This is a genomic window from Kribbella sp. NPDC051137 (assembly GCF_040682535.1).
Taxonomy (GTDB): Bacteria; Actinomycetota; Actinomycetes; order Propionibacteriales; family Kribbellaceae; genus Kribbella; species Kribbella karoonensis.
Genome location: NZ_JBFBBI010000003.1, coordinates 783502 through 836518 on the forward strand (window position 1 = coordinate 783502; position 53017 = coordinate 836518).

Below are 53017 nucleotides of genomic sequence, written 5' to 3' on the forward strand. Positions count from 1 at the left end.
CTCGGCCCGCGCGGGTCCTGGGACATCGGCGGCCAGGCGAAGGTCTCGGCGGCGGTCGGTGGCGTTGCCCGAGGCAACGACCAGGTGGCGGCGTCGTTGTGCGACGCGTACCGCGCGGTCGAGCTCGGCGTACGGAGCCTGCTGGTCGGCGACATCGGCGTACTGGAGATCATCGGCCAGCTGAAGCTCGAGGGTGAGCTGCCCGCCGATCTGGTGCTGAAGACGTCGGTACTGATGCCGTTGCCGAACGCGCCGACCGCGCAGCTGTACGAACGCCTCGGCGCGACCAGCCTGAACGTGTCGACCGACCTGCCGGTGCCGGTGCTCGCAGAGATCCGTTCGGTGACGACGGTGCCGATCGACATGTACATCGAGGTCCCCGACGACCAGGGCGGCCACGTCCGGTTCTACGACGTACCGGAGATCGTCCGGGTCGCGGCCCCGGTGTACCTGAAGATGGGGCTGCGGAACGCGCCGAACATCTACCCGGTCGGCGCGCACCTGGCCGGTACGGCGGAAGCCCTCGGACGCGAGCGCGTCCGCCGGGCCGAGCTGATCCTGCGGCTGCTCGCGGAGCAAGATGAGGGATGAGTTCCTGGACCGGCTCCGGTCGGTCCTCGGTGACGTCGTCGACGACCCGGACATCCTGGACAGTCATCGCAACGATCACGCCACCTTCTGTACGGCGGGTGTGCCGCGGGCGTTGGTGCGGCCAACGAGTACGACCGAGGTGCAGGAGGTCCTGCGGCTGGCGTCCGAGTTCCGGGTCCCGGTGGTCACGCAGGGCGCCCGGACCGGGCTGTCCGGTGCCGCGAACGCGGTCGACGGGTGCCTGCTGCTGTCGACCGCGCGGCTGAACCGGATCCTGGAGATCTCCGTCGAGGACCAGGTCGCCGTCGTCCAGCCAGGTGTCGTGAACGCCTCGCTGTCCCGCGCGGTTCTGGAGCAGGGCCTGTTCTACCCGCCCGACCCGTCGTCGTGGGAGATGTCGACGATCGGCGGGAACATCGCCACGAACGCGGGCGGCCTGTGCTGCGTGAAGTACGGCGTGACGTCGGACTTCATCCGCGGCCTGGAGGTCGTGCTGGCGTCCGGCGAGGTCGTACGCACCGGCCGGCGTCCCGCGAAGGGAGTCGCCGGCTACGACCTGACCCGGCTGATCGTCGGCTCCGAAGGCACACTCGGCATCGTCACCGAGGCGACACTCGCACTCCGACCTGCCCCCGAGGCCGCCCTCACCGCGGCCGCGACCTTCCGCACCATCGAGGACGGCATCGCCGCGGCAGCCGCCGTGATGGCCGCCGGGCTGAGCCCGTCCCTGCTGGAGTTCCTCGACCAACTGACCCTGCGGGCGATCCAGGACTACCGGGACATGGGACTTCCGAGCGATGCCGGCTCGATGCTGATCGCCCAGTCCGACCGGGGAGCGCGGGCAGCCGACGACGTGGCCCGGGTGGCCGAGATCTGCTCGGCGCACGGTGCGGTGGACGTCGCGGAGGCGTCGGACGCCGAGGAGTCGCAGATGCTCCTGGAGGCGCGTCGGCTGGTGAACCCGGCGCTCGAGCGGCTGGGTATCACGCTGATCGACGACGTTTCGGTCCCGCGTTCACAGCTGGTCACGCTGCTGCGCGGCATCGCCGACATCGGCACGCAGTACGACGTCATGATCTTCTGCCCCGGCCACGTCGGCGACGGGAACATGCACCCGACCGTGGTCTTCGATCGGGACGACGCGGCGGCCGAGGCGCGGGCGTTGCAGGCGTTCGGGGCGGTGATGGAGCTGGGGCTGCGGCTCGGTGGGACGATCACCGGCGAACACGGGATCGGCACGTTGAAGGCGGGTTGGCTGGAGACCGAGCTGGGGCCGGTCGGACTCGAGTTGCACCGGCGGGTCAAGGCCGCGTTCGACCCGCTGAACCTGTTGAACCCCGGGAAGGTGTTGTTGTGATGGATGCTTCCGCCGTACGTCCGTCGGCGCGGCAGGTCGCGTGGCAGCGGCAGGAGCTCACTGCCTTCGTGCATTTCGGGCCGAACACGTTCACGGACCTGGAGTGGGGGACCGGGCTGGACGATCCGACGGCGTTCGCTCCGTCCGCCCTGGACTGTTCGCAGTGGGTGTCGACGCTGGTCTCCGCGGGATTCAAGAGCGTGATCCTGACGGCGAAGCACCACGACGGGTTCTGCCTGTGGCCCAGCAAGTTCCTCGAGCACTCAGTTGCCGCGTCGTACGGGCGTGACGTGGTCGGGGAGCTGTCGGCCGCCTGCCAGGACGCGGGCCTTGGCTTCGGCGTGTACCTGTCGCCGGCGGACCTCTACCAGGAGAAGGCGCCCGGCGGGTACTACGGCAACGGCAGCCCGGCGGTGCCGTCGCGGGTCGGCGAGTTCGAGTACGTCGTCGACGACTACAACCGGTTCTATCTGAACCAGCTCCACGAGTTGCTGACGTCGTACGGGCCGATCTCCGAGGTGTGGCTGGACGGGGCGAACCCGACCAGCAGCGCGCAGAGCTACGCGTTCGACGACTGGTTCGACCTGATCCGGCGGCTGGCGCCGGACGCGACGATCGCGGTCGGCGGACCGGACGTGCGGTGGGTCGGCAACGAGGACGGGTTCGCGCGCGAGACCGAGTGGAGCGTCGTACCGTTCGCTGACGGCGCGATGGTTGCGGAGCAGACGGCGCGGGACGTTGCCGGGCCGGAGCAGCTGGCGAAGGCGGACGAGTTGCGCTGGTACCCGGCGGAGGTCGACGTGTCGATCCGGCCCGGCTGGTTCTACCACGCCGCGGAAGACGACGCGGTCAAGCAGGTCCCGGAACTCCTGGACATCTATCGCAGGTCGGTCGGCCGGAACGCCGTACTCCTCCTCAACATCCCGCCGGACCGGCGCGGTCTGTTCGCCGATCCTGATGTTGCGGCGTTGACGGCGTTCGGCGCCGCGGTGCGCGAGTACTACGACGCGGATCTGGTGCTGCCGGCAACCATCAACGTGGTGGACCTGCGGGAGAACATCGAGCAGGGCCAGCAGATCTCGTCCTTCGCCGTGGATGCGTTGCTCGACGGGTCGTGGCAGGAGATCGCGACCGGCACCACGATCGGGCATCGCCGTCTGCTCGTGGTGCCACCCGTTGCGCCGACCGACGTACGGGTCCGCGTCTTGTCGGCTCGCGCCGAAGCCGAGGTGGAGCTGTCGGTCCACTTCGACCCGACGATCGGCTAGTCCCCCTGCCCGGAGTCGAACCAGGAACCGAGCCTTCGGAGGGCCCGGTGTGATTCCGTCACCAGGGGGAATCCGTCCTGTACGCGTTACTCCTGCACGGATACGACACGCGTCCAGTCGGCACACTCGGATTCACACCACACGTGATCCCCGCGGTGCGCGATCCGATCCCGCTGCACGTGCCCGCAGGCCAGCAGCACCCGTCGCATCGAGTGACCTTGCGCGACCGGAGCACCGGTCCTGCCACCAGGCACTCGCTTCCTGTTCCTGAGGTCGGCCATGGCCGGTCCTCCTCTCTTGTCTGATCGTTACTACGTGCAGAAGGCAGGATTCGAACCTGCTCAGCCCGAAGGCAACGGGTTTACAAGCCGTCCCGCCTCTCCCACGACGGTGCTTCTGCAAGCTGGCAGGGTGGCTGGTCCATCCCAGCCACCCAGCGGTGAGAGCGAGATTCGAACTCGCGGGCCGGGACGACACCCGGCCGACGGTTTAGCAAACCGCTGCCCCTACCAACAGGCGGACCTCACCCGAGAGGGTGTCTGAGGTTCCTGCCGTGTCCCCTGTGCACGGCAGGAACCTGTTCAGCCCTTGACGCAGATGACCTGCTTGAGGTGGGCGACTACCTCGACCAGGTCGGACTGGGCCGCGATGACCGAGTCGATGTCCTTGTAGGCGGCCGGGATCTCGTCGATCACGCCGGCGTCCTTCCGGGACTCGACGCCGTCCGTCTGGGCGACCAGGTCCGCGACCGTGTACCGGCGCTTCGCCTCGGTGCGGCTCATCCGCCGGCCTGCCCCGTGCGAGGCCGAGAGGAACGAACGCTCCGAGCCGAGCCCACGGACGACGTACGACCCGGTCCCCATCGACCCCGGGATCAGCCCGAGATCCCCGCGCCCGGCCCGGATCGCACCCTTGCGGGTGACGAGCAGGTCGAGCCCGTCGAACTGCTCCTCCGCCACGTAGTTGTGGTGGCACGAGATCGGCTGCTCGAACCGTACGTCGACCTCGAACGACTCCCGCACCGCCTGCATCAAGAGCGCGAGCATCACCGCACGGTTCCGGGCGGCGTACTCCTGCGCCCACGTGAGGTCCCGGCGGTACGCGTCCATCTCCGGCGTACCGGACAGGAACACCGCCAGGTTGCGGTCCGGGAGGTCCGCGTTGTGCGGCAGCTCCCGGGCGATCCGCATGTGCCGCTCCGCCAGTTCCTTGCCGATGTTCCGGCTGCCGGAGTGCAGCATCAGCCACACGCGGTCCTCGTCGTCGAGGCACACCTCGATGAAGTGGTTGCCGCCGCCCAGCGAACCCATCTGCTGCTTCGCCTTGCGCTCACGGTCCTGCACCCCGTCGTGCAGGCTCGTGAACAGGCCCCACAGCTTGTCCCACGGACGCGGGTCCAGACCGAGCCGACGTACGCCGACCGGGTCCTCGTGCGCCCGGAATCCGACCGGTACGGCGGCCTCGATCCGGGACCGGATCGCCGACAGGTCGTCCGGCAGGTCCGCGGCCGTCAGCGAGGTCAGTACGCCCTCCATACCGCACCCGATGTCGACACCGACCGCGGCCGGCGACACCGCCTGGTACATCGCGATCACCGACCCGACCGTCGCACCCTTACCGAGGTGCACGTCGGGCATCACCCGGATGCCGTGCACCCACGGCAGCGCCGCGATGTTCCGCAGCTGCTGCAGCGCCTGCGCGTCGACCTCGTACTCCTGCGCCCACATGAGCGTGGAGCTCTTCGCCCCACTCAGCTCAACCGGAAGCTCCACGTTCATCTCCTTCACCTCTCCTCGATCGTGTACATGCGGCAGAGCAGGGTCTTGAACCCTGACGCCCCGTTGAGGGACAGACCGTTTTCGAGACGGTTGCCGGTAGGCCGAAACTCGGCTTACTCTGCCAGGCCGTCGCCGCGACGGCGTACAGCTGCCAGGGCAGGGCTCGAACCTGCGGGGCCTCGGGTCAGAACCGAGGGTGGGTCACCGTCGCCCACCTGGCATCGCGCTCTGCCGCGACACCTGACGGGCCGGGGTCAGAGCGCTATCTCTGCACGGGAAGGGATCCACGGCTGCCACAACAGCGGCATGCCGGCCTCTTCCGGTGTGCGCGAGCCCTTCTTCTCGTTACACGCCGCGTGCGCGGCGACGGCGTTCATCCACTCGCCGCGTCCACCTCTGGACCGTGGAACCACGTGATCCATCGTGGTGGCGCCCGGCTGACCGCAGTACGCGCAGGTGTACTTGTCACGCTTCAGTACGCCGGCCCGGGTGTACTGCAGGCGACCACCGGCGTACCGCCACTTCATCACGACGTACCGGACGAGGCGGAGCACCCGGGGGAGCGGGAACGGTCCGATGCTGGCGCCGTCGTGGGCCTCCTCGACGACGGCGACCTCCCGGACGAGCATCCGGATGGCGTGCGGGATCGACACGACGTGCAGCTGCTCGTACGAGGCGTTCAGGACGATCACACCGCTCATGTGGTTCCTCGTCCTCTCCAGTGTGCCCGACCGGCGGTCAGCAGGTCGGGGAATCTCGGTGTCGGTCAGGTCGTGCGGCCCCAGGGATTCGAACCCTGAACCTCCTGGTCCTAAGCCAGGCGCCTCTCCCAGTTGGGCCAGAGCCGCGGGGGTACGCCGTACTCCGCGTGAGTACGCCGTACCGCAGGGTGTCCGGCGGGGCTCGAACCCGCTTCCTCCGGGGCCACATCCCGGTGCCTCGCCCACTTCGACCTCGGACACAGCACGCCCGGCAGGATTCGAACCTGCAGCCTCCTGCTTCGTAGGCAGGCGCTCTCTCCGGTTGAGCCACGGGCGTCCGGTGCCCTGTGCCGGATGTACTGCGGATTTCCGTCACAGGGCACGCTTGTGGCGCCCGCTCGGCCGGTAGCTGAGCATCCTGCGGGCGCCTGGTCCAGCTGGGAGGACTCGAACCTCCGATCTCCTCAACCCAAATGAGGCGGCCTGGCCACTGGCCTACAGCTGGTAATTGCGACAAATGTCCAGTTGTCATTGTTCATGCCGATATCCGTGAATACCGGAAAGCACCGATGGAGGGAATCGAACCCTCATGACGCGGGTTTGGAATCCGGTCCGCAACCATTGCACACCGGCGATGGCCCGAGTTCGGGCAAAAGAAAAGAGCCGCCTGCTGCCGGTACCCGGCTCAGACGGCTCCTGGAGTCTCCCCACTCGGAGATCACCCAGGCGGACCGCCCACACGCGGGCTGAGCTGGTGGTAGTAGTTGGCCTCATCGCCCACGGATCGCAGGCACGCCGACAAAGCCATGCGGCCGGGCCGCCAGGCTTCACTCAGGATGCGCTTTCCGAACACGATCTCTCCTCAAGGTCTAGGTCTTGCGGGAATTAGTCTCACCCAACCCCACCACCCAAGTCAACGCATTTCCCAAACAATTTGTTCCACCCCCATTTCCCACCCCTACGACGCCCACAACCCCACCCCAGTTCCCCCACATCGCCCCCGCCCGCCACCAACCCGCCCGCAATACCCGCCCCACCCCACCCGCCCCACCCACCCGAACCGGCCCACCGTCCCCGCCCACCTGAACCGGCCCACCGTCCCCGCCCACCTGAACCGGCCCACCGTCCCCGCCGCGACCGGCCTACCCGAGCCGCCCACCCCAGCCGCCCCTCAACCAGCCCACCCGAGCCGCCCCCGCCGTGCCGCCTCGACCGGCCCACCCGAGCCGCCGACCCGTGCCTGCCCCGACCGGCCCCGCCGAGCCGCCCCACCGAGCCGCCCCACCGAGCCGCCCCACCGAGCCGCCCCACCGAGCCGGCCCGCCTTCGTGACAGCTGTTCGCGGCCCTTGTGCATGAGATCCGTACGCAGGGACCCCGCAGTAACGGATCTCGTGCACAAGGTCCCGCCGTGCCGGGGCACCTCGAGTTGGGGAGGATCTCGTCCCGATTCGGGCGGGAAATCCTCCCCAGACGCGACTGCCCAGCAGCGAGAGCGGCGACAGACAGCAGACACCCCGCCAACCGGGACACGGCCTACAGCCCACACCCCACGACAAGGCAGACCCCACCCGCACCGTGAACAGCACCTATGTGCCCACTGCCCCCTCACCTGCCCCCGCGTGCAACCGGACGTCGTAGCCGCAGAGGTCCTGCCGGCCCGCAGCTCCCGAAAGGTGATCCCGACCACGCCGTACGCTCACAGACCGAACCGATTCGGAATCCTCCCCCTCCTCCCGCTACACTCTTGCCGCAGCACCCGCCGCCTTAGCTCAGTCGGCAGAGCGTCTCACTCGTAATGAGAAGGTCGTCGGTTCGATTCCGACAGGCGGCTCCACTCCGGTAGACGGAGAAACCCCAGGTCACGGCGTACATGACCTGGGGTTCTGTATGTCCCGGCTGTCTCGTGGTGCGGCTCATGGTGCGAGTTTGCTAACGCCCTTGCTAACAGGGCACCAGCGCGGACGCCTCCGGACCCTCGTCCTCGTCTGTCTCGTCATCCTCGTCCGGCTCGGCGTTAGCAGGCTCCGACTTCGCAGCCGCAGCAGCGAAGATGCCGGCGACACCAGCCGCGTGAGTTCGGATCACGTGGGCATAGATCCGGAGGGTGATCGCCGGGTCGGCGTGGCCCAGGCGCTCAGCCACCACGTGCACCGGCACACCAGCGATGAGAAGCAACGTCGCATGCACGTGGCGCAGATCGTGGAGTCGCGCGTGCGGGAGTGGCGTGACCGGAGCTTTGTCGGAGTCAGGCGTGTTGTACGCACGGATGACCTTGCCCATGAGCTGGGTGACAGTGTCGGGGTAGATCGGCTCTCCAAGCCCGGTCGTGAACACGTGTCCCGTGTCAGGCCATGCCTCCCCGACCTTGGACTGATCCGCCATCTGGCGTCGCCGGTGTGCCTTGAGTTCCCTGACGGTGTCGGGATCGATGCTCACCGTCCGCTCTCTGCCGCCCTTGGTCGTGCCTTCGATCCGCTCACCTTCCACGATGCCGACCGAACCGCGGATTCGGACCGCCGGCGCTTTCCAGTCCACGTCAGCCCAGCGCAGGTTCAGCAGCTCGCCACGCCGCGCGCCCGTGTATGCCGCTAGTCGATAGAACGCCCGGAGACGATGGTTCGCCATCAGGCCGAGGAAGAGGCGAAGCTCATCGGCGGTCCAGACCTCGACGGACGGTCGAGCGGTACGACGGGGACGCTTGGCACGGTCCGCCGGGTTGGTCGACAGCACGCCCTCGAACTTCACGGCGTCGTTGAATGCCTTCCGCAGTACGGCGTGCACCTTGTCGACGGTCGCTCTGGACAGTGGCTTGCCGTCGACTCGGCCACCCTTGAGGAGATCCTGGTAGAGCTTGGTCAACGTGGTGGGCCGGATCGCTTGGAGACGCTGCTTCCCGATCCGGGGTTCTACGTACTGGCGCATGAGCCAGCGATAGCCGGCCAACGTCCGCGGCTTGGTCTCCAGGGCGTGAGCGTCGAGCCAGTCACCCAGGTACTCCTTCACTGTGACTGCCGAACGGTCGACGTACTCACCTCGTCGCGCTGCACGTCTAGCGTCGTCGCGGGCTTCCTTGGCCTCGTCCTCAGTTGCGAAGCCTCCGACCCACTTGGGCCTGCTGACGCCTGTATCGGGATCCATGACCCGGATGACGTACGACCAGGTGTTGCCCCGCTTCATGACGCCGTCCTTGAGCTTGCCCATCAGGCGGCCCGGTCCAGGTCGGCGACGAACTCCATGAGATCGGCGGAGCGGATCAGACGCGAGCTGTCGATCTTGACCGACCGCAGCGCGCCGGACTGGATGAGCTGGTAGACCTTCGCCCTGCTGACGCCAAGTGCCTCGGCCACTTCAGGAACGCGGTACAGGAGCTTGATCTCTGGCATGGTGATCCCTCGTGATCAGGCCGCAGATGCGGCGATGTCAGTTGCCGAATTGGTGTTGCCAGGTGGTGCGCCGGGTGGGTTGGCGCGTTGTTTGGCTTGCTCGTACTGCGTGCGCCAGCGGATGCGGGTGGCGATCGCGTCGGCGAGAACTTCTTTGTGCGTTGGGATGCGGCGCGGCCCCTCTTCGCCGGGCCGGATGGGCTTCCAGATGAACCGGGGCGCTTCGGGGTCGTCGGTGTGGGTGGCCAGCTCGTTCTGGTCGTCCATCTCGACTCCGGCGGCGGCGAGGGTTTGGCGGATGACCTCGGAGCGGTCGGCGCGGTGTTCGGTGAGGGTCTTGCCGGTCCACTGGCGGGAGACGAGGACGCGTCGACCGCCGAGGCCGAGGTGTGCGCGGTCGTGGGCCTTGGAGTCGCACTCGCCCGGCGTCGTGCTGCCGTCCGCGTTCTTCGGTGTCACGCCGTGCCGGAGCCAGTTGGCGCACTCGGGTGAGCAGGGCAGGACGCGGACGTGTGCGTGAAGTCGGTTGATGTGGGCTCGTTGGGCCGGGTGGAGTTCGTCCAGGTCGTCGCCGTAGGTCTCGCCGATTGCCTTGCCGAGGTACTTCGTCAGGTAGCCGATGGCCTTGCCGACCTTGGCGTCCGTATCGGCGACGATGCCTTGGTAGTCGATCTGTGTGCCGAACCGGACGACGTGCGCAGGCTGGGCCGCCGGGTCGGCGTCGAGGTCGTCCAGAGCCTGTTCCCAGGTCGGGAGGAGGGCGCCGGTCGACGGGTCCACGAAAGCGCCGGCCATCTCGTCCCACACCGGCAGCTGCGGACTCGAGGCGCAGCCATAGGCCGGCCGTCGATGGCTTGGCCACCACACTTGGTGGTACGTCGCCTTGGCCACTTCCCGGACCGTGTCGCGGGCGACCGTGCCCCGTACGGCGGCGTGCAGGTGTGGCGCTAGACGCTTCTGCGACTCGACCACGGCGAAGTACTGCGCCTTGTAGCCCGCGCACCGGCGAAGGTTCTGGATGAACCGATCGATCAGCTTCGGGAAGTGCAGCGCGTCGAGCGCGGCCCGGCGGTAGTTGTAGGTGTCGGGGTCGACCGGAGTGGAAAGCAACGGCGAGTTCTGTCCGTGAATCACACCGCACTCGCACGGCACCAGGCCCTTACCCTCCACACGGTGTGGCAGCCGGTGCGTTGCGCCGTACGAGCCGAGGGTGAGCGTGATGAACATCGACGGCCGGTAGGTCTTACCGTTCGGGGCTGTGAAGGTCGCGCCAACCGTCCGCTTGTCCATCTCGACCTTGGGGAGGTCGGCGGCGTCCTGGCGTCGCCGGGTCGAGCGGACGCGGCGCGAGGCGTCGAAGTCGTCAGACGCGGGCTCGTCGTCTGCATCCGCCGGCACCTCGGGTTCGGAGTCGCGGTGCCAGCCCTCACGGCACTGCTGCATACGAAGACGACGGTTCGCCGCAGCACAAGGCGGACACTTGCTGACCAGCGTGGAACCGCACGACACCCCTACCACTCGGTCAGTGCCGGTCTGTGTGTCGAACACCCTGTTGAGCACCGGACGTACGCAGACGCCGTTGGTCACGGCCAGATCCCGTACAACGTCGAGCGGGAACAGGTCCAGGGTGGTCTGTGCGGTCGTGGTCATGCCGCCGTCCTCCAGAGTGCAGCGGGGCCGTCGAGGACCACGCTGAGCGCCCGGTCCACATCGGTGCCGAAGGCAAGTTCTTCACGGATGGCGTCGCGCTCGTCCTCCGTCGTACGACCCCAGACGCCGTGCTCGTCCGCGACGATGGCGGCAGCGAGGCAGGATCGGACGACCGGGCAGAAGGCGCACAAGTCCTTCGGGTCAGACGTACGGCGGATGCCGCGCGTCGACTCGTCTTGGGGGTAGAAGTCGTCGGTGTCGAGGTAGCCGGCGCAGTACGCCTTGCCCTGCCAACGAACGTCGATCCGCTGCACAAGCGAAGCCCGCGACGTCTTGGACAGCCCGGGCACCAGCGGGAGGACGAGCTGACCGGGGATCTGCCGTCGAGCGGTCATGCTGCTACTCCTTCCGGGGTTGGGAGACGTTCGCCAGCGCCGATCAGATCCGGCGCGTAGGTGGTGACGAGGTCGGCAATGTCGTCGTCGGTGATGTGGGAGAACCGGACGCGGATGGGTTCGGTCTCGCCGTCGACGGCGACGTATCCGATGCCGGGCAGGGTTTCGGGGATCTTGTCGCAGCGTGCGCCCCGCTCGCGGGCACCTTCGGCGAGGACGAGTCGAACTTGCTCGGCTTCTGCCATCCGCAGCGCCAGCCGGGTCGGGAACAGATCGCGGAACGGGAGGACTTCCTTGCGTGGATCTTGCAGCGCGCCCACCACGGTGATGCCAACCGCTCGGCCCTGTGACAGCAGCAGTGAGAACGCCTTGGCAATCCGCTTCTTCATCGCCGGATCAGTGACGTACGCCGTGAGAGAAGCCAGCTCATCCGCGACCAGGACGATGAATGGTTCATCGCGACTCGGCTTGAGGAGGCGGGACAAGCCGCGGAGCTTGCCCTGTCGCCGGCGCATGATGGCCACCAGATCTTCAAGCAGGTTTGCGAATGCCTCTTCGTACTCGGCATCGCTAGCGCCATCCATCGCCGGATCGGAGCCGTAGCAGAACCGATGGAACAACCGCCGGCCAAGAGCGAGCTCCATGCCGCCCTTGGGGTCGAGCACCCACAGTTGTACCAGACCCGACCGGATGCCGGGGGCGAGTGCCGCGATGATCGACCAGAGCACCGAGCCCTTGCCTGCACCGGTCGCACCGGCCACCAGTAGATGCGTGTAGAGCAACCGCAGCCGGAACATCGGCCCGTCCTCACGCCGCGCCACGTCGAGCGCCTGGAGGTTCGGCGATTCAGCCGGAGTAATCGGGGCGACGATCTCCCGTAGCGGGTCGTTGGTCAGGAACCACAGCACGAGCCGATCGGTACGCCGAGGCAGTGCCCAGGCGAAGAGACGGGCCATCCAGCCCTCTGTGCCACCCGGCCACCACGCCGGGATCATCGAGGCGGCCGAACGGACGCGGCAGTCCTCAGCGCCGAAGGTGCGTGCCAACCGCTCGGAGTGCTCGGCGTAGTCGGTGAGGATCTGACCCGGCAGCAGCCGGACGGTCACCTGATCGACCGTGCCCGACGATCGGACGTTGACGATCCGGGGAACGTACGTCCGATCGTCGAGGCGCACCGTGAGGTTGAGCGCCCGCATCGTCGTGTCCCAACGGGTCCGGTACTCCATGAAGCGTCGCCGTGAGCCACGCAGCCGCCAGACGATCCGCTGCGCGAACGAGTCGGGCCAACGCCAGCGCCAACCGGCCAGGCCTGACGCCGGTACAGCCGCAGTGGCAATGACCAACCACGCCTGTCCACCGGTCCAGAGCTGGTAGCCCTTGAGAGCCAGCAGCGGTACGACGACGAAGGCCGGGTGCCGGATCAGCCAGCCCGCCGCACGGACGACCGCCCGCAGGCAGTACCAGATGACGACCCACTTGAGCCGGATGGCGACCGCGGGGGACCGGAAGTTCACCGGCCCCGTCCCGACCTCCTTGCCCTTGATCTTCGCCATCTCGATCAGTCCCCGTTCGGTCGTGAGTCATCACAGAGCACCGGCTCGGCCGGGAGGCGGAGGGTGTACTTCGGGCACGGACCCGGCGTATGCCGGCGCTTGCCGCAGAACGGACAGGGACCGGTCTTCGCACCGCCGTCCGGGACGCCGCAATAGCCGATCTCGTCGCCATCCGCGCGGACGAAAACCTCCCTCGCCGGCCGCCCGCAGGTGCAGAGTTCCCCCGACGCAGCCAGACGCCAGGGAGTCATCACAACCACCCCTCTGAGTAGAGGACGCGACCGCCCGGGCGGTCCGTGGGAAGGTCCTCGTCCTCTTCCTCGTCGTCGTAGCTGTCGTCCTCCCACGGGTCGCCGTCCTCGTCGGAGTCGGAGAGCCATGCCTGATGCTGGTTGAGCCAGGTGCGCGCCTCGAAGCGAACGAACTTGCTCGGATCGCCCGTCAGCAGCTCGCTCAGCAGGAATGCCGCGCGACCGTTCTGGTAGGCCAGGTACTGACCGGGGTCAACGCTCTCCGCGACGCTCATGGTCAGGCCGCCTTTTGCTCAGTCGCGCCAGAGCCCGGCATGTTCTTGGGTGCGCGGATACCCATGCAGCGGAAGCTCCAGCCCTGACGGGCGCGGCAGCGGTGAGAGCGGCCCTCGTCCGGAGCCGAGCAGCCCCGGGTGTCGACCCACGGCGCAGCGGTCATGCCTTGCAGCTCGATCGCCGTGAACGGCAGACCCGGCAGTGCCGGCGGGAGTACCGGCTGAACCTTGGCGATGATCCGAACGGTGAAAGTCCGGTCCGCTTTGCGCGCCTCCGGGTCACCGTCCATCACGTCGAGCGTCCAGACCGGGAGGCCGGAGTCCTCGTCGATGGTCTGTACAGCGTTGGTCTTCGTGGACTTCTCGAAGTCCCGAGCCAGCGTCACCTCCGACACCGCGAACAGCCCGTGCGGGAACGTGTCGCCGAACTCGACCGTGATCCTTCTCGGCATACCCATGATGGCTTAGACCCCTTCATTGGATTCGTACCAACGTTTGGTACAAGACCAATCTTTACCCTGGGGTTGGCGTGAAGTCAAGGAAATGGGACCATTGGTTGGTACGAACCAGGAGGTTCTTTCGAATGGCACAGTCAGCACCGCTCTACCAGCGCATCGCAGCCGAGCTGCGCGAGCAGATCCGCACCGGCAAGATCAAGGCCGGCGAACGCCTGCCGACCGAGCAAGACCTCATGGCCTCGCACGACGTATCCCGCAACACCGTCCGCCTTGCGCTCGGGATGCTCCAGAACGAGGGCATGATCACGAGCACGCCAGGACGCGGCACGATCGTGCGCGAGCGGATCATGGCCGACTATCACGCCACCTGGGCCGAGACCCGCGACCGTCGCGCCAGCGACCAGGCCGACGCCTTCCAGTCCGAGATGGCTGAACAGGGTCGCCATGCCGAGTACCGCGATTTCGCGATGAGCCTCGAAGTGGCCGGCCCCGACTTCTCCAATCGTCTCCAGGTGGAGCAGGGCGATGCGTTGGTGTCCCGCGGCTTCGTCCGGTACGCCGACAATCAGCCGCTCAGCATCCAGGTCAGCTACTACCCGATGGATATTGCCCAGGCGGCCGGCCTGGTCGTGCCGAACGACGTTCCTGGCGGCGCGATTCGAGCGATGGCCAAGGTCGGGCACGAGGAGATCGGCTACCGCGATGAGATCACCGCGCGCATGCCGACCCCGGACGAGGCCCGCAAGCTCCAGCTCGGCTCGGGGACACCGGTCATCGTTTACGCCCGCACGACGTACAGCGACAGTCGCCCGCTTCGTCTGACGCTGACGACCTTCGCGAGCGACCGGAACCGCGTCATCTACGAACTCGGCGACGTACGCGCCTATCTCGCCCAAGAAGGCGCCGAAGCATGATCATCGAGCGTGCCGACGCCGACGACCTGGGCGTGATCCTCGCCCTCCGCACCGAGGCCAGCGAGTGGCTAGCGCAACGCGGCGTTGATCAATGGGCTGTCGCGTGGCCGAACCCGGAGGAGCAGAACCGCCGCATCCTCGCCAGTATCGAGGCCGGCGAAACCTGGATGGTCCGCGACGAGAACGAAGCCACCATGGCCACCCTCGCCCTAGACACCTTCTCGGACCCGCGCCTCTGGACCCCCGAAGAACAAGCCGACCCGGCGATGTACATGCACCGCCTCATCGTCCGCCGCAAGCATGCCGGCCTAGGCACCGAAATCATGGACTGGGCCTGCCATCGAGCCCACCGCCTCGGCCTCCACTGGCTCCGCATCGACGTGTGGACCGACAACACCGACCTCCACAACTACTACCTCCACAACGGCTTCAAACACGTCCGGACGCTCGATCTCACGGACTACCCATCCGGTGCACTCTTTCAACGGCCGGCCGAAGCAATGATGAGGGAACTGTGATCGCGCGTAACTATGTGAGTTGCCCTGGCTGTGGGAGGTTGACCGCGATCCGAGTGGGGCTCGGTTATGCAAAGCGCCAGCGGATTCTCGTTCACTGTCCGGCGTGCTCTTCGAGTATTCGCGGCATGGTCACGTTAAGTGATGACGGCGGTGGCGGTATCGAGTTCGATGTTCCTGTTGTCTCTGAGCCTGAGAACTGGAATGACGCTCAGTCAATCACGACCCATCCAGACTTCCCGACGGACCCCTCCGCCACGATCGAATCGCCGTTCATTTCAGCGTCGATGGCGTTCGGTGGTGATTTCATGAGATTTAGTAAAATTCTCGGCGAATTCCACTCGTTTGCCGATCAAGCTTGGCCAATTCTGGAACGAGCCTACGGGTTCTATCTGCAAGAGAAATGGGATCTATTTGATCGCGCAATGGCTGAATTGCTGGGGAAGGAAAATTGGCCCGACGAGGTATCCATGCTTAGGCGCTATGACGTTCTGCACCGCGTCTTGTCCGTCGGGCTGCTCCCGCTGGGGCCGAGTGGGGATTACCCAGTAGCCAAGAAGGAGATCTGGGCGGTGAGCCGCGCGTCGATCCAGTCTTTCGGCGAGTACTGCGCAGCAATCGATGACTCCGAACTCGCCAAGCTTCAGCGGAGACTGTTCGATCAGATTCGCCGCATGATGGAGCACCGCGCGATCTGGTCGCCTGCGTTAGCGTTGACCTATCTAGATGTGCTAGGCCGGAGGATCCCGAACGAGTGGCGTCTCCCTGGGGATGATTTTCACATCCTGCGCGACGCCTACCGTCAGAACTATGAGGTCTGCTGCCAGATTCTCTGGCTGGTGGTCGCGGCGAAGAATACTGAAGAAGGACGACCTGCGGCCGAAATATGCTCCCCTGACTATTCCTTCGGATGGGTCCCGCAAGCGGAGGGAGGCAAGAAGCTTCCCAAGACGCTCGCGCAATACAAGAAGGCCACTTCCGAGGTGAAAGAATTGTATCTTGACAAGTTTCCTTCTACTCGGGACGCCTGGGATGCGATCTTCAACCGGAGCATCCGCAATGCAATTGCTCATGCTGACGCAGATTTCGTGATCGAGACCGGAATGATAGCGACCGGCAAAGGTGATGACCTGTCCTATATGGATTTCGTCAAATCGACCGTGGGGCAGATGCAGATGCAGATGCTGATGCTGTTCATCGACTACGTGAAGCTCTGTCGGATCTATGGCCATGCGGGCCGCGCGGCCAAGGCGAGTCAGGCCTAGCGGCGGTGGGCATCGTCCAACGCACTCACTTGTGAGAGGAGCCACGGGCATGGGCGACGCGGGTCAGGTGGGGGAGCGGATTGCCCTGCTTCGCAAGCACCGGCAGTTGACCCAGCACGGCCTTGCCACGCTGGCGAACGTCTCCTACAGCCTGCTGACCAAGGTCGAGAGCGGAAGCCGTCCCGCGAGTGAGGGGTTCGTGGCGGCATGTGCACGAGCGCTCGGCGTCGAAATCTCAGTCCTGCTTGGCGATTCAGCTCCCGAGACGACACAGGACCAACGGTTGGGTCAGATGCTCGGCCGGGTGCGCACCCAGCTGGATCTCTACGACCTGGACCCGGACGAGACCATCACGCCGCGTCCGTTGCCCGTCCTTCGCGAGGCAGTCCGGGTAGCCAACGTGGTTGGTCAGGCGGCCCGCTACGAGTCAATGACTCCGGTCCTGCCCGGTCTATACGCCGAACTGCACGCGGCGGCGAACACCTGGACCGGGACCGATCGGGCCGATGCTTGGGGTCTGCTGGCCGAGGCGTACCGCTGCGCACACACGGTTGGTATCGCGGCCGGTTATCCCGACTTGTCGTTGATCGCGCTGAACCGGATGGATTGGGCAGCCCGGCAGGCAGGTGATCGGGCACCGGCGCTTCGTGCGGCCCGCGAGTACCTGCGGATCACGGCTTACCTGCGTCGCCATGACTACGAGACCTCGTGGCACCTGAACAACGCTGGCCGAGCCCACCTCGAGGGGACCGACCCGAAGACGCCCGGCGCGTTGATCGCATCCGGTCAACTGAACCTCGGCGCGGCCGTCCTGTCGGCACGCGCTGGCGACGCATCCGCCGTACGCGACTACCTCAACGAGGCCGAGCGGCACGCCGACCTAACCGGCGAAGACCTCGAAACCTTCTGGTTCGGATTCGGCCCCACCAACGTCGCCGTACACCGCGTCATCACAATGATCGAACTCGGCGACTACTCCCACGCCATCCACCTCGGCGAGTTCATCCAGTTCCCCAGCGGCTGGCTCCCGAGCCGGATTGGACACCACCACTTCGACCTCGCCCGCGCCTACCAACGCCTGAACCTGCCTGACCAGGCACTGCGCCATCTTCAGATCGCCCGCCGCGTCGCACCAGGCCAAGCCCGCCGGCACCCACTGGTCCGCGGTGTGGTGCAAGACCTCCTCCACACCTCCCGCCACCCGTCCGAGTCGCTTACCCGCTACGCAGCCTGGATCGGTCTCTGACAGGCCGCGGAGACTTTCACAAGCTGTGAAAGTCGCCCCCCGAACGCATCGCCAGTCTTGATTACGTAGCGCACTGAAGCCGCTACCGAGGCTCTTGCTTCGACCTCAACAACAACGGGTGCAGATCATGCTTACGGCGTTCGCGATCCTTCTCCTTCTCGGTGCCGTCCTGGACGGAACCCTCCTCCCCTTGCTGGTGCGGAGCCGGGTCCTGTGAGCGCGCCGGCCACCGAGCAGCCGCTACGACGGGTGTGCGTCTGGCTCGGCGAACATCTGGTCATCGACCACGTCTCGGACCCGGCGTCTGCGTCGGACTTCGAGGCCGCGATGCGCCGCCGGTTCGCGAGCCTTCGTGTCACCAACGAGGAGGCGACCGGCCAATGACCGACAAGCCAGCCGCCGTTGGCTACGTCAACGCAAGCCTCCTGATCACCGACTCCGAGTTGGAGCGGGTCCGCATGGAGGTTGCGCGGTTCGCCAGCGAATGGGGCTACGCGCTCACCTACATCCACGTCGAAGACCCGTCGACCGCACCCGATGCCTTTCACGGCCTCGTGCAACAGGTCACGGCCCTGGACATCACCACTGTCCTGATCCCGAGCCTCCTCCACTTCGCCAGCCTCGGCAGCCCCGTCGAAGTGAAGAACCGCCTCGAACACCTCATCGGCGGCCGAGTCATCCCCACCACCACCCCATAGCGGCGAGGCCGGCGTGCCGATCCCTGCATCCGCGCCGGTCACGCCCACCACCCCGCGCCCTTGCCCCGGCCTCGTCCTCACACCTCTGGGCAAGGGCGCGGTCATGTCCAGACCCCAACGATTGGACACGCGATGCCAAAACCCAACCAGCCATCGCGACAGCCCTGCCCCACCTGCAACGGCAAGCGATGGATCGTCGTACAGAAAACCCGCATCAAGAACGGCAAGGTAGTCACCGAGCCAGAGCATGAGCCGTGCAAAGAATGTGGCGGGTTCGGCTGGATCAACTAGCAAGCAGAGAGCGCTGTTGACTGCCGGCCCAGGAGCGATCAGGCGCGGCCTAGACCTCAAACCTAGATCACAGTGTCGTCACCGGTTCGTTGGTTGCGAGGCCGCGCATGTATCGCCTCCTCGGGTCGATGCCGCTGAAGCCATTTGCGAGCTGCCTCCTTCCTAAAGCCGCGCTGGTGGAGAACATCGAGCGCGGCTTCTCGAATGGCTCGCTCCCTGTCTACACCGTCGAGGTACTCCCTCATACGCGCGGTTACTTCGTCATGGTCGACGTCGTAGCGGCCGTTGACCTTCTGAGCGAAAAGCGGCAGAAGCTTGTAGTAACGGCGCTCGCTAATCCCGATCTGTGTCCAGGGATAGCGATCGGGATGCTCGCTCTTCCGGTGTTGCATGACGACGATGTTTGCCTTCCGGCGCACGTATCGCCGTGTAGCCTCGGCGCCTTGAGCTGGATCGAACCCAGGCCGGATCAGTTGCTCAAGCAGCGCGGCGGCAGCCCATCGCTTATCGGGTGCACCGATGCCGCGTTGGACACGCTCGACTGGCTTCTCGTAGGCCTTAGCTACGGCGTCCAGCAGACCTGGATCTTGCCCCTCTACGTATCCATGCCAATAGCCCTTTAGGACGACCTGGCACGCGACCTCTTGCGGTGTTGATGCCGCGTCGACAGTGATTGTCGGAATCCCGTGGCCATGGACCGCCTTGGCGAGCCTGCTCCATGACTGATGGACCGGACGCTTAACCTCCTCGGTCCAGATCCTCGCGCTGAAGGCCCAGCCTGCGGGTTGTTGCGTCATCGGAGCCACGATCAGGACTGGTTCGGACGCTGCGAGCGGCAAGCTCTGCCCGTCGGTCAAAGCGGGGTCCAGGAGCGGTTGTAGGAGCCGTCCTTCGTCCTCGGTCGCGTCCGTTACCCAAACCAGGCGGCGAGTGACTTGGAACCACCATCCCTCTACAGGGACCCCAAGAATCGGCACGCTGATTCGAACGGTGGGGTCCATCGCCCGGCGTAGGAGTCCGTTCAACTGCACAGGGTCTACATGCGTACCGAGCCAGTGGAGCACACGGTCACTCGTCAAGAATCCGGAACGTACTGCACCAGCGAGGATCTGACCGGCGACGTTAAGCGCATCGGCGGTAGTCAAGGTCGTGGGTCTCGGATCTGAGAGGGGCAGGACCTGCATGATGGTGGCGTGCTGAGGATCAACGGGGTCAGGAATTGGCCATATCCCGTCGACAGCCTCATGTGAGCCGACAATCAGATCGGGGAGGGCCACGAACGGCATGCCCTTGGGCTCGAAGGTTTCGGTTGCTAGGCGCGGAGCGTGGAAGCTGCGGCCGGCCATGATCTCCACTTCATGGCCCGCTCGGGAAACGGCATCCTCGACGGTCTGGAGGTCAATATGCCCGCCGACTCGTTGAGCGACGTAGTCAACGAGGCTCTCGGACCAATGTCCCATCTGGGCAGTATACGAAGGTGTGAAGAGCTACGTTGAAAGTTGGAGCGCGCGGCTGGGTGTTGCCCGGTCGAGTCTCCACCCGTGCGATACAGGCCAAAAGTCGGCGGACTTCTGTTCGTGCGGGCTGCCGGTATGGAATCGGCAGGACGAGGCCCGCCAGGCGTTCGCGCTGGTCAAGCGGGGGCAGACGCTCGGGTTCAGTGCTCTAGTCCTCGACCTCGCCGCGACTGTGACCCTCGCACTGGCAGGACAGCCCTGGGTCGCCGGCATCCTGGCGACTCCGTTGCTAGCCATAGTCGCCATCTTTGTGACCGGTAGATACCAGCCCGCCCGATTGCCCGCCCCTCAGACCGACGGCCCGAGCGCGCCCTCTGCCGAGCTGACCTCTTAAGGATCAAGGCGCGCCGCAAGCGGCGCGCAGCGCGGCCCGGGCTTACGACCTCCGGCCGACGCCCTCCGCCGCGCGTTTCCATCTGCGTCTCCCGGAAACCCGAGTCCCCACCCCCGACCTCATCGTCTACTCACGAACTGTCGGCGGTTGGTTCGTCCTCCTGGCCGCTCGATTGTCCGGCCAGCCCGGCGCGCGTCAAGAGCGCTCCGCGTCCCTTCGGGATCGGCAAGCCGACTCTTGACCCGCACCGTGCTGACCTGGATTGGCAGCTATCAGGAGGACGGGGCAGGTCTGGATGTCTAAGCTTGCTTCCGGTTCTGCTCACGAAGCTGTCGCACGTCGCGAACGATGTGAAGGAGCGACGTTCTCCGCTCCAAGTGGAAGGCGCCAAGGCCAATGAGTTGCGTAGATCCGAGAATTCCCCACGAGGCGAACAGCGTGCAGACGCCGAAGACTAGTCCACGTGTCGTGGAGTAGCCATTCGGCAGAACTGGCCACACTAGAGCGGCCGTTAGCGACGCTAGCGAACCGGCTGCGCAGACAAACGCCACGATCTTGTATGGCCGAGACACAGCAGGGACGCCACCTTTGGCGTGCTCCAGGAGAACGAGGTACTCAGGGCTGAGCAGCGTGATTAAAAGAGTATGAGCGGCGATAACGATGGCAGCGAGTGCGACCAGCGCAGCGACATAGGCGAGCAGGATGGTTGGCGCGGTATCGCCGATCTTGTCGATCTGGCCAACAAGAAAGCCGAGGACGGCTCCTATCGGCACGCTGATCAAGAAGTCGGATGCCAGCAGTACGCTCCCCGCCGGGGTATAGCGCAGGCTCTCTTTTGTGGTCTTGGCTGGCGGGGCGGCTTCAGCTGGCCTGTTCGAGTCAGCCATGGTCTGAACCTCCTCCCTACTCACCGGGGTTGGTCAACTCCTCTGAGAGTTGGCTCAACTCCTCGGCCAGCGTCTGGCGGTCGACCTCGCCTGACTCGGGATCTACGGGTAGTTCAGCCAGGTCGGTCGACCCGGACATGCCGGTCGTATATACAGTCTCCACCTCGCCACCGACGGTTTCTCGCTGTCCGACCACGGTGCCGTCTCCGTAGCCACGGTCGACATGGTCGAGCAGCTCGCGAACGATCTCCGCGTCGGTGTCGATATCTTCAGATCGTAGATCCAGGTTGGCGGAGCTTAGGCGGGCGGATTCGATCAGGTTTTCAACGCTCGGCCGGCCTTCGTAGTTCGGGTTGGGGCGCAGAACGCGCACGCGGAGACGGGTCACCCGTGTGACGGACCGCCGCCACTCAGCGAACGTTTGACTTTGCTGGACCGCCTCGACCGTCCAGCCGTCTTGCTCGGTTGACTCACGAAGCAGAGTCCGGAGTGCACCCACGAAGCTGTTGATCCGGATAAAAGGGCTGCGGATCTGAAATACGACGAGCAGATCATCTACCCCGACAGCGAACGGAGCGGCGACTCCACCGGGGACTTCGACCTCCTCAAAGTCCTGAATCTCTGGATCCCAGAGGTCCTCGGCGTGTGTGCTCTCAAAACCGAGCCTACCGACCAGTGCGCCAGAGATACGCTGCAACCCACCGACTCGCCATGTGCGCTGGTAGCGCTCCACCGCGAGTCCAGACGACAGCGCCGTCGCAACTGCTTCGCCTGGATCCGTGAGCAACGACGGCTGTGCCGGGGGCACGATTCGCGCCCGCGCGACCTTCCCAACCCCGCGAGTGGCCATCTTCGGAATGTAGCGGAATGATGGCGTTCCGACAGCATGGAGCGCGGGTCGCTGCGTACAAAGCCACAGTCGTCGGTCCGAGGGAGGCTACCTCCCACACTTGCTAACAATGGTGCTAACAAGGCGGTGGATGCGAGGAGACAACTGTGGAGTGCCGTGCCTTCTGCGGTGACGCTGGCACTCTTGGCGGAGCAGGGCTGGACGCCCGTCGCGGGACTCGTAATGAGAAGGTCGTCGGTTCAATTCCGACAGGCGGCTCCACCCAAACCCCCAGGTCAGAGACCACCCTCCGACGCTGGGAGTTCGTCGTACCCGGCCTCGATCGTCTCCGGTGCCCCCCGTGGTGCCGCCGACGCGTACCCCAGGATCCGCGGAACCACCTTCGGATCAGCCCGGACCCGAGCCAGACCGACGCCACCGTATGGCGCAGATCGTGAACCCGAAGCTTGGGAACACCGATCGCTGGCCTGGGTTGGCAGCTATCGGGGGACCGGGCAGGTGTGGGCGACACTCAGGGGTGATCGTGTCGGCGTCGTTCAAGCACTCCGCGCCACTCGTCCCTCGGTACCAGCCTGGAGTCTGCCAACTCGGCGGCAATCATGCCGTACTGCTGACGGTTGAGGCGCACAACGACTGAGCGCCCTTCATCGGCGAGCGACACGATGTCGTGTCCGGCGATGTCCCAAGCGGTGGCGTCGTAGGCCCAAGGCGCGAACTTCACGAAGGCAGACCAGACCTCATCGCCGGCGTTGTCGATGACTCCGGTCTGTGCGTAGCCGTCATGTTCGATCCGACCGGTCCGAGCAGAGACACCTCGGAGGACTTCGGCGGCAGCGCTGACGTCCGGCGGCAGTCGGCCGCACTTTCAAACTGGCTACGCCAGGCGAGACGTGCCCGCGAGCGGCCCCGAACGGCCCACAATGACCCGCGACCGGTGAGCACGTTCGGGTGCTCAGGATCGCGAGTCGCTGGGCTGTCTGTACTCGGCGTGACGGACTCTTAATGAGAAGGTCGTCGGTTCGATTCCGACAGGCGGCTGACCCACACCCCAGGTCAGAGCACTGATGACCTGGGGTTCTGCATGTTCGGGCATGATGGCGAGGGTGAGCCTTGAGCGTGCAACGGACGCCGAAGTTGCGAAGCGGCAGGCGGCAGCCGCGTCGATGGCATCGGCGCTGACCCGAGCAGGCTTCGCCGTGCACGTCGCCGAGGGTGTGGGCACCTCGATCCCCGGCGTGGAGATCGTGGTAGACCCGTTTCGAGCCGACGAGGGCGGAGGCGTGTACGTCGGCTGGCACGTGGGCGGAGAACTCGTTGAGGACTTCTCCGCGCCGCTGCTCGCTCAAGACTGGACGCACCCAGCTCTCACGCTCCATGGCGCGATCGCGGAAGCGATGTACGACGCCCTGATGCGCGTGCTCGTGGCCTCGGGATTCGACGTCGTACCGACTGACAACGACATGAGCCCGCTCAGCATCAAGCTAATTGTCTGACTGATCGGCAGACAGATCGAGACGTATCTGCGGTACCCCTTGACCGTGGCTGCGGCGGAATCTCTCCAGGTCCAGGTCGTGCCAGCTCTGCTGCAGCGCCACGGCCGGCCGCGCGAGATTGCTGACGGGCTTCAGCTTCAGGACGAGGAACTTCTCTGAACCTGGTGAGGAGCTCTGGTCGCTCGAAGTGCACGGTCACGAAGAACCCCTTCGTGGTTCGGTGCTGGCTGACACGCAGGACGCGTAACCATGCCGCCGCGGAAGGGCGGCGCCATTGGGCATGCCGCGCGTCCTTCCCGGTGACCGCGGACTAGTGAGTGCCTTCGGGTGGTTGGTGGGGGAAGTGTTTGTGGAGGAGGGTGATGTCGTGGTGGTCGGTTTCGCGGAGTTCGTAGCCGGTGTGGTTCTGTAGGGCGAACTCCGGGTGTTCGCAGCGGACCGGGAGGCCGGCAATTTCGCCGCGGCCTGAGAGGTCCTCGGGGGTGAAGAGGAACGGTGTGTTGACGCTGCCGTAGTGGAGGCGGCCGTCGGGTAACCGTTCGTACAGGTGGAGGTCCAGGCGGCGGCTGGTGCCGTCGTGGAGGACGAAGTTCCAGGGGCGGTCGCCGGGCCAGGGGTGGAGGCGGTCCATGCCTTCGGTGGCGAGTGCGGCGACGAGAGCTTCGAAGTCGGCCGCGTCGACCCAGAGGTCGAGATCGGCGTGCGTTCGCGTCTGGCGACCGACGAGCGCGTCGACCGCCCAGCCGCCGCCGACGCAGGCGTCGACTCCGTGCGTTTGCAAGGCCGCGATCAGCGTCCGCGCCGTCTCCGGCGGCATGGTGTAGTCCGGCACGATGTCAGTCCGAGCGGCCCTTGAGGCGACGGTGGAGGGCTCGTTGGGCTTCGCGGGTGGCTTCGCGTTCGGCGAGGGTCTGGCGTTTGTCCCAGGTCTTCTTGCCGCGCGCCAGGGCGATCTCGACCTTGGCGTGGCCGTCCTTGAAGTACAGGGTGATCGGGACGATCGTCAGGCCGCTCTCGTTGACCTTGCGTTCGATCTTGTCGATCTGGGCGCGGTGCAGCAGCAGTTTCCGCTTGCGACGGGACCCGCCTTCGAACCAGCGCGACTGGGAGTACTGCGGGATGTGTACGCCGTGCAGCCAGATCTCCCGCTCCTCGACCATCGCGAACCCGCCGACCAGCGAGGCCCGCCCGGCCCGGAGCGCCTTCACCTCGGGACCCTGCAGCACGATCCCGGCCTCCCAGGACTCGCCCAGCTGGTACTCGTGCGCAGCCTTCCGGTTCCGGGCGACCACGGGGTTGGCGTCGGGTTTCTTCACACACCGATTCTGCCCTGTAGTGGACACGGCCCCCAGACCAGGCAACACTTCCTCACTCGGAGGGGGTGAGCAGGTGCGGGTTGGGCTTGCGCTGTTGGGGGCCGTCGCGCTCACCGGATGTACGTCGGTCAATCCGGCGCGCACGCCGACGCCACAGCCGACCGCAAAGTCGACGCCGGAGCCGACGCGCGAGGTGGCGCCGCAGCGGTTCCGGATCGTGCCTGACGATTACCACGTGCCGTACGCCGGTACTGCGCAGGACGGCCGGAAGTTCTTCCTCAGCGACGAGCTGTTCGCGGGCAACGCCGGCTACGTCGGCCTGTACCTGTGGAACGCAGACGGCACGTTCGACGAGGTGAAGGCCGACGTGGTACGCCGTACCCCCGGCGTACCACCCGCCCAAGCGGCCTCCGCCGGCGCGGATGCGCTGATCAAGTCCCGCCTCGCCGAGCTGGGCAACTACAAACTCGAACCCATCGACGTAGCGCCGTTCACCACGAAGGTCGACGGCACCACCTTCGGCTGGATCCTCGACCAGTTCGAAGGTCAGTACTCGATCCACATCGAACCAGGCGACTTCATCGCGTACTACGCGCCCTGGGACGGCCTCGGGTACGACACCTGACCGTTCTCCAGATAGACCGTCCCGCCGGTACGTCGACACGCCGCAACGCGGGCGTACTGCTCAGGATCGAGAAGCCGCGCGGCCTCCTCGAGCGGCACGAACCGGAACTCGGCCGCTTCGTCCGCCTGCAGCGTGATCCGCTCGACGTCTCCCGGCGACAGCACCCCGCCGTCGAAGAGCAGGGCGACAACCTCGGAGAAGTCGCCGGATCGAGCGATCCAGTCGACCGCGAGCAGCGCGCCAGGCTCCACCTCGAGCCCGATCTCCTCGAACACCTCACGCCGAGGCGCGGCGCGCGGCGACTCGTCACGTTCGACCGCTCCGCCGGGGAGGTCCCAGGTCGGCTTGTACGGCGGCTTGAGGATCAGCAGCCGGTCCGCGCCGTCGGTGAACAGGCAGTCCGCGGCCATCCGCTTGGTCGGGAGCTTCGCGGTGAAATGATCGGCACTCACCTCGCCAGCCAAGCACAGGAGGATCGGATGTTCCTGCTTCAGATGTCAGGCGTGCCGGGGGCCGGGAAGTCGACGGTGGCTGCGCATGTCGTCGCGAAGTACGGTGCAGTCGCGGTCGACTACGACGTGATCAAGTCGGCCGTTCTCGACGCGGGGTTCGACCTCGGCGCGAGCACCAAGGCGGCGTACGAGGTGATGTACGCGATGGCAGGGCACCTGCTCGCCCAGGGGCGGGACGTGGTGATGGACAGTCCGTGCGGCTGGCAACGGATCGTGGACAAGGGGACCGCTATCGCCGCGGAGCAAGGCGCGGTCTACCGGTACGTCGAGTGTCAGGTGCACGACCTGAAGCAGCTGGACGAGCGGCTCCGGCAGCGGCCGCGGCTGCGTACGCACCGGCCCAGCCTGGACCAACCGCCGGCGGATGCCGGAAACGAACCCGTGGACGGCGAAACCGTGTTCCGCGCATGGATGGAGAAGGTGCACCGCCCCGCGGACAACTACCTCCAGCTGAACATGGACCGCCCGCTCGCCGACGTGCTCCCTGAGGTCGACGCCTACCTGAATCAGTAGGACGTCCAGAGCGCCAGCCACTGCTCGGCGCCCCAGGCTTCGTAGCGTTCTACCTCGGTGAAGCCGAGTTTGGTTGCCAGACGCATCGATGCGGTGTTGGCGGTCTGCGTGCTGAGGACCACCGGCACTCCGGGGCGCGCGTCGGCGAACCAGGCGAGCGCCGCCGCGCAGGCCTCGGCTGCGTAGCCGCGACCCCAGGACGACGGCAGGAACAGGTAACCCAGTTCGACTTCGGCGAGATCGGACCGCGGTTCGTCCGCGTCGCGCTGGTCGAGGGTGACAGTGCCGATCATCGCGCCGTCGAGCTCCACGACGAACAATCCGGTACGGCGACCTGGTACCTGCGGGAGTTTCTCCTCGAGTAGATCCCGCGGCTGGGCGCCGCCGACGTACGTGCCGACCTCTGGCGAGGCGAGCAGTTCGATGAACGCCGTACGGTCCCGGGCCTCGGGCTCACGCAGTACGAGGCGCTCGGTCGTGATCGGGGCAGGCGGCCAGGCGACGGACTGAAGCTCGCTCTTCACGGGAGCCACCGCCGGACGACTTCGTCGGCGACCGCGTCGATCGTGCGGTCCGCGGTACTGACTGTGTAGTCGCTGATGTCGTCGGCGCTGAGCTGGGCGGACAGCTCGGACGCACGCCGGACAAGGTGATCCAGGCTGTCACCGGCCTCGCGACCTCGCTGCCGGATGCGGTCCGCGAGGTCGGTGTCCGAGGCGTCCAGGCGGCAGATCACCACAGGTCCGCCGACGGCCGTTTCCAGCAGTCGCCGCTCGGCCGGGTTCTCGACAACGCCCGCGACGACGAGCCGACGGTGACCGGCCTCGCGGTAGTTCGACCAGATGACCGACAGGTTGGTCGCCTTCAGCCGCGCCTGGTGCGGGTCGTCGGCCGGCGGCGGCCAGGCGGCGCCGAGCAGGTCCAGGTCCGCGAAGGCCGGCGCGAGTTCGAGATCGATGCAGCGGTCGAACACCCGCCAGCCGACCGTGGTCTTGCCGACGCCCGGCGGGCCGGAGAGTACGAGAGCTGTCTGCACCCTGCGATGATCCCGGTCCGCCCGGTCGACGGCAACGCGATTCAGTCGACCAGCTCGGGGTCGTCCATGAACATCCGGACGTCCTGCGGGCAGCGGCAGGCGGCGGCGATCTTCCCGGCCCAGACGAGCGCCTCCTCGCGGGTCGGGACCGAGACGATCATCACCCCGCCGATCAGCTCCTTGCTCTCCGGGTACGGGCCGTCCATCACCAGCCCGTCCGTGCCGACCACGGCGTGTCCCACACCGGCGGAGTAGTCGAACCCGCCGGTGAACCGCAGTACGCCGGCCTCCTGCGCCTCGCGGACGACGGCGTGCGCAGCCTTGCCCACCTCCGGGAAGTCCTCCTCCGGGATGTGGTCCATAGCGCCGTTCTCGAACGAGATCAGGTACCGCGACATCTCATCACTCCTTGTCCTCGGCGACGGTCGCCGCTCACCCCTGCAACGAACGCCGCACCCCGGATCCGACAGCTGCTCCGCAGAATCTCGTCCCATTGTGTCGAGGTCGCGTGCTTGAATGCGTGAATGGAGCTGGTTACTCGTGTAGCAGACGAGGAGCGCTGGGACGACCTGGTGGAGCTCTTCGGCCCCAGCGGCGGGACCCGCGGCTGCTGGTGCATGGCCCGCCGGCTGCCTTCCGCGGTGGTCGCGGCGAACGGCAACGCGGAGAACCGCGCCGCGCTCGAGGAGTTCGTCCGCGCCGGTGAGCCGGTCGGCCTGATCGGGTACGTCGACCAGCGCCCGGCGGTCTGGTGCGCGGTTGCGCCGCGGAGCGAGTACTACGCGATCGTGCACTCGCGCACGCTTCCGATCGATGACGTGGACGACCCGTCGATCTGGGCGATCAACTGCCTGTTCGTGAAGAACGGCTACCGCGGCCGCGGCCTGACCACACCGATGGTCGAGGCCGCCGTCGACCACGCCCGCACCTCTGGCGCCCGGCTGGTCGAGGCGTACCCGGTCATGTCCATGCCCGGGGACCCCGGCCGCGGCGTCCTGAGCACATTCCTCGCCGCCGGCTTCACCCCTTACGCCGAAGCCCGCACTACCGCGAAACGCAACATCGTCGTCCGCCGGACCGTCTGAGCGGCTACCAGCTCCACTCGTCTCCATTGAGGATGAAGCTCCAGGCCCGACCGCTCAAGCCGTGGGTGAGGTAGTCGACCGCGGGCACAGCGATCGGCGGGTACGGCATCAGGCCGAGCCGACGTACGGCGTCCTCGGGGGTGAACCAGCCCGCCTCCATCACCAAGCCGTCCGGGTCGTCGATTGCGAACCCGGGGTCAGCTACGTCGACGACGTAGTTCCAGGACTGTGAGGTGACACGCCCGTCGGCCGTCGTCTGCGTTCTCCAGACGAGTTCGAGATCGTCCGCGGACACGTGTAGACCCGACTCCTCCCGCAGCTCCCGGACCGCGCCGGCCGCTGGGGTTTCGCCGTCCTCGACGGCTCCGCTCGGGAGGTTCCAGTGCGGCGCGCCCCACGCGTGGTACTCCTCACGCACCAGCGCGACCAGCCCGTCGTACCGCGCGATCACGCCCGCGTACTGCTGCATCCCGGAACTCTACAGGTGTGCGAGCACGTCCTCGTGGGGCCAGGTCTGGGTGAGGACGTTGGTGAGCAGGGCATCGGGGGAGGTGGTGATGTAGGGGGTGTGGTCGGGGTCGCGGACGGTGGCGGTCGCGGGGGTGGGGAACAGGCCCCACGGGGCGATCTCGTTGGCGACCACGCCGTCCAGGCGGAGGTCGGCGTACTCCGGCTCCCACCAGACCGCGAACGTCTGCGGTAGCTGGTCCGGGTGGATTCCGAGCCAGAGGCCGTACGTGACCTTGAAGCCGCCGTCGAGCTGGACCGGGAGCAGCGCTCGGACGAACGCGCCCACGCCGGGGACCTGCATCATCACGGATTCCTCAGCTGTGCCATGGCTCAACCAGGTGCCGGGGGTGTGGTCGCGGTCCGGCAGGGCCAGCACAGGGGTTGGCAGGGTGAAGCGGTGGTGGCGGTTATGCGCGTCGAGGGCGCGGCCGCAGCTCGGGCAATCGGGCATGAGGGGAGTATGCCGTTACGGAAGGCGAGCGTCCGGAATGGGGGTTAGCGTGCGGAGCATGGCTGAGAGCGAGTGGGTTTCTCCGTGGTGGGAGCCGCCGGTGGCCGGCGATGACGCCGGGCAGCTGGTGGGGGCGTTGGACCGGTTGCGAACGACGTTCCGGTACAAGGTGGACGGGCTCGATACCGAGGGCCTCAACACCCGGATCGGGGCCTCGTCGATCACGCTCGGCGGGTTGCTGAAGCACCTGGCGGCGAACGAGGACTACCTGTTCGACGTGAAGTTCCGTGGGAAGCCGATGGGCGGGCCGTGGCTGGAGAACGGGTGGCGGGACGACAACGACTGGGAGTTCAACTCGGCCGTCGACGACACCCCGGAGGAGTTGTACGCGCTGTGGGACGGCGCGGTTGCGCGGTCGCGGGCGACGCTGGCCGCGGCGATCGCTGACGGCGGGCTCGATCAGCCGGCCGACATCGCCTGGCCGGACGGGCAGCACGCGAGCCTGCGGCGGCTCGTGTGCGACCTGGTCGAGGAGTACGGGCGGCACACCGGGCACGCGGACCTGATCCGTGAGGCCGTCGACGGCCGGGTCGGTGAGGACCCGCCGCGCGACTGGAAGCCCGTCGGCCCGAAGACCGCCTGACGCGGCTACTTGACCCGCTGCAGCGTCCCGTCCGGCGCGACGCCGACCACCGTCGTCGTCCCGTCCACGGTCAGGTTCAGCAGCATCCGGTCACCCCGCCACGAGGTCGTGTACGAGACCTTCGCATTGCTGCGCGTCGGCGCGATCACGGACAGCACGGTCGCGTTCTCCCCGGACCGGTTGAACTTCACCACCGGCGCCGGCTGCCGCTTGTCGATGGTCCTGTAGTGCCAGCCCTGGATCGGGTCCTGCTCCCCGCTGGTCACCTCGATCGGCGTCGTCTCCTGCCGGTACGGGATCTGCAGCAACGTCGTCTTCACCCGATCACCCGGCCGTGCCGCCACCGCCCGGTCGTTGCCGCTGACAACCACCTGCTGGTCCGCCGGCAGATGCCACAGCGCGGAGTACTCCTGCTCCGCGTCCGACGTGCCGCGATCCAGCACCACCATCAGGTCCGGGTCCTTCAGTACGAGCACGTCCCGGGTCCGGTCGACGCCCGCCCCCGGTGAGTCGTGCAGTTCGTAGAACTCCGACGTCGCCTTGAGCGACGACCGCACCAGCTCGGTCTCCGGATGCCCGGTCGCCGACTTCACGGTCAGCTCGTTGTGCGCGAACTGGCTTCTCGCCCAGAATCGCCAGTCGTCCGCCTTGTACCCGGCGTGCCCGCCGTCGATCAGGATGTCGCGCCCGTGCGAGGTGTACGTGATCGACGTGTGGTCGTTGTGCCCGTGCAGCTTCTGCGACGGGCCGAACCGGATGCTGTACGTCGACTCCTGCGTGAAGGCCCGCGTCTCGCCCCACCCGGTCCGCCCGAAGATGTACCCGGCGTCGAAGATCCCGATCCGCTGCGTCGGACGGATCCCGCGCGCGCCGAGCGTACCGGCGTACTCGAGCACCGTCCCCGTGACCGGCACCGTCCTGACCACCTCGGAGTCGCCGAGCTGGGGCAGGTTCCCGAGCGAGTTCGTCGCCAGTGCGAGCCACTTCGCGAGCTCCCGCCGGCGCGCCATGATCGTCGTCCCGGGGTCCACTCCGCACTTCCGTAGGACGTCGACCGCACGGCCCCACAGGGCGTAGTTGAACTGGGCGTACCCGGTCGACTGTTCGTTGGTCGACCCCTGGGTGTCGATCGAGGTCTTGATCGCGGTGGTCAGCCGGTTGGCGGCGACCTTCTTCAGATCGCTCCGCATCAACGTGCAGCCGATCCCGAACAGCGCGATGCTCTCGTCGGTGCCGTGGTTCCAGTCGCCGCTGTAGTTCTTCTGCAGGAACCACGCGTGGTCGAGCAGCGCCTTGTCGAGCCAGGCATACGTGAGCGGCAACTTTCCGACGTGCAGCCCCGACAGCACCGCCTGGCGCAGGCAGATCAGCACGTTGGTGCGGTGCATCGTCGACTCGTACGCGCCGACGTCGGACTTCCACGAGTAGGGGTTGTCGTTCACCCAGTCCCGGGCGATCGTGCTGACCCGCTGAAGCGCGGCCTTGTCGCCGCGTCCGCCGGCCGCGATTCCTTGCCCGAGCCAACGAAGCGAGTGCAGCCACATGTACCAGCTCGGGTTGTTGTCCGGGTTCAGTCGCCAGTTGATGTTGCCGCGGCCGTCGCCGACCTTGGTCGGTGGCGTCGTACCCCAGGTGAAGGTGTCCTTGTACAGGTTGGCGAGCGGGTTCGTCCGATCGATCCCGCTGTACGCCGGACACGTGTAGACGTCGCGCCGCACCGGCGTCGTCGGTGGTGGGGTCGGCGGTTCGGGGGTCTGGCTCATGGTCGGGTCCGGCGCCGCCTCCGGCTCGGTCCCGCCCCACGGCGCGACCAGCACGACGGCCAGTACGGCGGCGCTCGCGAGCAGTGCGGCCGTGAGTCGCAGCGTCGTCCTGGTGCGCAGATGTCTCGCGGGCATCGTCTCCCCCTTGTCCAGTTCTGGCCTATACCTGAATTCGGGCAGACCGGTGCCGAAAGCAAGTGCGGTGTGGTGATGGATCTGACCGTGCGGCGTCAAAGGTTGCTGCTGGCATCAAGCCGTCAGCTCGTCGCGATCGGTTCCCCCCAGGCCAGATCGGTTGTTCTACCCAATAGATGTCGCGAGCACCCGATAAAGTTGCTCCGGATCGACGGCTTCGGTTCCGGCTGCCCGTTCGGGCAGCCTCAGCCGTGCCGGATCGCCTTAGTGGCCGGCGATCGCGTCGGCGATCAGGGCGTTACGGGCGGAGCTGCCGGTCGGCTCGCTGGTGTGGACGCCGTCGCGCAGGTACTGGGCGGGTCCGTTCGGCTGCGAGTCGAGAAACTCGGCCCACTGGACGATCCGCAGGTTCGAGTGCAGGAGGGCGGCCTGCTCCAGCTGCCGGTTGATCCAGGCGCTGTTCGCGAGGTCGGCGTCCCGGACGGAGGCCGGCTGCTTGGTACGGCTCGCGTACACGTTCACCCAGTAGACCGTTCGGTCCGGCCCGGCGATCCGCATCGCTCGCTCGACCTGCGCGGCGAACGCGGGCGGGTCGAAGATGTCGTTCGTACCCACCGCCATCACGATCCGCCGCGGCAGCCCGTAGTTGCGCGACCAGTCCTCGAGCGCGTCGACCGCCGCGGACGCGGGCTGCCCGGACCAGTCGTGCACCGCGATCAAGTCGCCGCCGCGATCCGTCAGCAGCCGCTCCAGCGCGGAGCTGTCCTGGACGGCGATGCTGTCGCCGAACATGAAGATGCCGTCGAACGCGAGCACGTCGCGGATCTGGTCCTCGGAGGAGATCCGGTGCAGCAGGCCCTGCCAGGGCCCGAGGGTGCCGGAGCCGTACGGGCCGGGACCCCTGGTCGGCACGCTGTACGACGCCCCGCCGACGAGGGTGTCGGAACTCGTCGTCCGCGGTTCGAGTACGACGAACACGCCGCCGAGCCCCGCGACGACCAGCAGCGTGACGACGATCGCGAGCAGCGATCCGAAGAACGCCCGGACCGCCGACACCTCCGTCGTCCCGCCCTGTTGCACACTCCCCGCCTTTCGTTCGCTTCGCACACTGACATGACGCGATGACCCCAGGATTCGCTGCATGCCTGCCCACCCCCGATGTGCAGGAAGCGAACCCCCCGGTTCCCTTCCTGCCCCCAGCATCCCCGACGACTCAAGTCCTTGGATAGGTTTTCGGCCATGCCGGAACTCACCGACCTCCGCGCCCTCGAGCGCACCCGCCTCGCCCACCTGGTCGCCCGCCGTATCCCGGAGGCGGCCGCGCTGCACACCCGGGACTTCACGATCGTCACGCCCAGCGGACTGGTCTGGACGAAGTCGGAGTACCTCGGCGGCATCGAGTCCGGCGAGATCAACTACCGCCGATTCGAACCGGTCGGCGAGATCGACGTGCTGATGGACGGCGCGGTCGCCGTACTGCGGTACCGCTCGGCCATCGAGATCGGCGTCAACGGCCGCGAACCCGGCCCGCTCAGCGCCTGGCACCTCGACTGCTACCGCCACACCGACGCCGGCTGGCAGGTGCAGTGGTCACAGGCGACGGAGATCAGGTGACCCGCAGGCCGAGCCGAACCTGAGCTCAGCCGGCGATCTCCGCCTGGCTGCGCTCGACGCAGAACTCGTTCCCCTCGGGGTCCTTCATCGTCACCCAGCCGCGCCCGTCCGGGCGCCGGTGGTCCTCGTGGATCGTCCCGCCGAGCCCCGCGATCCGCTCGACCTCCGCGTCCCGCGTCCGTTCGGTCGGACCCCAGTCGAGATGCACCCGGTTCTTGACGCTCTTGCCTTCCGGTACGGCGATGAACAGCAGCCCGGGCACCGGATCGGGTGCCACCACGAGCACCTCGTCGTCACCCGGTGCGTCCCCGTCGCCGAGCGGCCAGCCGGTCACGGTACTCCAGAACCGCGCCAGCTCGTACGGGTTCGCCGCATCGATCGTAATGTGTCGCAATTTCATGCCCAGACCTTAATCACTTGGCCGTCCACGGGGTCTCGCGGACTGTCGGCGGGCGGGTCTACTGTGCGGATCATGGGCGCCGGACCACAAGGTCCGGCCAGTTTGGGGGAAGGACGATCCGATGGCATCCCGGCTCAATCCGTACATCCAGTTCCAGAACGAGGCGCGCGCCGCTATGGAGTTCTACCAGGGCGTTTTCGGCGGCGAGGTGTCGTCGAACACCTTCAAGGAGTTCGGCTCCGGCCACGGCCCGGAGGACGACGAGCTGCTGATGCACAGTCAGCTCGAGACGCCGAGCGGCTTCACGCTGATGGCGGCCGACACCCCGCAGGGCATGTCGTACAACCCGGGCGAGAACATCTCGATCAGCCTCAGCGGTGACGGCGACGAGCTGCGCGACTACTACGCGAAGCTGTCCGAGGGCGGCAAGGTCACGGTGCCGCTGGAGAAGCAGATGTGGGGCGACGAGTTCGGCATGGTCACCGACAAGTTCGGGATCAACTGGATGGTCAACATCGCGGGCTGACGACGTACCTTCCCGGGGAAATCCGGTGTCCCCGGGAAGGTGTTTCCCGCAAGCTTGACCGGTATGGGACTCAACGACCTGCTCTTCGACCCCATCCGGCACAACAACTGGGCGACCGGGAGCCTGATCGAGTTCTGCCGCGCCCAGGACCTGACCGCCGACCAGCTGGAGGTCACCGGCGTCGGCACGTACGGCGGCATCCTGGCGACCCTCGACCACATCGTCCGCTGCGACGGCAGCTACCTGCGTCGGATCGCCGACCGGCCGCTGCCGTACGTCGACAGCGAACCGGCGGCGGACCTGGAGACGCTGGCCGGCTGGAACGCCGAGGCCGGCGACCTCTGGGAGTACTTCCTGACCCAGCCGATCGACGTCGAACGCGTGCTGATCGTCGACGGCAACACCCGCGGGACCCGCGTCGGCATCTTCGTCGCGCAGGCGATCAACCACGCCAACCACCACCGCGAGCAGGTCTGCGCGATCCTCACCGGCTTCGGCATCGAGCCGCCGGACATCCAGGCGTGGGAGTACGCCTGGCAGTCCGAGCGCATCTGGGACCTCTAGCTGCCGGCGACAGCTTGCATCAGGCCCGGTTCGTACGAACCGCCGAGCTGGTCGAGGGTGACTGCCATCCGGTTGGTGGCGTTGATCATCGCGATCAGCGTCACCAGCGCGATCAGCTGGTCCTCGTCGTAGTACTTGGCGGCGCGCGCCCAGGTCTCGTCGGACACGCCCTCGGACGCGTCGGCAATCCGGGTCGCCTCCTCGGTGAGCGCCAGCGCGGCGCGCTCCTCCTCGGTGAAGACCGTCGAGTGCCGCCAGCCCGCGACCAGGTTCAGCCGGGTCGCGGTCTCGCCCGCGGCGGCCGCCTCCTTCGAATGGATGTCGATACAGTTCCCGCAGCCGTTGATCTGGCTCGCGCGCAGCATCACCAGGTTCTGTAGCGAATGCGGCAGGGCGGGCTGGACCAGCGTGTGCACCGCGTACAGCCGCTTGGCGAGCTTGGCGCCGAACGCGTTCTGCATCAGGTCGATCCGGGTTTCCATCGTCATCGTCCTCACTCGTGCGATCTACTGGACGAACACGAGATGCTCGTGGGGCGCGTTGTGTGACGTGACGAGCGCCATACTCGCCGGAATGTCACAGGAACGGCGCGGCCGGCATCTGATGGGTGACACACGTGCGTACTGAGGGAGCCGTCGAATGACCGGTACCGATCGAGCCACCGAGATCTTCGTTGCCCATCGCAACCTCCTGTTCACGGTCGCCTACGAGCTGCTCGGCTCGGCCGCGGACGCCGAGGACGTCCTTCAGGAGACCTGGCTGCGCTGGGTCGGCGTCGACCTCGACATCGTGCAGGACCAGCGCGCGTACCTGGTCCGGATCGCCAGCCGGCAGGCCCTCCAGCGGCTCCGCACCCTCGGCCGCCGGCGGGAGTCGTACGTCGGCCCGTGGCTGCCCGAACCGCTGCTCACCGCGCCGGACGTCGCCGAAGACGTCGAACTGGCCGACAGCGTCTCGATGGCGATGCTGCTCGTCCTCGAAACCCTGAAACCGACCGAACGCGCGGTCTTCGTCCTCCGCGAGGTCTTCGGCCTCGAGTACGACGAGATCGCGCAGGCTGTGGACAAGAAGCCGGACGCCGTCCGCCAGATCGCCCACCGCGCCCGCTCCCACGTGGCCGCCCGCCGCCCGCGCGGCCCAGTCTCCGCCGACGAGACCCGGGACGCGCTGGCGGCGTTTCAGCGCGCCGTCACCACGGGTGACATCCAGGGCCTCGTCGACATCCTCGCCCCCGATGTCGTCTTCCTCGGCGACGGCGGCGGCGTGGTCCAGGCCCTTCCGCGTCCGGTGGTCGGCGCCGAGAAGGTCGCCCGCCTGCTGGCCCTGGCCGTCGAGAACCTGACCGAAGCCACCTTCGAAACCACCCAGATCAACGGCCGCCCCGCCCTCCTCCTCCGCTTCACCGACGAGGTCGACACCGTCACCGTCCTACACGTCGAAAACGGCAAGATCACCGGCCTCTACGCCGTCCGCAACCCCGCCAAACTCTCCCACCTCTCCGAGCAGGTAACCCTCCGCCGCTAGGTCCTGACCGTGGCCGATTCGCTGCGATGGCACTTCGGACACCTCTGCGGACGCGCTGTCCGATGTACTGGAGGCCGTCCGCCTCCGCGGCGAGGAAATTGACTGTGTGCTCGAACGGTGTATCTGGGACGACGGTCACGGCTCGACGGTGAGCTCGAGCGGCTCCGAGAGCAGGTGCCCGCTGGTCTCGGTCTGGAGCGAGACGACCAGCCCCCATCGCCCGGGTGGAACAGCGTAGCCGAGGTCGGGAACCAGAGAGGCCGTACCGATCAGGGCCGGCACGAGGCTGCTCTGGTGCGGTTCGATCGGGAACCCGATTCGCGGCGCGTTATGTGGACCGACGTACCGCCCGACCACGTCGCCGGAGCCGTCGATCACGGCGGTATACAAGTCACCGGCGGTGACCAGGACCTGCTGATGCGTGGTCCGGTTCCGCACCAGCACGTCCTGCTTGTCGTGGTATCCGGAGCGAATCGTCAACGGAGCCGAGACTTCCACGACAAGCCCGAAGGCTTCGGCTGGCGCTCGGTCTCCGGGCTCGGCCAGACAACGAGCGCCCCCGGCGCCTGCTCGCGATATCGCAGCAGGTCAAGCCGCAAACTCTCCCAACCGGGCACTTCTACTCCAGTAACTCCGCGATCCGAGTCGCCAGGACCAGATCCATTCCGCCGTCGACGCGGACGAAGACCGACCCGCCACCCGCTCGGCGCGCGAGCTGAATCGTCAGGGTCGGCGTCCCTGCCAGCGGATATTCGAACCAGCCGCCGTCGTCACTCGTGCCGTCCAACGCACCCGTCAGCGCGGACTCGTCCAGCTCGTCGTAGGCGTACCCGATGAACGAACTGATCCCCCGCAGCACTCGTACGACGTGCTGCTCGTCCACGCGGCCCTCGACGTGCGCGACCTCGTCGAACGGGTCTCTGGCCCGTGCGCGGGTCAGCTGTCCGGTTTGCGGGTCGTACGTATCGATCCCGTACGCGCCTGCAAGCGCAGGCAACGCGCTGGTCGCCTCCCAGCCGTATGCCAACGTCAGTCCGACGAACCGATCGGCAAGATCTGTACGCCCCCACGGCTTCCGCCACTCGAGATCCTCATGCCACGGAGCGATCCTGTCCGCAAGCTCCGGCCACCGCCGCAACAGCTCGCCTCGAAACGCCAAGACCCGCTCGTCCGGCTCCAACCCGTCGGCGTCTTCGTCAGCCAGCCGATCGGCCAGATCCTGAGAATCCTCGGCGACTCCCGTCACCCAGAAATACAGGTCATAACTCACATCGGCCAAGCTATCTCACAGGCTTTGTCGGCCGGGCCCAGCCGCGGACTCCATGCTGCGGACGCTGTTGGACGCCCGCAGTTCGTACCGCCGAAATCCGGTCGTCCGAAGGCGCCTTGGTGGCTGATGATGGCGGGATGCCTGAACGACATACGCGTCCGGTGCCCGGTGGGCGGGCGGTTTATCTGACTGAGCGGCTTTGGGAGTTGGTGGTGGGGCTTCCGGTTGAGGCTGTGCCGATCGAGAGTATTCGGGAGTTCGACGAGGACTGCTGGTTCGGCGGGCGGGCGGTGACGTGCCGGATGGTGGCTCGGCATGCTGAGCTGATCCAGAAGGCGGACCTGCGGTATCCGGTGATTCTGTCGGCCGACGGGCGGTTGATGGACGGTGGGCATCGGATCGCGAAGGCGTGGTTGAGCGGGGCGACAACCGTCGACGCGGTGCGTTTCGTCGTCGACCCCGAACCGGACCACATCCTGTGGGATCAGGCCGACTGACTACTTCACGAGTTGGTTGGATTCGGGGACGGGGGTGAGGGGTGTGCCGGTGGTGAGGTAGTGGGTGAGGTTTTCCACCACCAGGTTGGCCATCGCGGTGCGGGTGGGCTGGGTGGCGGAGCCTACGTGGGGAAGAAGTACGGCGTTGGGGAGCGTCAGGAGGTCGGGGTGGACCTTCGGCTCGTGTTCGAAGACGTCGAGGCCGGCGGCTTGGATGGTGTTCGTGCGGAGGGCGTCGACCAGAGCCTGCTCGTCGACGACCGTGCCGCGGGCCACGTTGATGAGGATGCCGTCGGGGCCCAGCGCCTTCAGGACCTCGGCGTCGACGAGGTGACGGGTCGCCGGGCCGCCGGGGATGACGATCATCAGGGTGTCGACGGCGGCGGCCATCTCGACGAGGGACGGGTAGTACCGGTAGTCGACCGGCTTCGGGTTGCGGTTGTGGTACGCGACCGAGATGCCGAACGGCTGGACCCGATCGGCGATCGCCTGGCCGATCCGCCCGAGGCCGAGGATGCCCATCCGGCGGCCGTGCATGGTTGCGCGGGTCAACGGGTACGGCGTCCCGTCCGCCCACTTGCCGTCGCGGAGATACCTCTCGGCCTGACCGAGCTCGCGGACCGTCATCAGCAGCAGGCCCAGCGCGGTGTCGGCGACCTCGTCGTCCAGGACACCCGGCGTGTTCGTCACGATCACTCCGCGCTCGGCGGCAGCCGCCGCGTCGATGCGGTCGTACCCGACGCCGAAGCTGGCCACCAGCCGCACGCCGGGAAGCCGGTCGAGCCACGGCCCGTCGATCGTCGTACCACCGGTGGCGACGGCAACGATCTCGTCCCTGCGGGCCGCGAGGACGGCGTCGGGGTCTGCCTCCTCCCAGAGCCGGATCAGCTCGCAATGACCGTTGAGCCCGGCGGCCACGGCGTCGTTCATCGGTCCTGGCATCAGCACGACTGGAAGTCCCATGCGTTCATCCTCGACGACGGGCCCGACCCGCACCAGGAACCCGACCGGCACTTCTCAGGAACTGGACCGGAACCGAAGTTCACCCCCGCTTTCCCGCCCGGGCCTGTTGCGGCGGCCGATCGAACGGCGACGATCAGGACAGGAGGTCATCATGATCATCGACTGCGCGTACTACCGGGACGGACGCCGCCAGCACGTCGAGGCGATGTCGGTCGCCGAGGCGGCCGCGAGCTGCCGGGCCGGCGGGTTCGTCTGGCTGGGCATGTTCGAGCCCACCACCGAGGAACTCGCCGAGGTCAGAGAGAACTTCGGCCTGCACGAACTGGCCGTCGAGGATGCGCAGACGTTCCACCTCCGACCCAAGGTCGAGCCGTACGAGGGCGACATCCGGCTGGTCATCCTGCGCACCGCCCGGTACGACGACGCCCGCGAGGAGGTCGACTTCGGCGAGGTCAGCGTGTTCGTCGGCCCGTCGTTCGTGATCACCGTCCGCCAGGGCGTGGCGAGCGACCTGCACGGCGCCCGGATCCGCCTCGAACAGCGCCCTGAACTGCTCGAGTGCGGCACCAGTTCCGTGCTGTGGGCGATCCTCGACCAGGTCGTCGACGGGTACGGCCCGGTGGTCGCGGAGCTGGAGCGCGACATCGAGGAGGTGGAGCGGACGGTTTTCGCGGGCTCGGTCGCCCCGACGGAGCGGATCTACTTCCTGCGCCGCGAGGTCACCGACTTCTACCGCGCGGTCCACCCGCTGCTCGCCGTACTCGCGACCCTCGAACGCGACGCCCGCGACACCTCGCTGCTGCCGTACTTCCGCGACGTCCACGACCACCTGGTGCTGGTCAACGAGGAGGTCGCCGCGCAACGCGACCTGCTGGCCACGGTGCTGGAGGCGAACATGGCGGTGATCGGCGTCGAGCAGACCAAGGTCAGCGTCCAGCAGAACGCCACGATCGAGCGGCTGACGATCCTCGCGACCGTGTTCCTGCCGCTGACCTTCGTGACCGGGTTCTTCGGCCAGAACTTCGCCTGGCTCACCGAACGGATCGGCCAGGAGTGGGACTTCTTCGTACTGGGCATCGGCGGTCTCGTCTTACCGTGCATCGCGCTGCTGATCTGGGTCCGCCGCCAACGCGCGGCCCGTGACGTCGGTTGAGGTACAGTCCGAACACGTGACGCCTGCCGACAGCCGTGAGCTGGAGAACCTCATCCTGCGGTACGCCGAGCTGGTGGACGACGGGGACTTCGCCGGAGTGGCCGAGCTCCTGGCGGACACGACGTACCAGGGGAGTGGGTCCCCGCTGCAAGGCCGAGCCGAGATCGAGCAATGGTTCCGCGACACGTTGATCGTCTATCCGGACGGTACGCCGCGGACGCAGCACGTCACGACGAACATCGCGATCGAGGCTGACGGCCACGACGCGGCGGAGGCTCGCTCGTACGTCACCGTTCTGCAGGCGTTGCCCGGTGACGCGCCGCAGATCATCGCGGCGGGGCGCTACCGCGACCGTTTCGAGCGCCGTGAGGGTGACTGGCGCTGGACGGAGCGTACGGTCAAGATCCGGCTGGTCGGCGACGTCAGCAAGCACCTGCGGTCGTGAAGCCGCAGTTGATCGTCCTGCGAGGCACTCCGGCTCCAGGAAGACTGCTCGGAGGATCTGCTGGACGAACCTCGTCCAGCAGATCCTGACCGAGACGGGACCAGGGCCTGTCTGACGCGCCCTAAGCGGTGGTCCAGCCGCCGAGCGCCAGATCGGCGACGACGACAGGCTGACCCGTAGCGAGGGACTGGTTCGCGGCGATGCCGACCGCGACCGCCCGTACGCCGTCGTGGACGTCGGCCGCCCGTCCCAGCGGATCGTTGCCAGCGCCAACGAACAGGTCGGCGTACAGCAGCTTGTCGCCGCCGCCGTGGCCGCCCTCGCCGCGCGGGATCTCGACCTCGACCGCGGTCGCCCAGTGTTTCTGCAGGACGAGCCGCTCACCGTTGGTACGGACGTCGCCCGCGATCACCCGGTCCGACGGGTAGCTCGGGTCGATCTGGTCGTCGACGACCGCGGCCCGCTCCACCACTTCCAGTTCGGCGCGACCGAGCGTGCCGTTGACCGAGACCCGGTAGCCCTCCCACGGGGAGTGCGCGTTCAGCGAGTAGCTCAGCCGGGCGCCGTTCGCGTACTCCGCGATCACCGACATGTTGTCCTCGATCGTGATGCCGGGCGCGAACACGTCCTGGTCGCGCAGGTACCCGTCGTACTTCTCGGCCTCGTAGTACAGCTGGCGGTTGGTGTCGTCGGTGCGCAGGTCGAGCAGCCACGGGTCGTTGGCCGAACCATCGATTGTGCCGCGCGCCGGGCGCTCGCCCATACCTCGGGCCGCGGCGTTCTCGGAACCGTAGAACGACAGCCCGCCGGAGGCGAACACGCGGGTCGGCTGCGAGGCGATCCACCAGTTCACCAGGTCGAAGTGGTGCGACGCCTTGTGGATCAGCAGGCCGCCGGAGTTCTTCTTCTCGCGGTGCCAGCGTCGGAAGTAGTCCGCGCCGTGCCGGGTGTCCAGCACCCACTGGAACTCGACGCTGGTGACCTGCCCGATCTCGCCGTCCTGGATCACCTGGCGGAGCGCGCTGTTCCGCGGCGAGTACCGGTAGTTGAACGTGACGACGACGGACTTGCCGGACTCGTTCATCGCGTCGACGATCTGCCGGGTGCCGTCGGCGTCGATGGTCAGCGGCTTCTCGACGATCACGTCGGCGCCGGCGCGCAGCAGCCGCGACACCACCGAGGCGTGCGTGTAGTCGGGACTGGTCACCACCACGCGGTCGACGGACTGCTCCTTGACCATCCGCTCGAGGTCGTCGGCACCGTACTGCGGGAGCTCGGGGCCGCCCAGCTCGGTCAGCTTGGCCTGGTGGAACGCGAGCCGGCCCGGGTTCGGGTCGAGCAGGGCGACGAGTTCGGCCTCCTCCGGGTGCTCCTGGAGGATGGCGCGGATGTACGACTGCGCTCGCGATCCGGTTCCGGCGACTGCGTAGCGTCTGGGCACGGCGGGCTCCTTCTACTCGTGTAGATCGCAACGCTAGCAACCGCTTTCCAAGCCGGTCAACCGTCGTACCATCTCTGCATGCCGAAGGATCCGGTCACCCGGAACGACGTCGCGGAGTACGCCGGCGTGAGCACCGCCGTGGTCAGCTACGTCGTGAACGAGGGCCCGCGGAAGGTCGCGCCCGAGACCCGGGACCGGGTGCTGGAGGCGATCCGCGCGCTCGGCTACCGGCCGAACGCGACTGCCCGGGCGCTCCGGATGGGCACCACGCGGACGTTCGGGCTGATCACGCCGGACGGCGGCAACCCGCTGTTCGCGGAGCTCGCGAAGGCGATCGACCGCGAGGCGGCGGCGCGCGGGTACGTCGTACTGCAGACCAGCGCCGACGGGGACCCGGAGACCGAGAACGCGAAGATCGCCGAACTGCTCACCCGCCAGGTCAGCGGCCTGATCCTGGTGGCGCCGACCGAGGACCCGGACCTGCGGGACGTCGAGGTCCCGGTGATCGCGGTGAACCGCCGGCTGCCGGCGGTCAGCTCGGTGCGGCCCGCGTACCTCGACGGAGCCCGGCTCGGAGTCGAGCACCTGATCTCGCACGGCCACCGGCGGATCGGCCTGGTGATCGGCGGCGCCGGGCATCCCGAACGCGAACTCGGCTGGCGCACCGCGCTGGCGACCGCGGCGCTGCCGGAAGGACCGGTCGTCCGCGCCCCGTTCTCCCGCGAAGGCGGGTACTGGGCGGGGCGGGTCCTGCTCCGCCACGAGCCGACCGCGATCTTCGCGAGCTCCGACCTGCAGGCGATCGGCGTCCTGCGGGCGCTGCACGAGGCGGGGGCGGACGTCCCCGGGGACGTCGCGGTGGTGGCGTTCGACGGTACGCCGGAAACGGAGTACACCTGGCCGCCGCTGACCGTCGTACGGCAGCCGGTCGAAGCCCTCGCCCGGGAGGCGGTCCGGCGGCTGATCGAGGGTGAGGAGTCGGTCGAGGCCCTGACCGTCCCGACCGACCTGGTCCGCCGGAGGTCCTGCGGCTGCTAGAGGGTGCCGACGTCCTCGAAGATCAGCGCGGTGCGGGTCGCGAGGACTTCGGGGATGGCTTGAAGTTTCTCCAGGACGAGGCGGCGTAGGCCTTCGTTGTCGGCCGCGCGGACCAGCAGGATCGCGTCGAAGTCGCCGCCGACCAGCGCCATGTGCTTGATCTCCGGGATCGCCTGGAGCTGCTTGCGGAGCGTCCGCCACGAGCTCTGCCGGAGACTCAGCGTGACGTACGCCGAGGTGCCGAGGCCGAGCCGGAGCGGGTCGACGGTGACCGTGAATCCGGTGATCACGCCGGTGTTCGTGAGCCGCTCGACCCGGGCGTACGCGTTCGCGCGGGAGATGTGCACCTCGTCGGCGAGCGCCCGGATGGACAGCCGTCCGTCCCGGCCGAGGGCCTCGATGATCAGCCGATCGATCTCGTCGAGCGCCGGGGCGACGACAATCTGTCCAGGACCGGCCCGGTGGACGATCACCTCGTCGGACATCCGTACGACCTCCTGCGCGTGAACTGCGACCAAACGTCTCTCAATAATTCCAGCCATAGATCAACTTGGCCAGGAGGGACGACGATATGGCTACCGTCCGTCTCCTGCGCTGGAGGGTCCATGACCACCGTCTCGGAGCAGTTGCTCCCCTCCGCGGAACCCGTCTGTCTGATCGACCAGAACGGCGTACCGCACGAAAACCCGTCGTACGAGCTGCCGACCAGGGAGCGGCTGGTCGACGGCTACACACAGTTGGTCAAGGCCCGCCGGTTCAACGACCAGGCGAGTGCGCTGGTCCGCCAGGGACGGCTGGCGGTCTACCCGTCGTCGTACGGGCAGGAGGCCTGCCAGATCGCCGCCACGATGGTGCTCCGCGAGGACGACTGGCTGTTCCCGACGTACCGCGACTCGGCCGCGATCATGAGCCGCGGCGTCGACCCGATCGAGACGCTGACGCTGCTCCGCGGCGACTGGCACTCGGGCTACGACCCGTACGAGCACAAGGTCGCGCCGCAGTCGACCCCGCTCGCGACCCAGCTCCCGCACGCGGTCGGGGTCGCGCACGCGGCCCGGCTGAAGGGTGAGGACACCGTCGTGATGGCGCTGGTCGGCGACGGGGGCACCAGCGAGGGCGACTTCCACGAGGCGCTCAACTTCGCGGCGGTGTTCCGGGCGCCGGTGGTGTTCTTCGTCCAGAACAACGAGTACGCGATCTCGGTGCCGCTCGCCAGGCAGAGCGCCGCGCCGTCGCTCGCGCACAAGGGAATCGGGTACGGCATTCCTGGCGAACGGGCCGATGGCAACGATCTGGCCGGGCTGCTCGCGGTGCTCGGAAAAGCCGTGGAGAAAGCGCGTTCCGGTGAAGGGCCGCAGTTGATCGAGGCGCACACGTACCGGGTCCAGGCGCACACGAACGCCGACGACGCGACCCGGTACCGGGAGGACGCCGAGGTCGCGCCGTGGCTCGACCGCGACCCGATCGACCGGCTGACGACGTACCTGTCGCAGAACGGCGGACTGGACGACGAGGTACGGCGGGGCGCGGAGGAAACGCTGTACGAATTTCCGAACAGCTGCGTTCCGGGCTGATGCCGGAGCCCGAGGTGGAGCCGGCCGAGCTGTTCGCCTACCTGTACGCCGAGCAGACGCAGCAGCTGCGCGAGCAGGCCGCTTTCCTGCACGACGAGCTGGCCCGAGAGGAGGCCTGACGATGACGCACACGAAGATCTCGATGGCGCAGGCGCTCAACCAGGCGCTCCGCGACGCGATGGCCGCCGACGACACCGTGGTGATGTTCGGCGAGGACGTCGGCGCGCTCGGCGGCGTGTTCCGGATCACCGACGGGCTGACCGCGGAGTTCGGCGAGAACCGCTGTTTCGACACTCCGCTGGCCGAGGCCGGCATCGTCGGGACGGCGGTCGGGATGGCGATGAACGGGATGCGCCCGGTGGTCGAGATGCAGTTCGACGCGTTCGGGTACCCGGCGTTCGAGCAGGTCGTCTCGCACGTCGCGAAGATGCGCAACCGGACCCGTGGGAAGGTCACGCTGCCGATGGTGATCCGGATTCCGTACGGCGGCGGGATCGGCGGCGTCGAGCACCACAGCGATTCGTCGGAGAGCTACTTCGCGCACACTCCGGGGCTCACCGTGGTGACTCCGGCGACGGTCGCGGACGCCTACGGGTTGTTGCGCAAGGCAATCGAGTTCCCCGATCCGGTCGTGTTCATGGAGCCGAAGAAGCTCTACTGGGCGAAGGAGGAGGTCGATCTCACCGAGGCGGTGCCGGCTATCGGGCGAGCGTCCGTACGGCGGGAAGGCGCGGACGCGACGCTGATCGCGTACGGGCCGGCGGTGCCGGTCGCGCTGGAGGCCGCGGAGGTCGCGGCGGCGGAGGGACGACAGCTGACCGTGGTGGACCTGCGATCGGTGGTGCCGTTCGACGAGGAGACTGTGTGCGCGGCAGTACGGCGTACCGGGCGGGCCGTTGTGGTCGCGGAGGCCAGCGGGTTCGCGAGCGTGTCGTCGGAGATCGTTGCCCGGGTCACCGAGAAGTGCTTCCACTCGCTGGCCGCGCCGGTGCGGCGGGTGACCGCGTTCGACATTCCGTTCCCGCCGCCGAAGCTGGAGAAGTACCAGCTGCCGAGTGTGGACCGGATCCTCGACGCGGTCGACGACCTGCAGTGGGAGGATTCGTGAACACGTTCCTGCTCCCCGACCTCGGTGAAGGGCTGACCGAGGCGGAGATCGTGCGCTGGCTGGTGAAGGTCGGCGATGTGGTCGCCGTCGACACGCCGATCGCCGAGGTCGAGACGGCCAAGTCGATCGTCGAGCTGCCGTCGCCGTACGCCGGGGTGATCGAGGAGTTGCACGGTGAGCCGGGCACGACGGTCCCGGTCGGGCGGCCGCTGATAACGGTCGGGGACGCCGCGGGGGCGGCGTACCGCGAGGAGGAGCGGGCCGGGTCGGGGAACGTCCTGGTCGGCTACGGGACGGTCGAGTCGGACGGCGCGGGACGCCGTCGGAAACCTCGGGTTTCCGGAGTTTCCGGCGTTTCGGAAAACGTTTCTCCGGCGCGGGTGCCGTTGGTGATTTCGCCGCTCGTGCGGCGGATGGCGCGGGACGCCGGGATCGATCTCCACGAGTTGACCGGGTCGGGTCCGGACGGACTGATTGTCCGCCGCGACGTGGAACACGCGATCGCGTTCCGTACCCGACCTGAGCCTGTCGCGCAGCCGGCTCGTGAGGACCGGACCGGTCTCGACGAGTTGCGCCGTACGCCGATGAGTGGGTTCCGCAAGGCGGTCGTCGCGACGTTGACGCGGAGCCGCGCGGAGATTCCCGAGGCGACCACCTGGGTCGACGTGGACGCGACCGCACTCGTCGAGCTCCGCGCATCGTTGCGGACGGCAACGGACCCGGGGCCGGGTCTACTCGCGTTGATGGCCCGCTTCGTGGTCGCCGGGCTGCTCAAGTACCCGGAGCTCAACGGGTACGTCGACACCGCACGCGAGGAACTCGTCCAGTACGACGGGGTGAACCTCGGGCTGGCAGCGCAGACGGACCGCGGCCTCGTCGTACCGGCGGTCGGGAACGCCCACACGTTGACGACCCGTGGGCTGGACGCGGAGATCCGCCGGCTGACCACGTCCGCGCGGGACGGGCGGCTGACCCAGCAGGAGCTGACGTCCGGGACGTTCACGCTGAACAACTACGGCAGCTTCGGTGTGGACGGCAGCGCGGCGATCATCAACCATCCGCAGGTCGCGATCCTCGGCGTCGGCCGGATCATCGACCGGCCGTGGGTGGTCGACGGCGAGATCGCGGTCCGCAAGCTGACCCAGCTGTCGCTCGTCTTCGACCACCGCGTCTGCGACGGCGGCACCGCGGCGGCCTTCCTCCGCTTCGTCGCCGACGCGTTCGAGAACCCGGCGTCCGCGTTCGCGGATCTCTAATGTCCTGACCCGGGCACTAGAAGATCTGCCGCGGCCGGAGGCCGACCAGGATCACCCGGAGCCCGGAGGCGAAACGAGCCTCCGGGCCGGCAGCGCTCTCGCGGTTCAGGTACGCCGCCAAGTGGCCGGCGTCGACACCCATCCGGTCCGCCGACTTCGACGCCCAGCGCAGTTCGCTGAGACCGCTGCGGCGTACCACCGAGAGCCACGCCGAGTCCGCGACGGCTGAGCCGATCAGGTAGTGGATGACGGCGGACACCGCCGAGTCCAAGTGCGTGCCTTTGAAGCCGGCCGCGGCCAAGATGCCTTGTACGCGGTCGGTGAGAGCCTGGTAGTTCGGCCCGAGCCCGGCGTGGGTCGGAAGGAGTCGCGCGGCCCACGGGTGCTCCCACAAGGCCCGGTACGCCGCCGTCAGGACGCCGGTCACCTGCTCGCGCCAGTCGCCCTCGGTCTCGACGAAGGCGTCGGCAAGCACGGTATCGACGATCAACTCGAGTAGATCGTCCTTGGTCGCGATCCGCCAGTACAGCGCGGACGTCGCCGCGGTGCCGAGCTCGGCCGCCATCACCCGCATCGAGAACGTGTCCAGCCCGTCCCGGTCCAGCACCCGGATCGCCGCCGCGACGATGTCCTCCCGGCTCAGCCGGCTCCGCGTCGGCTCGGGCTCGTCCCGCAACCACACCGATCCGAGCGCCGTCCGTCGATCTGCCTCACGCACTGAAACAGTGTGTCACAACCGAGAACACCGTTTCACAACCAAAGTCGGGCAGCCCGCGACCTCCGTACGACGACCTGCGCGCCGTACCGGCGAAGACTCGAAGACATGACGATCAACCGCGCTCAGTTCCTCGCTCTCGGGGCAGCCGCAGCTACGGCGGCGACGGTGACACCAGCCACCGCCGCGCCCTATCGGCTCACGCTCAAGGGCGTCGCTTACGACACCGGTGGCGGTCCCGACGACAGCCGTGCGCGCTGGCGGCACAGCCTGATGCGCGGCGAGATCCACGCTGTTCGGCACCGGCTGCACGCGAACTGGGTCAGCATCTACGGCAGCGACGTACGCCGGCTGATCGAGACCGCGACCGCTGCGCTCGAGGAAGGGCTGACGGTGTCGATCCAGCCGCGGTCGTTCGACGAGCCGCAGCCGGCGGAGCTGGAGAAGCTTCGGCAGGTCGCGGTCGCGGCGGAGCAGTTGCGCCACCGCTACGACCGGGAGGTGATCCTGGTCGTCGGGTGCGAGTTCATGCTGTTCACGCCGGGGATCGTGCCGGGCGCGAGCTTCTTCGAGCGGGTCGAGTACCTCTCCGGAGGCGGGTACGACATGGCCGAGCTCCAACGGAAGTTCCGCGCCTTCACGGCCCGCATGGTGAAGGTTGCCCGCAGCAACTTCCGGGGGCGGGTGACGTACGGCGCGGCGTCGGATCTCGAGCAGGTGGACTGGTCGGTCTTCGACATCGTCGGGCTGGACTACTACTCGTACCACCCGGACCGTGCCGGCCACGCGAAGGAGCTGGCCCCGTTCCGGCGGTGGCGCAAGCCGATCCTGATCCTGGAGTTCGGCTGCTGCACGTTCACCGGCGCGGCGAAGCTGGGCGGGATGGGATGGGACATCGTCGACTACAGCGGCGACGTCCCGGTCATCCCGCCGCAATACGTCCGCAACGAACAGGAGCAGGCGGACCACCTGACCGACATGCTGCAGGTCTTCACGGAGCAGGGCTTCCTGGGTGCGTCGCCGTACACGTTCATCTCACCCGATGCACCGCACCGCCCACACGACCGTCCCCACGACGAGGACATGGCCGCCTTCAGCCTCTGCAAGGTCCTCCGCTACGAAGACCAGAACCCGGCGTCCCCGTACCACTGGCTCCCGAAGAAGTCGTTCCACGCGGTGTCACGGCAGTATGCGGCGTCCTAGGGTGATCAGTGGCTTCCTTCAAGGACTAGGGCGGGGCCGTGGCTGGTGCGGTCCAGCAGGCCGGAGATGAGGGCGACAAGCAGACCGGCGACGGCGAGCGCAGCGCCGACCCAATTGGGTGCTGTGTAGCCGAGGCCGCGCTCGATGGTGAGGCCGCCGAGGTATGCGCCTACTGCGTTGCCCAGGTTGAAGGCGGCGATGTTGGCCGCGGACGCCAGCGCGGGAGCACCTTGCGCCTTGTCCATGACGCGTTTCTGGAGCGGGGCGACCGTGGCGAAGCCGGCTGCGCCGAAGAGCGCGATTGTGATCGCAGAGGGGACCTTGGCGTGTGCAGTGAAGACAAACACCACCAGTACTCCGGCCAGCACGGTAAGGATCAGGTACAGGCTCGGCATGAGCGACCGGTCCGCGGCCTTACCGCCGAGCAGGTTGCCTACAACGAGACCGCCGCCGAACAGCACCAGCAACCAGGTCACCGCACTCGCAGAAAAGCCTGCGACCTCGGTCATCATCGGCGCGATGTAGGTGAACGACGCGAACACACCCGCGAAGCCCAGGGCAGTCATAGCGAGCGCCAGCCACACCTGCAGGCTCTTGAACACCGCCAGCTCGCTCTTCAGACCAGGGCCTTCAGCAGAGCCCTGCCGCGGTACCAGGAACACAATGCCCAGCAGGCCGACCACACCGAGCGCGGTGACCGCCCAGAACGTCGACCGCCACCCGAACTGCTGCCCGAGCGCGGTCCCACCCGGTACGCCGAGCACGTTGGCGATCGTCAGCCCGGTGAACATCAGCGCGATCGCACTCGCCTGCTTCGCCTTCGGTACCAGCGAAGCGGCCACGACCGATCCGACACCGAAGAACGCTCCGTGGGAAAGCGCCGCAACGATCCGCCCGGTCATCAGCACGCCGTACGACGGAGCGACCGCGGAGAGCAGGTTGCCCGCGATGAAGACGCCCATCAGCGCGATCAGCACGGTCTTGCGGGAGACCTTGGAGCCGATCGCGGTGAGCAGCGGGGCGCCGACCACGACGCCCAGCGCGTAGCCGGAGATGAGCAGTCCGGCGGACGGGATGCTGACGCCGAAGTCGGTGGCGACCTCGGGGAGCAGCCCCATGATGACGAACTCGGTGGTGCCGATCCCGAAAGCGCCGATGGCGAGCGCGAGGAGGGCCGCGGGCATGGGTTCTTGTCTCCCTCGAATGTAGTCTTACGACTGTTACCGGCGTGCGCGATAGTTGCACACGCGGGCTATTGCATAAGCGCTATGATTGCGCATGCAAGCGTGATGTTCAAGTGGAGGTTGTCGTGGGACTACCGGATGACGCCGCGGAGGCGCGGGCGCAGGGGTGGCGAACCCTGGCTGCGCTGCATGCCCGGATCGAGGACGAGCTCGAGCGCGCGCTGCAGAAGGAGCACGGCCTGTCCGTGAGCGAGTACAGCGTGCTCGACGTGCTGGCGCGGCAGGACGACTATCACCTGCGGATGAACCAGCTCTCGAACGCAGTAGTGCTCAGCCAGTCCGCTACTACCCGCCTGGTGAACCGCCTGGAGGACCGCAAGCTGCTGCAGCGGTACCTGTGCCCGACGGACCGGCGCGGTATCTACACGGAGGTCACCGAGGCCGGTCGGGCGCTGCTCGACCAGGCCCAGCCGACACATGACGCCGTACTGACGTCTGCGCTGTCGAACGCCGCCGAGCTACCTGAGCTGTCCCCGCTGGTGCGTGCGCTGGGGAAGCTCCCGCTGACGGTGTGACGTGGCCGCCCGCAAGTACGACAACCGCAAGCTGTACGTCCTGTTGATGGGCAGCTGTGCCACGTTGATCATCCTGGCCTGGTTCGTCGTCCGGCTGTTCTCGATCCCGGCGGCCGTCGCGATGAGTGCGGTCGCCGCGGTGCTGCCGCCGGCCGCCGTGATCGTCGCGAACTGGGGTCAGGACAAGCGCTGATCCGGATTCCCGGGCGTCGGGTCGAGGTACAGATGCCGGATGCTCGGGTGCTTCCGGCGTACCTCGACGTCGATCTTCTCGGCGAGTTGCTCGATCGCGGCGCCGGTCGTCCCGGAGTCGACCAGGTCGACGGTCGCGACGACCAGCACCTGGTCCGGGGCGAGCTGCAGGCTGAGCAGTTCGAGGACGTCGACGATGCCGGGCTCGGCGCTGATGATCGTGCGGACGTCGCGCTGGACGTCGGCCGGTAGCGCACGCCCGATCAGCATCGCCTTGTTGTCGCGGCCGAGGACGAACGCGACGACGATCAGCAGTACGCCGATCGCGATCGAGGCGGCGGCGTCCCAGACGTGCTGGCCGGTGACGACCGCGAGCGTCACGCCGACGGCGGCGAGCAGCAGACCGATCATCGCCGCGGTGTCCTCGAAGGCCACGGTCTTCACCGCCGGCTCCGCGATCCGGAGCTGCTGCAGCAGCGGTACGCCGGCCGCGCGGGCTTCCCGCCGGAGCTGGAGAACCGCGCGCCACCAGGACGATCCCTCGAACACGAACGAGATCCCGAGCACCGGGTAGATCACCGCGAGTGCCGCGATCGGCTCGGGCGCGAAGATCGATCGCAGGCCTTCGGTGATCGAGAAGCCGGCTCCGAGTACGAAGATGCCGACGGCGGCGAGCAGCGCCCAGAAGTACCGTTCCATCCCGTAGCCGAAGGGATGCCGCGCGTCGGCCGGCTTGCGGCTGCGGTGCAGCGCGGTCAGCAGGAAGACCTGGTTGAGCGTGTCCGCGACCGAGTGTGCCGCCTCCGCGAGCAATGCGGTCGATCCGGACAGCAGGCCGGCGACGACCTTGGCGATGGCGATCGCCAGGTTCGCTGTACCCGCCAGCAGGACTGTGCCGTCCGACTCTTCGTCAGCCATCCCCTCCGCGTGCCCGCAGCCCGCCGGACCGAAACAGGACGTCGATGAAAGCCGCGGCCAGTGGGTCAGGGGTGCTGCGCGTGTACGCCGTGAGCGTGCGGCGCACGGGTGGGTCCGTGCGGAGGACGTGGCCGTCGAAGTCCTTCGGGAGGATGTTGTCCGGTACCAAGGCGGGGCCCAGCCCGGCCGCGGCGAGTGCGGGCGCTGCCGCTGTCTGCTCTGTGCGTACGGCGATGCGTGGTTCGAACCCGGCTTGTGCGCAAGCGTTGTCGAGGACGTCCGCGAGTCCGTGTCCCGGCGCGTAGTGCACCCAGGAACGGTCCGCGAGATCCTGCAGCTTGACTGTGCTCCCGGTCGCGGCCGGGTCGTCGGCGGCGACCACGACGACCAGCTCCTCGGTGCCGAGTACGTGCGTGACGCCCGGCCAGTTCGCGGGCTCGGGTCCGACCGCGAGGTCGGCCTGGCCGGCGTGCATCGCGTCGACGAGCTCCTCGGTATGGCGGTGCTCGAAGAGCCGGATGCCGACGTTCGGACGAGTCTGACGCCAGCGGCGGAGCGCCGCGGGGAGCACGCCGAGCGTGATCGAGTAGAGCGTC

At 67.4% G+C, this 53017-nt stretch carries 62 protein-coding genes and 9 tRNA genes (2 of these 71 running past the window's edge); 29 read left to right on the forward strand and 42 right to left on the reverse strand.

Going from position 1 to position 53017, the window contains the following annotated elements:
* The 3 genes in view from AB0M51_RS18825 to AB0M51_RS18835 are tightly spaced (each overlapping or abutting the next) and all read left to right on the forward strand, a layout consistent with a single transcriptional unit that may run on beyond the window.
* Positions 1-591: the 3' portion of a U32 family peptidase gene (locus AB0M51_RS18825; protein WP_344194559.1), read on the forward strand. The gene continues 276 nt to the left of window position 1, outside the view; the window shows 591 of its 867 coding nt (coding positions 277-867); its start codon lies off the left edge, out of view; it ends in the stop codon at positions 589-591.
* On the forward strand, positions 581-1948 hold the full coding sequence (locus AB0M51_RS18830) for an FAD-linked oxidase C-terminal domain-containing protein (protein ID WP_344194561.1): 1368 nt from the start codon (positions 581-583) through the stop codon (positions 1946-1948). The genes AB0M51_RS18825 and AB0M51_RS18830 overlap by 11 nt, the downstream gene beginning before the upstream one ends.
* Positions 1948-3216, forward strand: coding sequence for an alpha-L-fucosidase (locus AB0M51_RS18835; RefSeq protein WP_344194563.1), 1269 nt, complete (start codon positions 1948-1950; stop codon positions 3214-3216). Before AB0M51_RS18830 ends, AB0M51_RS18835 begins: the two co-directional genes overlap by 1 nt.
* A 316-nt stretch (positions 3217-3532) precedes the next feature.
* Here the strand turns inward: AB0M51_RS18835 and AB0M51_RS18840 are convergent.
* The 10 genes from AB0M51_RS18840 to AB0M51_RS18885 form a co-directional block, all read right to left on the reverse strand.
* Positions 3533-3616 (reverse strand) — tRNA-Tyr (locus AB0M51_RS18840).
* 37 nt (positions 3617-3653) lie between these two features.
* Positions 3654-3744 (reverse strand) — tRNA-Ser (locus tag AB0M51_RS18845).
* Between the two features lie 53 nt (positions 3745-3797).
* A complete protein-coding gene (locus AB0M51_RS18850; RefSeq protein WP_344194593.1) occupies positions 3798-4943 on the reverse strand; it encodes an RtcB family protein in 1146 nt (381 codons plus the stop codon).
* Between the two features lie 81 nt (positions 4944-5024).
* Positions 5025-5117: transfer RNA gene (locus tag AB0M51_RS18855), tRNA-Ser, on the reverse strand.
* A 25-nt stretch (positions 5118-5142) separates the two neighbouring features.
* A tRNA-Gln gene (locus tag AB0M51_RS18860) sits at positions 5143-5215 on the reverse strand.
* A gap of 33 nt (positions 5216-5248) precedes the next feature.
* Positions 5249-5695, reverse strand: a complete 447-nt coding sequence (locus AB0M51_RS18865; RefSeq protein WP_344194565.1) for an HNH endonuclease — start codon at positions 5693-5695, stop codon at positions 5249-5251.
* A 73-nt stretch (positions 5696-5768) separates the two neighbouring features.
* Positions 5769-5842: transfer RNA gene (locus tag AB0M51_RS18870), tRNA-Leu, on the reverse strand.
* Positions 5843-5882: 40 nt separating this feature from the next.
* A tRNA-His gene (locus tag AB0M51_RS18875) sits at positions 5883-5956 on the reverse strand.
* A 2-nt stretch (positions 5957-5958) separates the two neighbouring features.
* Positions 5959-6032 (reverse strand) — tRNA-Arg (locus AB0M51_RS18880).
* A 92-nt stretch (positions 6033-6124) separates the two neighbouring features.
* A tRNA-Pro gene (locus tag AB0M51_RS18885) sits at positions 6125-6200 on the reverse strand.
* A 1255-nt stretch (positions 6201-7455) separates the two neighbouring features.
* Between AB0M51_RS18885 and AB0M51_RS18890 the strand changes: the two genes are divergently transcribed.
* A tRNA-Thr gene (locus AB0M51_RS18890) sits at positions 7456-7531 on the forward strand.
* 107 nt (positions 7532-7638) lie between these two features.
* On the opposite strand, the gene AB0M51_RS18895 is transcribed toward AB0M51_RS18890, so the two are convergent.
* From AB0M51_RS18895 to AB0M51_RS18925, 7 genes are all read right to left on the reverse strand, one after another.
* On the reverse strand, positions 7639-8898 hold the full coding sequence (locus AB0M51_RS18895; RefSeq protein WP_363749677.1) for a site-specific integrase: 1260 nt from the start codon (positions 8896-8898) through the stop codon (positions 7639-7641).
* Entirely contained in the window at positions 8898-9080 is a 183-nt protein-coding gene (locus AB0M51_RS18900) for a helix-turn-helix domain-containing protein (protein ID WP_363749678.1), read from the reverse strand. The genes AB0M51_RS18895 and AB0M51_RS18900 overlap by 1 nt, the downstream gene beginning before the upstream one ends.
* A gap of 15 nt (positions 9081-9095) precedes the next feature.
* On the reverse strand, positions 9096-10730 hold the full coding sequence (locus tag AB0M51_RS18905; RefSeq protein ID WP_363749679.1) for a replication initiator: 1635 nt from the start codon (positions 10728-10730) through the stop codon (positions 9096-9098).
* The gene (locus tag AB0M51_RS18910) at positions 10727-11125 is read right to left on the reverse strand and encodes a WhiB family transcriptional regulator (RefSeq protein ID WP_363749680.1); all 399 of its coding nucleotides are present in this window, start codon (positions 11123-11125) and stop codon (positions 10727-10729) included. Before AB0M51_RS18910 ends, AB0M51_RS18905 begins: the two co-directional genes overlap by 4 nt.
* Positions 11122-12678, reverse strand: coding sequence for an FtsK/SpoIIIE domain-containing protein (locus AB0M51_RS18915; RefSeq protein ID WP_363749681.1), 1557 nt, complete (start codon positions 12676-12678; stop codon positions 11122-11124). Before AB0M51_RS18915 ends, AB0M51_RS18910 begins: the two co-directional genes overlap by 4 nt.
* 250 nt (positions 12679-12928) lie before the next feature.
* On the reverse strand, positions 12929-13204 hold the full coding sequence (locus AB0M51_RS18920) for a hypothetical protein (RefSeq protein ID WP_363749682.1): 276 nt from the start codon (positions 13202-13204) through the stop codon (positions 12929-12931).
* A 2-nt stretch (positions 13205-13206) separates the two neighbouring features.
* Positions 13207-13656, reverse strand: a complete 450-nt coding sequence (locus tag AB0M51_RS18925; RefSeq protein ID WP_363749683.1) for a plasmid replication, integration and excision activator — start codon at positions 13654-13656, stop codon at positions 13207-13209.
* 131 nt (positions 13657-13787) lie between these two features.
* Between AB0M51_RS18925 and AB0M51_RS18930 the strand changes: the two genes are divergently transcribed.
* The 6 genes from AB0M51_RS18930 to AB0M51_RS18955 all read left to right on the forward strand — a co-directional run bounded on the left by AB0M51_RS18930 (position 13788) and on the right by AB0M51_RS18955 (position 18300).
* Positions 13788-14576, forward strand: coding sequence for a GntR family transcriptional regulator (locus AB0M51_RS18930; protein ID WP_363749684.1), 789 nt, complete (start codon positions 13788-13790; stop codon positions 14574-14576).
* A complete protein-coding gene (locus AB0M51_RS18935; RefSeq protein ID WP_363749685.1) occupies positions 14573-15094 on the forward strand; it encodes a GNAT family N-acetyltransferase in 522 nt (173 codons plus the stop codon). Before AB0M51_RS18930 ends, AB0M51_RS18935 begins: the two co-directional genes overlap by 4 nt.
* 125 nt (positions 15095-15219) lie before the next feature.
* Positions 15220-16356 (forward strand): hypothetical protein, encoded by a 1137-nt coding sequence (locus AB0M51_RS18940; protein ID WP_363749686.1) that lies wholly within the window; start codon positions 15220-15222, stop codon positions 16354-16356.
* Positions 16357-16405: 49 nt separating this feature from the next.
* Positions 16406-17602, forward strand: a complete 1197-nt coding sequence (locus AB0M51_RS18945) for a helix-turn-helix transcriptional regulator (RefSeq protein WP_363749687.1) — start codon at positions 16406-16408, stop codon at positions 17600-17602.
* Positions 17603-17815: 213 nt separating this feature from the next.
* Positions 17816-17986 carry a hypothetical protein gene (locus AB0M51_RS18950; RefSeq protein ID WP_363749688.1) on the forward strand — a complete coding sequence of 57 codons (171 nt, stop codon included), beginning with the start codon at positions 17816-17818 and terminating at the stop codon, positions 17984-17986.
* On the forward strand, positions 17983-18300 hold the full coding sequence (locus tag AB0M51_RS18955; RefSeq protein WP_363749689.1) for a hypothetical protein: 318 nt from the start codon (positions 17983-17985) through the stop codon (positions 18298-18300). Before AB0M51_RS18950 ends, AB0M51_RS18955 begins: the two co-directional genes overlap by 4 nt.
* Positions 18301-18653: 353 nt before the next feature.
* On the opposite strand, the gene AB0M51_RS18960 is transcribed toward AB0M51_RS18955, so the two are convergent.
* From AB0M51_RS18960 to AB0M51_RS18975, 4 genes are all read right to left on the reverse strand, one after another.
* Positions 18654-20051, reverse strand: a complete 1398-nt coding sequence (locus AB0M51_RS18960) for a hypothetical protein (RefSeq protein WP_363749690.1) — start codon at positions 20049-20051, stop codon at positions 18654-18656.
* 690 nt (positions 20052-20741) lie between these two features.
* A complete protein-coding gene (locus AB0M51_RS18965) occupies positions 20742-21329 on the reverse strand; it encodes a hypothetical protein (protein WP_363749691.1) in 588 nt (195 codons plus the stop codon).
* A 16-nt stretch (positions 21330-21345) separates the two neighbouring features.
* Positions 21346-22179, reverse strand: a complete 834-nt coding sequence (locus AB0M51_RS18970) for a hypothetical protein (RefSeq protein WP_363749692.1) — start codon at positions 22177-22179, stop codon at positions 21346-21348.
* Between the two features lie 511 nt (positions 22180-22690).
* On the reverse strand, positions 22691-22900 hold the full coding sequence (locus tag AB0M51_RS18975; RefSeq protein WP_363749693.1) for a hypothetical protein: 210 nt from the start codon (positions 22898-22900) through the stop codon (positions 22691-22693).
* Between the two features lie 382 nt (positions 22901-23282).
* Between AB0M51_RS18975 and AB0M51_RS18980 the strand changes: the two genes are divergently transcribed.
* Positions 23283-23672, forward strand: a complete 390-nt coding sequence (locus AB0M51_RS18980; protein ID WP_363749694.1) for a hypothetical protein — start codon at positions 23283-23285, stop codon at positions 23670-23672.
* Between the two features lie 310 nt (positions 23673-23982).
* On the opposite strand, the gene AB0M51_RS18985 is transcribed toward AB0M51_RS18980, so the two are convergent.
* On the reverse strand, positions 23983-24504 hold the full coding sequence (locus AB0M51_RS18985; RefSeq protein ID WP_344197167.1) for a hypothetical protein: 522 nt from the start codon (positions 24502-24504) through the stop codon (positions 23983-23985).
* A 4-nt stretch (positions 24505-24508) separates the two neighbouring features.
* A complete protein-coding gene (gene smpB / locus AB0M51_RS18990; RefSeq protein ID WP_344197170.1) occupies positions 24509-24988 on the reverse strand; it encodes an SsrA-binding protein SmpB in 480 nt (159 codons plus the stop codon).
* Positions 24989-25061: 73 nt separating this feature from the next.
* Between smpB and AB0M51_RS18995 the strand changes: the two genes are divergently transcribed.
* Complete coding sequence (locus tag AB0M51_RS18995; protein ID WP_344197172.1) at positions 25062-25613, forward strand: hypothetical protein; 552 nt, start codon at positions 25062-25064, stop codon at positions 25611-25613.
* Here AB0M51_RS18995 and AB0M51_RS19000 read toward each other — a convergent pair.
* Positions 25577-26065 (reverse strand): NUDIX hydrolase, encoded by a 489-nt coding sequence (locus tag AB0M51_RS19000; protein WP_344197174.1) that lies wholly within the window; start codon positions 26063-26065, stop codon positions 25577-25579. The genes AB0M51_RS18995 and AB0M51_RS19000 overlap by 37 nt on opposite strands.
* 27 nt (positions 26066-26092) lie before the next feature.
* On the opposite strand from AB0M51_RS19000, the gene AB0M51_RS19005 reads away from it, so the two are divergent.
* Positions 26093-26638: an ATP-binding protein gene (locus AB0M51_RS19005; RefSeq protein WP_344197176.1), complete on the forward strand. Its 546-nt coding sequence runs from the start codon at positions 26093-26095 to the stop codon at positions 26636-26638.
* Here AB0M51_RS19005 and AB0M51_RS19010 read toward each other — a convergent pair.
* From AB0M51_RS19010 to AB0M51_RS19020, 3 genes are read right to left on the reverse strand one after another with little or no spacing between them, the layout of a single operon-like run.
* Complete coding sequence (locus AB0M51_RS19010; RefSeq protein ID WP_344197178.1) at positions 26632-27162, reverse strand: GNAT family N-acetyltransferase; 531 nt, start codon at positions 27160-27162, stop codon at positions 26632-26634. The two genes, AB0M51_RS19005 and AB0M51_RS19010, sit on opposite strands and share 7 nt — an antisense overlap.
* A complete protein-coding gene (locus AB0M51_RS19015) occupies positions 27159-27674 on the reverse strand; it encodes an AAA family ATPase (RefSeq protein ID WP_344197180.1) in 516 nt (171 codons plus the stop codon). The genes AB0M51_RS19010 and AB0M51_RS19015 overlap by 4 nt, the downstream gene beginning before the upstream one ends.
* A 41-nt stretch (positions 27675-27715) precedes the next feature.
* Positions 27716-28072 carry a YciI family protein gene (locus tag AB0M51_RS19020; RefSeq protein WP_344197182.1) on the reverse strand — a complete coding sequence of 119 codons (357 nt, stop codon included), beginning with the start codon at positions 28070-28072 and terminating at the stop codon, positions 27716-27718.
* A gap of 126 nt (positions 28073-28198) precedes the next feature.
* On the opposite strand from AB0M51_RS19020, the gene AB0M51_RS19025 reads away from it, so the two are divergent.
* Positions 28199-28759 carry a GNAT family N-acetyltransferase gene (locus AB0M51_RS19025; RefSeq protein WP_344197184.1) on the forward strand — a complete coding sequence of 187 codons (561 nt, stop codon included), beginning with the start codon at positions 28199-28201 and terminating at the stop codon, positions 28757-28759.
* A gap of 4 nt (positions 28760-28763) precedes the next feature.
* Here the strand turns inward: AB0M51_RS19025 and AB0M51_RS19030 are convergent, their stop codons facing one another.
* Both AB0M51_RS19030 and AB0M51_RS19035 read right to left on the reverse strand, forming a co-directional pair.
* Entirely contained in the window at positions 28764-29228 is a 465-nt protein-coding gene (locus AB0M51_RS19030) for an NUDIX hydrolase (protein WP_344197186.1), read from the reverse strand.
* Positions 29229-29237: 9 nt separating this feature from the next.
* Positions 29238-29720 carry a hypothetical protein gene (locus tag AB0M51_RS19035; protein ID WP_363749695.1) on the reverse strand — a complete coding sequence of 161 codons (483 nt, stop codon included), beginning with the start codon at positions 29718-29720 and terminating at the stop codon, positions 29238-29240.
* A gap of 58 nt (positions 29721-29778) precedes the next feature.
* Between AB0M51_RS19035 and AB0M51_RS19040 the strand changes: the two genes are divergently transcribed.
* Positions 29779-30363 (forward strand): DUF664 domain-containing protein, encoded by a 585-nt coding sequence (locus AB0M51_RS19040; protein WP_344197191.1) that lies wholly within the window; start codon positions 29779-29781, stop codon positions 30361-30363.
* 5 nt (positions 30364-30368) lie between these two features.
* Here the strand turns inward: AB0M51_RS19040 and AB0M51_RS19045 are convergent, their stop codons facing one another.
* Both AB0M51_RS19045 and AB0M51_RS19050 read right to left on the reverse strand, forming a co-directional pair.
* A complete protein-coding gene (locus AB0M51_RS19045) occupies positions 30369-32261 on the reverse strand; it encodes a heparinase II/III family protein (RefSeq protein WP_363749696.1) in 1893 nt (630 codons plus the stop codon).
* Positions 32262-32525: 264 nt separating this feature from the next.
* Positions 32526-33341, reverse strand: coding sequence for a hypothetical protein (locus AB0M51_RS19050; RefSeq protein ID WP_344197195.1), 816 nt, complete (start codon positions 33339-33341; stop codon positions 32526-32528).
* Between the two features lie 159 nt (positions 33342-33500).
* Between AB0M51_RS19050 and AB0M51_RS19055 the strand changes: the two genes are divergently transcribed.
* The gene (locus AB0M51_RS19055) at positions 33501-33875 is read left to right on the forward strand and encodes a nuclear transport factor 2 family protein (RefSeq protein ID WP_363749697.1); all 375 of its coding nucleotides are present in this window, start codon (positions 33501-33503) and stop codon (positions 33873-33875) included.
* Between the two features lie 25 nt (positions 33876-33900).
* On the opposite strand, the gene AB0M51_RS19060 is transcribed toward AB0M51_RS19055, so the two are convergent.
* Complete coding sequence (locus AB0M51_RS19060) at positions 33901-34275, reverse strand: VOC family protein (protein ID WP_344197199.1); 375 nt, start codon at positions 34273-34275, stop codon at positions 33901-33903.
* A gap of 121 nt (positions 34276-34396) precedes the next feature.
* Here AB0M51_RS19060 and AB0M51_RS19065 point away from each other — a divergent pair, with 121 nt between their 5' ends.
* A complete protein-coding gene (locus AB0M51_RS19065) occupies positions 34397-34801 on the forward strand; it encodes a VOC family protein (RefSeq protein WP_344197201.1) in 405 nt (134 codons plus the stop codon).
* Between the two features lie 63 nt (positions 34802-34864).
* Positions 34865-35365: a DinB family protein gene (locus tag AB0M51_RS19070; RefSeq protein ID WP_344197203.1), complete on the forward strand. Its 501-nt coding sequence runs from the start codon at positions 34865-34867 to the stop codon at positions 35363-35365.
* On the opposite strand, the gene AB0M51_RS19075 is transcribed toward AB0M51_RS19070, so the two are convergent.
* A complete protein-coding gene (locus tag AB0M51_RS19075) occupies positions 35362-35853 on the reverse strand; it encodes a carboxymuconolactone decarboxylase family protein (protein WP_363749698.1) in 492 nt (163 codons plus the stop codon). The two genes, AB0M51_RS19070 and AB0M51_RS19075, sit on opposite strands and share 4 nt — an antisense overlap.
* A 151-nt stretch (positions 35854-36004) precedes the next feature.
* Between AB0M51_RS19075 and AB0M51_RS19080 the strand changes: the two genes are divergently transcribed.
* Complete coding sequence (locus tag AB0M51_RS19080) at positions 36005-36889, forward strand: RNA polymerase sigma-70 factor (protein WP_344197207.1); 885 nt, start codon at positions 36005-36007, stop codon at positions 36887-36889.
* A 135-nt stretch (positions 36890-37024) separates the two neighbouring features.
* On the opposite strand, the gene AB0M51_RS19085 is transcribed toward AB0M51_RS19080, so the two are convergent.
* On the reverse strand, positions 37025-37369 hold the full coding sequence (locus tag AB0M51_RS19085; protein WP_363749699.1) for a hypothetical protein: 345 nt from the start codon (positions 37367-37369) through the stop codon (positions 37025-37027).
* Positions 37370-37508: 139 nt separating this feature from the next.
* Positions 37509-38159 (reverse strand): hypothetical protein, encoded by a 651-nt coding sequence (locus AB0M51_RS19090; protein ID WP_344197211.1) that lies wholly within the window; start codon positions 38157-38159, stop codon positions 37509-37511.
* 233 nt (positions 38160-38392) lie between these two features.
* On the opposite strand from AB0M51_RS19090, the gene AB0M51_RS19095 reads away from it, so the two are divergent.
* Positions 38393-38656 (forward strand): hypothetical protein, encoded by a 264-nt coding sequence (locus tag AB0M51_RS19095; protein ID WP_344197213.1) that lies wholly within the window; start codon positions 38393-38395, stop codon positions 38654-38656.
* On the opposite strand, the gene AB0M51_RS19100 is transcribed toward AB0M51_RS19095, so the two are convergent.
* Positions 38657-39619, reverse strand: coding sequence for a 2-hydroxyacid dehydrogenase (locus AB0M51_RS19100; protein ID WP_344197215.1), 963 nt, complete (start codon positions 39617-39619; stop codon positions 38657-38659).
* 151 nt (positions 39620-39770) lie between these two features.
* On the opposite strand from AB0M51_RS19100, the gene AB0M51_RS19105 reads away from it, so the two are divergent.
* Entirely contained in the window at positions 39771-40772 is a 1002-nt protein-coding gene (locus AB0M51_RS19105) for a magnesium and cobalt transport protein CorA (RefSeq protein ID WP_344197217.1), read from the forward strand.
* Between the two features lie 16 nt (positions 40773-40788).
* Entirely contained in the window at positions 40789-41217 is a 429-nt protein-coding gene (locus AB0M51_RS19110) for a nuclear transport factor 2 family protein (protein WP_344197219.1), read from the forward strand.
* A 121-nt stretch (positions 41218-41338) separates the two neighbouring features.
* Here the strand turns inward: AB0M51_RS19110 and AB0M51_RS19115 are convergent, their stop codons facing one another.
* Positions 41339-42658 (reverse strand): Gfo/Idh/MocA family oxidoreductase, encoded by a 1320-nt coding sequence (locus AB0M51_RS19115; RefSeq protein ID WP_344197221.1) that lies wholly within the window; start codon positions 42656-42658, stop codon positions 41339-41341.
* Positions 42659-42736: 78 nt separating this feature from the next.
* Between AB0M51_RS19115 and AB0M51_RS19120 the strand changes: the two genes are divergently transcribed.
* On the forward strand, positions 42737-43696 hold the full coding sequence (locus AB0M51_RS19120; RefSeq protein ID WP_344197223.1) for a LacI family DNA-binding transcriptional regulator: 960 nt from the start codon (positions 42737-42739) through the stop codon (positions 43694-43696).
* Here AB0M51_RS19120 and AB0M51_RS19125 read toward each other — a convergent pair.
* Positions 43693-44181 (reverse strand): Lrp/AsnC family transcriptional regulator, encoded by a 489-nt coding sequence (locus AB0M51_RS19125; protein ID WP_344197225.1) that lies wholly within the window; start codon positions 44179-44181, stop codon positions 43693-43695. The two genes, AB0M51_RS19120 and AB0M51_RS19125, sit on opposite strands and share 4 nt — an antisense overlap.
* 120 nt (positions 44182-44301) lie before the next feature.
* On the opposite strand from AB0M51_RS19125, the gene AB0M51_RS19130 reads away from it, so the two are divergent.
* The 3 genes from AB0M51_RS19130 (at position 44302) to AB0M51_RS19140 (ending at position 47634) form a co-directional block, all read left to right on the forward strand.
* The gene (locus tag AB0M51_RS19130) at positions 44302-45270 is read left to right on the forward strand and encodes a thiamine pyrophosphate-dependent enzyme (RefSeq protein ID WP_363749700.1); all 969 of its coding nucleotides are present in this window, start codon (positions 44302-44304) and stop codon (positions 45268-45270) included.
* A gap of 121 nt (positions 45271-45391) precedes the next feature.
* Positions 45392-46378 (forward strand): alpha-ketoacid dehydrogenase subunit beta, encoded by a 987-nt coding sequence (locus AB0M51_RS19135; protein ID WP_344197229.1) that lies wholly within the window; start codon positions 45392-45394, stop codon positions 46376-46378.
* Positions 46375-47634, forward strand: coding sequence for a dihydrolipoamide acetyltransferase family protein (locus tag AB0M51_RS19140; RefSeq protein ID WP_344197231.1), 1260 nt, complete (start codon positions 46375-46377; stop codon positions 47632-47634). Before AB0M51_RS19135 ends, AB0M51_RS19140 begins: the two co-directional genes overlap by 4 nt.
* Positions 47635-47650: 16 nt before the next feature.
* On the opposite strand, the gene AB0M51_RS19145 is transcribed toward AB0M51_RS19140, so the two are convergent.
* Positions 47651-48352: a TetR/AcrR family transcriptional regulator gene (locus AB0M51_RS19145; protein ID WP_344197233.1), complete on the reverse strand. Its 702-nt coding sequence runs from the start codon at positions 48350-48352 to the stop codon at positions 47651-47653.
* Between the two features lie 105 nt (positions 48353-48457).
* Between AB0M51_RS19145 and AB0M51_RS19150 the strand changes: the two genes are divergently transcribed.
* Complete coding sequence (locus AB0M51_RS19150; protein ID WP_344197235.1) at positions 48458-49552, forward strand: hypothetical protein; 1095 nt, start codon at positions 48458-48460, stop codon at positions 49550-49552.
* A 5-nt stretch (positions 49553-49557) separates the two neighbouring features.
* Here the strand turns inward: AB0M51_RS19150 and AB0M51_RS19155 are convergent, their stop codons facing one another.
* The gene (locus AB0M51_RS19155) at positions 49558-50736 is read right to left on the reverse strand and encodes an MFS transporter (protein WP_344197237.1); all 1179 of its coding nucleotides are present in this window, start codon (positions 50734-50736) and stop codon (positions 49558-49560) included.
* A gap of 125 nt (positions 50737-50861) precedes the next feature.
* On the opposite strand from AB0M51_RS19155, the gene AB0M51_RS19160 reads away from it, so the two are divergent.
* Complete coding sequence (locus AB0M51_RS19160) at positions 50862-51311, forward strand: MarR family transcriptional regulator (RefSeq protein WP_344197239.1); 450 nt, start codon at positions 50862-50864, stop codon at positions 51309-51311.
* A gap of 1 nt (position 51312) precedes the next feature.
* On the forward strand, positions 51313-51504 hold the full coding sequence (locus tag AB0M51_RS19165) for a DUF3099 domain-containing protein (protein ID WP_344197241.1): 192 nt from the start codon (positions 51313-51315) through the stop codon (positions 51502-51504).
* On the opposite strand, the gene AB0M51_RS19170 is transcribed toward AB0M51_RS19165, so the two are convergent.
* Both AB0M51_RS19170 and AB0M51_RS19175 read right to left on the reverse strand, forming a co-directional pair.
* Positions 51489-52421: a cation diffusion facilitator family transporter gene (locus tag AB0M51_RS19170; protein ID WP_344197243.1), complete on the reverse strand. Its 933-nt coding sequence runs from the start codon at positions 52419-52421 to the stop codon at positions 51489-51491. The genes AB0M51_RS19165 and AB0M51_RS19170 overlap by 16 nt on opposite strands.
* Positions 52414-53017, reverse strand: partial view of a LysR family transcriptional regulator gene (locus AB0M51_RS19175; RefSeq protein ID WP_344197245.1) — the 3' portion only. The gene runs 290 nt beyond the window's last position; 604 of the gene's 894 nt are visible here — the last part of the coding sequence; the start codon falls outside the window, past its right edge; its stop codon occupies positions 52414-52416. Before AB0M51_RS19175 ends, AB0M51_RS19170 begins: the two co-directional genes overlap by 8 nt.

What these genes read in the sequence shown, in the direction of transcription:
- AB0M51_RS18835 (WP_344194563.1), top strand. Translation starts at nt 1,948, where the DNA reads ATGGATGCTTCCGCCGTACGTCCGTCGGCGCGGCAGGTCGCGTGGCAG.
- AB0M51_RS19030 (WP_344197186.1), bottom strand. Translation starts at nt 29,228, where the DNA reads ATGCAGCAGTACGCGGGCGTGATCGCGCGGTACGACGGGCTGGTCGCG.
- AB0M51_RS19100 (WP_344197215.1), bottom strand. Translation starts at nt 39,619, where the DNA reads ATGGGACTTCCAGTCGTGCTGATGCCAGGACCGATGAACGACGCCGTG.
- AB0M51_RS18935 (WP_363749685.1), top strand. Translation starts at nt 14,573, where the DNA reads ATGATCATCGAGCGTGCCGACGCCGACGACCTGGGCGTGATCCTCGCC.
- AB0M51_RS19020 (WP_344197182.1), bottom strand. Translation starts at nt 28,072, where the DNA reads ATGTCGCGGTACCTGATCTCGTTCGAGAACGGCGCTATGGACCACATC.
- AB0M51_RS19065 (WP_344197201.1), top strand. Translation starts at nt 34,397, where the DNA reads ATGGCATCCCGGCTCAATCCGTACATCCAGTTCCAGAACGAGGCGCGC.
- AB0M51_RS18895 (WP_363749677.1), bottom strand. Translation starts at nt 8,898, where the DNA reads ATGGGCAAGCTCAAGGACGGCGTCATGAAGCGGGGCAACACCTGGTCG.
- AB0M51_RS18945 (WP_363749687.1), top strand. Translation starts at nt 16,406, where the DNA reads ATGGGCGACGCGGGTCAGGTGGGGGAGCGGATTGCCCTGCTTCGCAAG.
- AB0M51_RS19070 (WP_344197203.1), top strand. Translation starts at nt 34,865, where the DNA reads ATGGGACTCAACGACCTGCTCTTCGACCCCATCCGGCACAACAACTGG.
- AB0M51_RS19055 (WP_363749697.1), top strand. Translation starts at nt 33,501, where the DNA reads ATGCCGGAACTCACCGACCTCCGCGCCCTCGAGCGCACCCGCCTCGCC.
- AB0M51_RS18850 (WP_344194593.1), bottom strand. Translation starts at nt 4,943, where the DNA reads ATGTGGGCGCAGGAGTACGAGGTCGACGCGCAGGCGCTGCAGCAGCTG.
- AB0M51_RS19040 (WP_344197191.1), top strand. Translation starts at nt 29,779, where the DNA reads ATGGCTGAGAGCGAGTGGGTTTCTCCGTGGTGGGAGCCGCCGGTGGCC.
- AB0M51_RS18910 (WP_363749680.1), bottom strand. Translation starts at nt 11,125, where the DNA reads ATGACCGCTCGACGGCAGATCCCCGGTCAGCTCGTCCTCCCGCTGGTG.
- AB0M51_RS18960 (WP_363749690.1), bottom strand. Translation starts at nt 20,051, where the DNA reads ATGGGACATTGGTCCGAGAGCCTCGTTGACTACGTCGCTCAACGAGTC.
- AB0M51_RS19005 (WP_344197176.1), top strand. Translation starts at nt 26,093, where the DNA reads ATGTTCCTGCTTCAGATGTCAGGCGTGCCGGGGGCCGGGAAGTCGACG.
- AB0M51_RS19155 (WP_344197237.1), bottom strand. Translation starts at nt 50,736, where the DNA reads ATGCCCGCGGCCCTCCTCGCGCTCGCCATCGGCGCTTTCGGGATCGGC.
- AB0M51_RS18930 (WP_363749684.1), top strand. Translation starts at nt 13,788, where the DNA reads ATGGCACAGTCAGCACCGCTCTACCAGCGCATCGCAGCCGAGCTGCGC.
- AB0M51_RS18920 (WP_363749682.1), bottom strand. Translation starts at nt 13,204, where the DNA reads ATGAGCGTCGCGGAGAGCGTTGACCCCGGTCAGTACCTGGCCTACCAG.
- AB0M51_RS18925 (WP_363749683.1), bottom strand. Translation starts at nt 13,656, where the DNA reads ATGCCGAGAAGGATCACGGTCGAGTTCGGCGACACGTTCCCGCACGGG.
- AB0M51_RS19150 (WP_344197235.1), top strand. Translation starts at nt 48,458, where the DNA reads ATGACGATCAACCGCGCTCAGTTCCTCGCTCTCGGGGCAGCCGCAGCT.
- AB0M51_RS18830 (WP_344194561.1), top strand. Translation starts at nt 581, where the DNA reads ATGAGGGATGAGTTCCTGGACCGGCTCCGGTCGGTCCTCGGTGACGTC.
- AB0M51_RS19135 (WP_344197229.1), top strand. Translation starts at nt 45,392, where the DNA reads ATGACGCACACGAAGATCTCGATGGCGCAGGCGCTCAACCAGGCGCTC.
- AB0M51_RS18965 (WP_363749691.1), bottom strand. Translation starts at nt 21,329, where the DNA reads ATGGCTGACTCGAACAGGCCAGCTGAAGCCGCCCCGCCAGCCAAGACC.
- AB0M51_RS19130 (WP_363749700.1), top strand. Translation starts at nt 44,302, where the DNA reads ATGACCACCGTCTCGGAGCAGTTGCTCCCCTCCGCGGAACCCGTCTGT.
- AB0M51_RS19080 (WP_344197207.1), top strand. Translation starts at nt 36,005, where the DNA reads ATGACCGGTACCGATCGAGCCACCGAGATCTTCGTTGCCCATCGCAAC.
- AB0M51_RS19170 (WP_344197243.1), bottom strand. Translation starts at nt 52,421, where the DNA reads ATGGCTGACGAAGAGTCGGACGGCACAGTCCTGCTGGCGGGTACAGCG.
- AB0M51_RS18955 (WP_363749689.1), top strand. Translation starts at nt 17,983, where the DNA reads ATGACCGACAAGCCAGCCGCCGTTGGCTACGTCAACGCAAGCCTCCTG.
- AB0M51_RS18905 (WP_363749679.1), bottom strand. Translation starts at nt 10,730, where the DNA reads ATGACCACGACCGCACAGACCACCCTGGACCTGTTCCCGCTCGACGTT.
- AB0M51_RS19105 (WP_344197217.1), top strand. Translation starts at nt 39,771, where the DNA reads ATGATCATCGACTGCGCGTACTACCGGGACGGACGCCGCCAGCACGTC.
- AB0M51_RS19025 (WP_344197184.1), top strand. Translation starts at nt 28,199, where the DNA reads ATGGAGCTGGTTACTCGTGTAGCAGACGAGGAGCGCTGGGACGACCTG.
- AB0M51_RS19060 (WP_344197199.1), bottom strand. Translation starts at nt 34,275, where the DNA reads ATGAAATTGCGACACATTACGATCGATGCGGCGAACCCGTACGAGCTG.
- AB0M51_RS19045 (WP_363749696.1), bottom strand. Translation starts at nt 32,261, where the DNA reads ATGCCCGCGAGACATCTGCGCACCAGGACGACGCTGCGACTCACGGCC.
- AB0M51_RS18900 (WP_363749678.1), bottom strand. Translation starts at nt 9,080, where the DNA reads ATGCCAGAGATCAAGCTCCTGTACCGCGTTCCTGAAGTGGCCGAGGCA.
- AB0M51_RS19120 (WP_344197223.1), top strand. Translation starts at nt 42,737, where the DNA reads ATGCCGAAGGATCCGGTCACCCGGAACGACGTCGCGGAGTACGCCGGC.
- AB0M51_RS19125 (WP_344197225.1), bottom strand. Translation starts at nt 44,181, where the DNA reads ATGTCCGACGAGGTGATCGTCCACCGGGCCGGTCCTGGACAGATTGTC.
- AB0M51_RS18915 (WP_363749681.1), bottom strand. Translation starts at nt 12,678, where the DNA reads ATGGCGAAGATCAAGGGCAAGGAGGTCGGGACGGGGCCGGTGAACTTC.
- AB0M51_RS18865 (WP_344194565.1), bottom strand. Translation starts at nt 5,695, where the DNA reads ATGAGCGGTGTGATCGTCCTGAACGCCTCGTACGAGCAGCTGCACGTC.
- AB0M51_RS18970 (WP_363749692.1), bottom strand. Translation starts at nt 22,179, where the DNA reads ATGGCCACTCGCGGGGTTGGGAAGGTCGCGCGGGCGCGAATCGTGCCC.
- AB0M51_RS18940 (WP_363749686.1), top strand. Translation starts at nt 15,220, where the DNA reads ATGGTCACGTTAAGTGATGACGGCGGTGGCGGTATCGAGTTCGATGTT.
- AB0M51_RS19075 (WP_363749698.1), bottom strand. Translation starts at nt 35,853, where the DNA reads ATGACGATGGAAACCCGGATCGACCTGATGCAGAACGCGTTCGGCGCC.
- AB0M51_RS19035 (WP_363749695.1), bottom strand. Translation starts at nt 29,720, where the DNA reads ATGCCCGATTGCCCGAGCTGCGGCCGCGCCCTCGACGCGCATAACCGC.